We start from the raw sequence: 56,050 nt of genomic DNA on the forward strand, positions 1-56,050 counted from the left end.
GTATGGAGCTACACGCTGCCGGTGGGCACGTTTGCAGACCTGGACGCAGGCGATGTGCTGAGCTACAGCGCCCGCCTGGCCGACGGTAGCGCGCTGCCGGGCTGGCTGAGCTTTAATGCTGCGACGCATACCTTCAGCGGAACGCCCCTGAACGCCAACGTGGGCCTGCTGGCCTTGAAGGTGACGGCGACCGACACCCAGGGAGCGACTGTCAGCGGTACCTTCAATGTGACGGTGATCAATACCAATGATGCGCCGACTGTTGTGGCTTCCCTGCAGAACCAGCAGGTGAACGAAGACCAGGTTTTCAGTTATGTCGTGCCAATGGGTACGTTTGGCGATGTGGACCTGGGCGACACCCTCACGTATAACGCGAGTCGGGCCAATGGCGCGGCGTTGCCTTCATGGTTGACATTCAATGCGGCAACCCGCACGTTCAGCGGAACGCCGCTGAATGCCGATGTGGGCGTCCTGGCGCTCAAGGTCACAGCGACAGACTCGGCGGGGGCAGCAGTCAGCAGCGCTTTTAATGTGACGATTGCCAACACCAACGATTCGCCAACGGTTCTCACCGCCTTGCAGAACCAGCAGGTGAACGAAGACCAGGCATTCAGCTACGTGGTGCCGGCGAACGCTTTTGGTGATGTGGATGCAGGCGATGTGCTCACATTCAGCGCCAGCCTGGCCACTGGCGCCGCGTTGCCTGCATGGCTGTCGTTCAATGCGACAACCCGTACGTTCAGTGGCACGCCACTGAATGCCGATGTCGGTACCCTTGCGCTCAAGGTAACTGCAACCGACACGGCTGGAGCCGCGATCGGCAGTGTTTTCAACGTGACGGTTACCAATACCAATGATGCCCCCACGGTCTTGGCACCATTGCAGAACCAGCAAGCCAGCGAAACCCAGGCATTCAGTTACGTATTGCCTGTTGGTACGTTTGGTGATGTGGATGTCGGCGACAGTTTGGTTCTGAGCGCAACGCTGGCCGGTGGGGCTGCCTTGCCTTCATGGCTGACCTTCAATTCGTCAACGCGCACACTGTCCGGAACCCCACCCGACACGGCATCCGGCATTGTGAGCCTTTCGATCAAGGCGACCGATGCTGCCGGGGCTTTTGTGCTGGCAGGGTTCTCGCTTGATATTGCCAACGTGATCAACGGTACCGCTTCTGCAGAAACACTGACGGGCACAACGGGACGAGACCTGATGTACGGGCTGGACGGCAACGACACGCTCAACGCAGGCACAGGCAACGACCTGCTGGACGGTGGAGCGGGGGCGGACGTGCTCAACGGCGGCGCAGGCGACGACATCTATGTGGTGGACAACGCCGGCGACAGCGTGGTGGAGACCACCAGCACGACGACCTATGTGGACCAGGGGCACTACGCGACGGCTTACACCGACCAGGGCTACTACCGGTACTACTACTACAACGAAGGTAGCGTGGTTTATCTCTCAGCTCAGGGCTATGACGAATATGGGAACCCGATGTACACACCTGAGTGGGTATCGGTGATGGTCCCGTATACCTACTGGGCGCCGAACGTAGTGGCACAGACAGTGGTGTCGGACTCGGGCGGCGTGGACACGGTCAGTGCCTCTGTCAACTATGTGCTGGGTACGAACCAGGAGAACCTGACGTTGACCGGCAGCGCGGCGATCAATGGCACCGGCAACGCATTGAACAATGTGCTGACCGGCAACAACGCCAATAATGTACTGGCTGGAGGAGGCGGTAGCGATACCTATTTGCTGGGCAGAGGGGCGAATACCGACACCATCCAGGAGAACGACAGCACTGCGGGTAACAATGACGTTGTGAAGTTCATGCCTTCAGTGGCCGCCGACCAGATCTGGTTCCGCCAGGTCAACAACGACCTGGAGGCCAGCATCGTAGGGACAGGTGACAAATTCATCATTTCGAACTGGTACCTGGGCGCGCAATACAGGGTGGAGGAGTTCAAGACCACTGACGGAAGCAAGACGTTGTTGGCCAGCCAGGTGCAAAACCTGGTAAGTGCGATGGCTTCTTTCTCTCCGCCGACGGCAGGGCAAACTACCTTGCCTTCCAACTATTCAACCGCGCTTGCGCCGGTGATTGCCGCCAACTGGCAGTAACCGCAAGACTCCTCTTTATTAATGTCCTACATACCCGTTACCCTGAATCATTTCCGGGCTCTCAAAGCCTGGGCCGACAGTTCCGACGCCCAGGTCGACCTGGACGTCAGAACTTTTAACCTCGAGGTGAAGCTCCGCAATCGCTACTACACGCTCAAACCCAGATTTCTGTTGAATAACAATGGGCAGATGGCCTATTCGACGGAACTGGCTAAAAACGTGACAGGTTTCATCGGCTGGTTGCCTTACGACATCCTGCGATGGGATTTTGCGCAGGACAAATTGGTGTTCAAGGAGTTTCTGAAAAAGGCCGGACTCGGTTTTCCGGAAACGTGGCCCTCTATCAGCGATGCCAAAGGTGGCTTCCTGGTGAAGCAATCGACGGGGTCGTTCGGTTACCAGATTCTGGGTCCTTACCGGGATGCTGGCGAAGTGCCAAAGATCAAGTATGCGGGACCGGAGAGCCAGAATCGTGGTGTTGATTTTGCCGAGCAATTTATTGTTGGTACCAACCTGAAAGTCTGGTTCTGGGGGGCAACGGCTTTTTATGCGCACGTTCATGCCTATCCCACCGTGGTCGGCGATGGCGTATCGACCGCACAAGCACTGATCGAAGCGCGACTGGCGCGCACGGGTCAAACACTTGGCGCTGACGGAGGCAATGGGAACGTACTTTCTTCGCTTGCCTTCCAGCAGGTTCTTCCCACGCAGGTCCTGGATGTGGGGCGCGAGGTCTGGATCGACTTCCGCTACGGCCGCCATTACGCCTCTACAGCGCCTCGTGCGGAGTCGGACAACGACCTGGGCCGCGTCAATGCGCAGGTCAGGCAGCAGATTGATGCGATTGGCGTGAAAGCTGCACAGGAAAGCTTTAGTCGCTTCAAGGCACCGGTGCTCTATGCAATCGATGGCGTGGTCGACGAAGCTGGCAAGGTGTGGTGGCTGGAGATCAACTCAAATCCAATGCTTCCCCCAGAGGGATATCCGTTCGTCTTTTTGTCCCTGTTCGGTGCGGACAAGAAATCCTGATATGGCTGAGACGTCTTCCTTATCGCCTTCCCGCAGGCCGCCTGCTTTGGCGCTCAACAGAGTGCTCAATGACGCCACGCCCACGGATGTGAGGACGAGCTTTAAGGATCCCGGTCGCCTGTCTCCGATGCTTGCTGGCTCTTGCCGACTTGAGGGAATGCTGCTTGTGGTTCGCAATGCGACGCAAGATGTCGAAGTACAGGCGCCCAAAAACATGCTGGCACAGGTATTCAAACTGTGCGACGGCACGCGAACAGTCACCGAGATATTGCAGCGCTTGCCCGCGGGCTTTGATGCAGTGGAGTTCAAGCAGTTCATTGAATTTTTATTGGACCAAGGCGCGCTGATTGATGCCAATTTGGTCAGCGCGCATGCGGCGCGTTATGCGTTCCAGGGCAGCCCTTTTGGCTTGGCGGCGGATGCAGCCATTACGAACCAGATTTGCCGGAGATTCCTCTGGAATAAAGAAGGTGTGGCAGCAGGGCTTCCACCTGGCACCCGCAAGGTAACGGCGCAGCCATTGCGGGATTTTTTCGCTGAGCGTGTGTCGACGTACACCTTTGACGAAAGGGATATTTCCGAGCGCGCCCTGTTGGGCTTGCTGTGGGCAGTGGCGGGTGTGGTGAGCGTCAAGCATGAGCGCGTCGGTTATGTCACACCCAAGCGAACCATTGCTTCGGCCGGTGGAATGCAGCTCGTGCAGGTATTCGTGGCCTTGCAGAAAAACGTGGGCGCATACAAGCCTGGTGTCTACCGCGTCAGCTATCCGGATGAAGGGATGGTTGCGCTGGAACTCCTCGGTGATGGTCAACAGTTGATGCCAAGGGCGTTTTCCAAGCCCTGGGAGCTGACCTATGCCACCGGAGCCGTTTTTCTGGCGGCAGACACCCAAGTGGCGGCCATGCGGTATCGCAACCGTTCCTTGCAGTACCTCTTTATGGAAGCAGGGGCCGGTTTGCACAATGCCGGCCTGAGCGCATCGCAACTCGGCTTGGGTTTCGCGACGATAGGGGGTTATTACGAAACCATCGTCGTCAAGATGTGCCGGCTCGAGGGGGAACTGGTGCTGGGGGCGGCGATATTTGGTGCAAAGCCCACACCTGAACAGATCCGCCTGATCGATCGTTCACCCGAGCTGGAGTTCGCTTGGGTGGACAGTGATTCGGCACGCTTTGCCATGCCTTTCCACTTCGGCAGGGCCAAATTGGTCAAGTCCGACGACAACCGGCCCCACACCTGGGGCAGGGACGCCGACCCCTGGCTTGCTTTTCGCAAGGCGTCTGCGGAAGCCGTTGAGCGTGAAGGATTTCGGGAGCCCCGCCAGCTTACCTGGGGCCGGCTGGACTCTTTTCCGAACGGACTCGATCCGGCCCAGTTCGTCAAATACACCGACAAGCAATACGCAGATCCGGAATTTCCGTATGAACGCTTCGATGCCGAAGTGCCCCATCTGTGGACTGCCGGCGTTGATTTGAGGTCCGGGGAAGCGGTGCAAATTCTGGCCGAACTGGTGTTTTCGCGCGCAAGCCTGGCTTCCCATGCAAAAATCCAGCGGCGGCCTTTTTCCCAGGTGACGTCGTCAGGTTGTGCAGCAAGTACGTCACTGGACGATGCGGTTTTTCGGGCGTTATTGGAAGTCATCGAGCGCGATGCCTTTATGAGGCACTGGCTCGCCCAGTCGCCCGGCCATGTTGTAAAGCAGGCTTCCTTGTCACCGCAAATCCGCAGTCGCATTCATGCCCTTGAGCAAGCCGGCTGCAAGGTGGTGATTCAGAAACTGAATTCCCCTTGGGCCCATGTGTGCCTGGTTGCTGTCCAGAACGAAACACTTCATTTCACCACCATGGGGACTGCGGCCAGCGCGGATTTCAAGAGGGCGCTCGAGGGCGCGCTGGATGAGACGGAGGCACGGGTCTATGCGTGGATTCACGGCCATGAGCCGCAGATCACAGGGCCGGCAGACGTCACCACTACAGACCATCATTTTGAGCTGTACGGTTTGAAGCGCTACTTCAGGCGCGCCGACCATGTTCTTTTCCCGGCTACGGATGCCTCCGACGTACGTATTGCCCCGTTGCAATTCAAGACAGCCGCGCAACTGATCAAACGGTTTACGGCCCGTGGGCTGAGCCCGGTCATGGTGGATATCACACCCCGGCATTGCTTTGTCGACCAGGGCCGGACGCCACTTTCGGTGGTAAAAGTGCTGGTCCCCGGGTTGCTGCCTATTTCTTTCGGTCACCTGCGAGAACCTTTGGGAATGGTTCCTCGCGTCCATCCTGGATCAAAATTCCCGCATCCCTTTCCTTAACTTTCACAGGAGATTTCATGAAAAAAAACCAGACCCCAAAACCTCAAACCGCCAAGGGCGTTCCGTCACGTGAACAGGAGATCAATCCCGTGGGTAACACGCTAAGCACCCATAGCAAGTGGAGCGCCGTGCAACGCGTCCGTTTGCCGCACAAGGTCGGCCTGCCTCTGGGTTGTGGTGGCGGTGGCGATAACATCGAGCGCTGATCGGGCCGGGCCGGTGAGATCGCTTCGGCGTTCTCACCGCGTTCTGCGGTTTTTTTATTTCGGGGCTCACGCATGCTTTTAGGGTCGAATGTCAGAGTCTCTGACGATCTGTTTTCAGATGAATTCAAGGGCCGGTTAATCGAAACGGTTTCCTGGATGCCCATGTATTTCCTCAATCGTTGGGAGCGCTTCAAGTCCCACGAGCTGGACATGCATTGGTACTATCCCATCGCGTTCACCGAAAAGCCATTTGAGGAGGATGTAGAACCGAAATTGCTGGCGCTGGATGAAAGCCTGCGCTCAATTGTTGAATGCTGGAGTCAGGTCAAAGCCCATTTGGGGTTTCCCGTGCGTCTTTATGAATGCATGTTGAGCGCCAACACTTTCGGCACTGAGGGGCAGGTGCACCAGGACATCGTTGAAGAGGATCATCGAGCCAACCACGTGACGGTGCTCGTGTACTGCAGCAAGGAATGGAATATTGCGTGGGCAGGCGAAACACTTTTCTTTGACGAGCAGGACGAAATCACCGGTGCTGTGATGCCGAAACCCGGCCGCGTGGTGATAGCCGAAGGGGATCCGAAGCACGTTGGAAGGTCGGTATCGCGAATTTGCCCCAATGACCGGCGCGTGCTGGTCTTTAAATTCTGGCGGCTGGCGTCGGCTTAGTCGTCATGTTCACCGGTGCCGGGTGCGCTGTGCTCGCGGCAGTGGCCAAAGAAAAAGCCGGATCGGTCTGAAACCGTCTGGCTTTCGGGATGTGGTGCCCGGGGCCGGAATCGAATCGGCACGCCTTGTGACGGGGGATTTGAGTCCCCTGCGTCTACCAATTTCACCACCCGGGCCGCGAGGAGCTAAGCCTCCACACGAGCCTAGGGTGGTTCCACGGGAGACTGACCCAGTTTCCCAAGTGGATACCCATCAAAAATAATATGCACGCGCGGCGTGCCGGATGGATTCGCGGCTCTGTGCATCACCTTGTTGTCAAAGAACCAGAGCTCGCCGGGTTTCACGTTAAAGCGATTGTTGCCGGACTCCAATACATTGCGCTCGCCGCAGCTCACCACCAAGTGGTAGCGGTCTCTCTTCTCCAGGTACTCTTCGTCATCGTAGTGCCGGTAAACCTGGTGGTGGGCCGGTAGCCTGACAAGCACAACGCGACCCAAGGCCAGACCCAGTTCCTGCGCCAACAAGGTCACGAGCGCATTGGTTTTGGGGTATTTCCTGGAGAAAGCCGTCTCCTCGCTCTCGTGGACGCCATCGGCGGGAAGGTAATCTCGCTCATGCACTTTTCTGTTCCTGACCACAATAGACTGCGTGTGCCTATGGTGGTCCAGGGTCTCCTGCCTGCGGGTGTGGACGCCCCACCAGTAAGGCGCAATGCCCTTCACCTCCGCGGCAATTTCGCGCACATCCACAGTCTTCTGGAACACAAGGTATTTTTGCTCGCAAGTGTCTGCGGGCGGCATGGACTGCATCGCGCGGGACAGGCTTCTCAGCTGGCGAAAGATGCCTGCCCGTTTCCACAGGGAAAGCTCCTTCCTTTGGAGTCCCATCCGTAAAACCTCCCGCAGGCTTTCGAAATCCGAGAGTGTCCAATGCGCCATGGTGTTCAGCTGAAGCTCGCCGCCGCGGTAAAGCGCGGCCGCTGAGGCCAAGGCATCATGCAAAACCCCGGCATAGAGTTCTTGATGGTCTTTTTTCTGGGCACTCCACAACATCTCCAGATGTCCCCGCATGAAGTAAGGGTCCTGGTCCAGCAGGGTCGCCACATTCTTCAACAGCTCCGGCTCAAAAAGACTCTGGCAAAGAAGGTCTTCAAAGATGCCTCGGGAACAGTTTGCTTTTTGCATGGCAACTTGACCGTCTTGTATTGGAGATGAATAAGGGCTTGCCTGGTTTTCATGTGCGGTCCTGAGCCGGGCAAGGGTTTGAGTATATGCATGCCGCACGCCCTTGTTGCTGCTTTTCGCTGGAGATGGCGTCAAGCCCGGCGGCGAAAACTCTGACAAGCCTCGGCCGTTCACCGTGCTGAACATTCTTCAAGAGTGCTGCATATATCCAGCGGAAGGCGACCTCAAGCACGTGCACAAGTCGGCCTCGCGGATCTGCCCCGATGATCGTCGCGTACGAGTCTTCAAATGCTGGCGACTGGGCAAGGCCTGTGTGAGGCGGCGCGGGCGTCAGGCTGCAAGCGCAAACCATCCGATTGTCACCACCACGCTTATGAAAAGAAAAAGCCGGATCAGTTTGAAACCGTCCGGCTTTCGGGATGTGGTGCCCGGGGCCGGAATCGAACCGGCACGCCTTGCGGCGGGGGATTTTGAGTCCCCTGCGTCTACCAATTTCACCACCCGGGCGCAAATGAGCGAAGCCTCAAATTATGGCACAGTGTGGCCATGAACTATCCAACCATTGAAGACGCGATTGGCAAAACGCCTCTGGTCGCACTGCAACGTATTTATGCCGCCGAGAACGCCGCCCGCGGCAACGTTATCCTGGGAAAGCTCGAAGGCAACAACCCCGCCGGTTCCGTCAAAGACCGCCCGGCGCTGTCCATGATCAAGCGCGCGGAAGAGCGCGGCGACATCAAGCCGGGCGACACGCTGATTGAAGCCACTTCCGGCAACACGGGCATTGCCCTGGCCATGGCCGCGGCGATCAAGGGCTACAAGATGGTCCTGATCATGCCGGAGGACCTGAGCATTGAACGCGCCCAGACCATGAAGGCTTTTGGCGCCGAATTGATCCTGACGCCCAAAAGCGCCGGTATCGAATATTCGCGCGACCTGGCCGATCAGATGCAAAAAGAAGGCAAAGGCCGGGTGCTGGACCAGTTCGCCAACCCGGACAATCCGCGCGTCCATTACGAGACCACCGGGCCCGAAATATGGACAGATACGTCAGGCAAAGTGACACATTTTGTCAGTGCGATGGGTACAACCGGCACGATTACCGGCGTTTCTCGCTATCTGAAAGAGAAAAACCCGGCCATCAAGGTCATCGGCGCCCAGCCCAGCGAGGGCTCGCGCATTCCCGGCATCCGCAAATGGCCACAGGAGTACCTGCCCAAGATTTACGACCCCCGCCAGGTCGATGAACTGGTACTGGTGAGCCAGGCTGACGCTGAAGACATGTGCCGCCGCCTGGCGCGCGAGGAAGGTATTTTTGCCGGCATCTCGGCGGCAGGGGCGCTCTGGGTCGCGCAGGAAATAGCCAAAACCGTGAAAGACGCCGTGATCGTCTTTGTCGTATGCGACCGCGGCGACCGCTACCTGTCTACCGGCGTATTTCCGGCTTGAGCCGTTTTTAAAGCATAAAACGAGCTGTAGACCATATGCAACGGGCGCAAGCAGCTATAAAAACAATAGCGAACGATGCCGCTTAGCCCTTCTTTTTCATCTTCCTTTCTTCACCATGACCCACGAATTCAGGTTTTGCCCCAACTGCGCGACGCCGCTGGCCATGGTGTCGCAGATGGAAGACGGCGGCGAGAAGGCGCGGCTGCGTTGCCCGGCCTGCGGCTACACCCACTGGAACAACCCCACGCCCGTGCTGGCCGCCGTGATTGAATACAAGGGCCAGGTTTTGCTGGCCCGCAATGCCGCCTGGCCCGGCAAAATGTACGCGCTGATCACCGGCTTCATGGAGGCCGGGGAAACCCCCCAAGGCGGCATAGCACGCGAAATCAAGGAAGAAACCAGCCTGGACACCACCTCGCTTGATTTGATTGGCGTCTATGACTTCCAGCGCATGAACCAGATCATCATTGCCTACCACGCAGTTTGCACGGGGGATGTCAGCCTGTCGCCGGAGCTGGTGGACTACCGGCTCTACGACCTGGACAAGCTCAAATGCTGGCCTGCGGGCACTGGCTACGCGCTGGCCGACTGGCTGCGCACGCGCGGCCATGAACCTGAGTTTGTGGATTGGGCTACCGTGCTGAGCAAGGTGGAACCGGACGGCGACGGCAAGGCCGGGTAAAACCGGATATTGCCGGGTAGAAGGGGCTTTGCGCTTTGCTTAAAATCGCGGCAACCCAAGGATCTTCATGAACATCGACAAAGAACTCGACACCCGCGGCCTCAATTGCCCGCTTCCCATCCTGAAAGCCAAAAAAGCGCTGACGGAAATGCTCAGCGGCCAGCTGCTTCGAGTTGTATCAACCGACGCCGGCTCTACGCGTGATTTCCAGGCATTTGCCAAACAAACCGGCAACGAACTGGTCGAGCAGCAGGTTGCCGGTAGTGACTTTATTCACGTTTTAAAGCGCCGTTGATTCTGTAACAGGCGGTTATCAGGCTACCTGTTTGCGGCGTTCCCGGCCGGACCAGCCAATTTGCAGGTTGTCCAGGTAATTCCGGAAATACACACCCACTTCCGGGTGCTCCAGAGCCAACTCTACGGTCGCTTCCAGGAAGCCTTCCTTGCTTCCGCAGTCATAACGTTTGCCCTCGTACTGGAAGGCATACACGCTCTCCTGGCCCAGCAGGCTCGAGATCCCGTCGGTGAGCTGCAATTCGCCGCCCACGCCGGATGTCTGCTTGCGGATGTGCCCAAAAATCGCGGGGGTCAGGATGTAGCGCCCGGCCACGCCCATGCGTGAAGGTGCCACCTCAGGCGCCGGCTTTTCGACAATCCTTTTGACTTTCATGAGGCCGGTGCTGGCGCCTTCAGTGGCCACGATGCCGTAACGGCGGGTTTGATCGAGAGGGACCTCCTGCACCGCCAGGATGGATTGCTGGACCTCGGCAAATTGCGCCGCCATCTGGGCCAGCACGGGCTGGCCGCCTTTCGGGCCGACCATCAGGTCGTCGGCCAGCAACACGGCAAAAGCCTCCTGGCCCACCAGGTGCTCGGCACACAGCACGGCATGGCCGAGGCCCAGCGAGCGGGGCTGGCGCACATAGGAAAAATTCATGTCGTCCGGTTGGACTGAGCGCACCAGTGACAACAACGCGTGCTTTTGGGCTACTTCAAGTTCATTCTCTAGTTCATAAGCAGTATCGAAGTGATCTTCGATGGCCCGTTTATTGCGTCCAGTAACAAAAATCATGTGTCGGATGCCTGCGGCGTAGGCTTCTTCCACTGCGTACTGGATCAACGGCTTGTCGACCACAGGGAGCATTTCCTTGGGTTGGGCCTTGGTGGCTGGCAGAAAACGGGTGCCGAGACCAGCAACCGGGAAGAGAGCTTTATTTAATGTAAATTTTTGCATCGACTTTGACCGAATAAAAGCCTAAAGTGTTGCGTTGTTGGTACAGCGCGTGGGTCGGACAAATGCCCGAATCTGCGTGGGCACAGCACGCAATCGAGAGTTTGCAGGAAAAAGGATTGACTGAGTGGACATCTTACTTCTTGATGCGTTAGTGCCCGAAGCAATGGCCTGGCTTGAAACCCGGCATGGCGTCGCCTACCATCCAGAGCTTGCCGACGATCTGACATCGCTGCGCAAGATCGCGTACAAAACCAAAGGCATTGTTTTTCCGCGCCAGACTGTGGTCACGCGCGAGTTCCTCGATTTCCTGCCCAGGCTCAAGGCCATCGGGCGCCTGCACGTGGGAACCGACAACACCGACCTGGAGGCCTGCAAGGAGCGCGACATCAAGGTCGTGCATGCCAGCAGCGCCAACGTCCGCTCCAACGCAGAATACCTTTTGAGCAGCCTGTTGTTGCTGTACCGTCGCGGCCTTGTCTCGGCCTTGATGGGACGCCGTCATCCCACGACGCAGATGGGGCGCGAGCTTCATGGCAGCACCGTGGGCATTCTGGGCCTGGCCCCGACGGCGCACACGCTGGCCGGCATGCTGAGCGGGCTCGGCGTGCGGCTTGTCGGCTACGACCCTGCGGTTCATCACACTGCGCCCATTTGGGAGCGCCTTCGCATACAGCCTGTTTCCTTGCCAGAGCTGGTCAGCCAGTCTGATGCCGTGTCAGTGCAGATGCTGTATGCCACCCGGTTCCGGGGTTTCGTGAACGACAAACTGCTGGCGGGCTGCAAGCGCGGCCAGTTGTGGGTTGGCATCAGCCGCAGCGAATTGTTTGATGAAGGCGCATTGGCCGCTGCGCTGTGCGATGGCCGCATTGAGGCCTGCATCCTGGACGGCGCCGAAGCAAGTTTCCTGGGTGACACCTCCCCGCTCAAAGGGCTGAAGAACCTGTTTGTTACGCCGCGCCTGGGCTCCCACACACGCGAGGCACGCCTGCGCTCGAGCTGGTATGTAGCCCACCGTATGCATGAAGCTCTGGGCACGCAGCACAGCGGCATGGACCAGTTGACCAGCACCCCCATGGGTCTGGAGTCGCCGGGCAGTGTCCCGCCGTCGCAGTGGTCTGAACCCGAATTCATGACCAGATAGATGTTGGCCCCCACGGTCGCTCACTGCGTGTAGCTTCCTGCCCCCCGAGGGGGCCGCTGCGCCTGCGGCCCGGCAAAGCCGGTTCCGCGGCCCCTGCTTGAAGGGAATCTTCTTGCCGCACTACAAAAAAGCCCCGCATTGCGGGGCTTTTTACGGAGTGGCTATCGCTTATTTCAGCCGTGCCAGTTGCTCGCGGATCTTGGCCAGGGCTGCCTGGTTGTCGGCCAGGCGTTTGCGTTCCTGTTCCAGCACGGCCGGGGGCACCTTGTTGACGAAGGCTTCATTGGCGAGCTTGGTCTCGGACTTGGTGATCTCTCCTGCCAGGCGAGCCTCTTCCTTTTGCAGGCGAATCTTTTCTGCGGCCAGGTCGACTTCCATGTAAAGGCACAGGCGCGCTTCGCCGACGATGGCCACCGGTGCAGACTGCGCCGCAGCGGCCCAACTGGCTTCGTCGTCGAATACTTTCACTTCGCTGAGCTTGGCCAGGGCCTTGAGCACCGGGGCGACGCCCTGCATGAAGGCGGTGTCGCCCAGCACATAAAGCGGCATGCGGGTAGCCGGAGACACCTTCATTTCGCCGCGCAGGTTGCGGCAGGCATCCACGAGCGTCTTGAGTTTGGTGACATGCGCTTCGGCCTTTTCATCAATCTTCTCGGGCTGGCTTTGCGGGTAAGGCGCGACGCCGATGAACTTGCCTGTTTTGCCGGCGACGGGAGCCACGGTCTGCCACAGCTCTTCCGTGATGAACGGAATGACCGGATGCGCCAGGCGCAGGGTTGCTTCGAGTGTGCGGATCAGTGTGCGGCGTGTGGCGCGCTTTTGCGCATCGGTGCCGGTCTGTATCTGCACCTTGGCGATCTCGAGGTACCAGTCGCAGAACTCGTCCCAGACAAACTGGTAGATGCTGCCGGCGACGTTGTCGAGGCGGTAGTCGGCAAAGCCTTTGGCCACGTCGGCTTCCACGCGCTGCATGGTCGATGAAATCCAGCGGTCGGCCTGCGAGAAGCTCAGGTAGTTGTGGAACTCGCCGCCGGGTGCGCATTGCTCTTTGGTGTGCTCTTCCAGCCCGCAGTCCTGGCCTTCGCAGTTCATCAGCGTGAAGCGCGTGGCGTTCCAGAGCTTGTTGCAGAAGTTGCGGTAGCCCTCGCAGCGTTTGCTGTCGAAGTTGATGCTGCGGCCCAGACTGGCAAGCGAGGCGAAGGTAAAACGCAGCGCATCGGCGCCGTAGCCTGGAATGCCGGCGGGGAATTCCTTTTCGGTGTTCTTGCGCACCTGCGGCGCCGTCTCGGGCTTGCGCAGGCCTTGCGAGCGTTTTTCGAGCAGGGGCGCGAGCTCGATGCCGTCAATCAAATCGACCGGGTCCAGCACATTGCCTTCGGACTTGCTCATCTTCTTGCCCTGTGCGTCTTTAACCAAACCGTGGATGTACACGTGTCTGAAGGGCACCTGGCCGGTGAAGTGCGTGGTCATCATGATCATCCGGGCGACCCAGAAGAAGATGATGTCGTAGCCGGTGACCAGCACGCTTGATGGCAAGAAGAGGTCGAGCTCTTTCGTCTTTTCGGGCCAGCCCAATGAAGAAAAAGGAACGAGCGCCGACGAGTACCAGGTGTCGAGTACGTCTTCATCGCGCGTGAGTTTTTTACCGGGGGCCTGGGCCTGTGCTGCTGCCTCGTTTTCAGCGACATAGACCTTGCCGTCTTCGTCATACCAGGCCGGGATCTGGTGGCCCCACCAGAGCTGGCGCGAAATGCACCAGTCCTGGATATTGTTCATCCACTGGTTGTAGGTGTTCACCCACTGCTCGGGCACGAACTTCACGTCGCCGCTGGCCACCGCATCGCGCGCCTTTTGCGAAATGGATTTTCCGGTCGGGTCCTGCTCACTCACCTTGCTGAGCGCCACAAACCACTGGTCGGTCAGCATGGGTTCGACCACTGCACCGGTGCGCGCGCACACCGGCACCATGTTTTTGTGCGGCACGGCTTTTTCGAGGAAGCCTTGCTCTTCGAGGTCTTTCAGCACGGCTTTGCGGCAGTCATAACGGTCCAGGCCCTGGTATTGGGCGGGCCCGTTTTCGTTGATCTTCGCGTCCAGGGTGAAGATGGTGATCAGCGGCAGGTTGTGGCGCAGGGCGACCTGGTAGTCGTTGAAGTCGTGCGCGCCGGTGATCTTCACCACGCCGCTGCCGAATTCGGGGTCAACGTAGTCATCGGTGATCACCGGAATTTTCCGGTCGCACAGCGGCAGGTCGACCATCTTGCCGACCAGGTGCTTGTAGCGCTCGTCGTCCGGGTGCACCGCCAGCGCACCGTCGGCCAGCATGGTTTCGGGCCGTGTGGTGGCAATGTGCATGCCGCGCAGCGCCGAGCCGTCAGCGGCTTTCTGCGGGCCGTCGCTGAAGGGGTACTCGATGTGCCACATGAAGCTGTCGCGCTCTTCGTTCTCGACTTCCAGGTCGGACACGGCGGATTTGAGGATCGGGTCCCAGTTCACCAGGCGCTTGCCGCGATAAATCAGGCCCTGCTTGTAAAGCTGCACAAAGGTCGAGGTGACGACCGTCGACATCTTCGGGTCCATGGTGAAGTACTCGTGCTTCCAGGCCACAGAGTCGCCCATGCGGCGCATCTGGCGCGTGATGGTGGTGCCGGACTCTTCCTTCCATTCCCACACTTTGGCGACGAAATTTTTGCGGCCCAGGTCGTGGCGGCTTTTACCCTCGCCCTGAAGCTTGCGCTCCACCACGATCTGCGTGGCGATGCCGGCATGGTCGGTGCCGGGCACCCACAGCGTGTTGTGGCCGCGCATGCGGTGGTACCGCGTGAGCGAATCCATGATGGTCTGGTTGAAGGCATGGCCCATGTGCAGCGTGCCCGTCACGTTGGGCGGCGGCAGCTGGATGGAGAACGAGGGTTTGGACGCATCCAGCGTAGGCTCGTACTGGCCGCTTTGCTCCCATTCGGGGCCCCAGCGGCTTTCAATCGCGGCCGGCTCGAAGGACTTGGCCAGGCCGTCCAGCCCCGGCGTGGCGACTTTCACGGCCTCAGCGGCTGTGTTGGCGGTATCTGCAGGGGTGGCAAGGGTGGGGGCGGCAGCGTTGGTCATGGGGCAATGAAAAACGGCATCGAAGGGATGCCGCCTTGGGTTGGGTGAAACTCCGCTGATTTTATTCGACTGGGGCTGGCCGCTGCGGCTTGCCGGCCGTTGGCCCTGCAGTGCTCAGGCCTGGCGGGCCGCGGCCACGCAAGCCTGCAATACCGCGGTGTCGCCCAGCTGGTTGGCCATCAGCAGGATCAGCCGGGCGTTGAGCAGCTCGGATTCCTCCCGGGAGAGGCCCTGGTGGGCGTCCAGCAGGCATTCGTAAAACGCGTCTGCGTTCTGGAAATGCACTCGTGTGATCAGGGGGGTGTCTGGCTTCATCATGATGCATCCCTTGTTTCGTGGCCGGCGCCCGCACCCATGGCGCTTGCGACGGCGTGGACCACCGAGGCATCCGTACTTTCGCCCGTTGCGGCGACGTGTCCGTCGGGCCGCAGCAGCGCCCAGGCATGGCCAAAAACATGGCAGGTCGCCTGCAGATGGCCTTCGCGGTCGATCACGTGCTCCCTTGCGGCGGCTTTCTCGCCGGGCCCCAGCACTTGCACGCAGCGCACGTCCGCTTCCCTGGAAAGCGCCGCCAGCCGCGCCAGCCCGGCGCCGGATACATCGCCAAACACCAGCAGCAGCAGGCGCCCATGAGCCCACGTCAACAAGTCCAGCAGCTCGCCTGAGCTGCCATCGGCCCAGGAGAAGCCCGCGTTCTGCGTGGCCCGCCCGCCCGCAGGCCCGCAGACGCCAGACCGCGTGTAGTGGTTGGGCGTCGACATGCGCCCGGTGTTCACCAGCTGCCGGGCAAACAGGTGTTCACGCGCCAGCCCCAATGCCGCCGTGCGAAACAGCCGCTCCGCGCCGTCGGCCGGCCGCAAAAAGCGCGCGGTGCGGTTGGTGACCAGCACGTTGTGCTTCGCCGCCTCATGCCTTTCGTGGTGATAGCTGTCGAGCAATGCGGGTGCGGCGCGGCCTTGCAGCACAGCGGCCAGCTTCCACGCCAGGTTGTCGGCGTCCTGCACGCCCGAGTTGCCGCCGCGTGCGCCGAAGGGGCTCATCACATGGGCTGCGTCACCGGCAAAGAACACGCGGCCATGGCGCAGGTTGTCGAGGCATTCGCTGCGGTAGGCATAGGGGCCGACCCAGACGATCTCGTAGTCGGCATCGTCCAGCGCCTGACCGGCCTGGCTTTTGAACTGCGCCTTCAGGCGTGCGCGCACCACGTCTTCGCGGCTGACTTCTTCGGGGTTGGCGTGCGGCGGCATCTGGTAGTCGATGCGCCAGACGCCGTCGGCCATCAGGTGCTGCCATACGGCGCGCCCTTCGTTAAAAGGCGCTTCGATCCAGGTGTGGCGCTCCACCGGCGGCGGGTTTTTAAAGCGCACGTCGGCAATGCACCAGCGGTCGTCGCCTTTTTGCGCTGTGACTGCCGCGCCGCACCAGGCGCGAAACGGGCTGCGCGATCCGCTGCAGTCGATGACATGGTCGGCCTCCAGGGAATACGAACCGGCGGGCGTTTCAAGCTGCAGCGTCGCGAAGTCGTCGTTTTGCTCGAAGGCCGTGACGCGGTGGCTCCAGCGGAGATCAATGAGGCGGTCCTCAGGCGCGGGTCGGTAGAGCTGCTCCACCAGGAAACCCTCGACATAAAACTGCTGGATATTGATAAAGGGCGGTTGCCGGCTCAGTGAATGCGTCTGCTGCTGGCGCAGGTCAAACGAATACACCTCGTCGGCGCCCGCGAAGGTGCGGCCCACGCTCCACTGCACGCCTTTGGCGGCAATGCGCTCGTAAATGCCCAGGCGCTTGAAGATTTCCAGGGTTTTCTGGGCATAACAAATGCCGCGCGACGACGCGCCCTTCACGCCCACGGTGTTGTCTTCGTCCAGCAGCAAAGCCTTGATGCCGTACTGCGCCAGCGCGCAGGCCAGTGTCAGACCGGTGATGCCGCCGCCCACGATGACGACACCGTGCCGTTTGGCCTCGTCTGTTTGCAGCTCGGGCGGTTCCACGAACGGGTATTCGGGCAGGGTGTAGCCCGTGCCCTGGGCAAATTCATAGCCGTTGGTGAACGCTGCCGCCAGTGTGGCCGCAGCGGCGCTGCCTTTTGTGCTTGTCTCCGGCATGGATTGTTCCTGCGTCTTACGTGTTTCGGCTGTTTTAGCCATACTGGACGGGCGCGAGCAGCTATCAAAAAAATAGCAACTGCGGGACGCCGGCATGCACTTTTCCCAGAGGCCCGGTGCCGTCGGCAGCTCTGACCGTATTGTTTACCTATCCGTAATAAATTTACCATAACGTAATTAAAACGATGATTTTCTGCCGCACGTCGCTGGCTATGGTTGCCCCTTCCTATAGTTGCCTCTTATTTAATTTGTTAAATTTATTGATGGTATTAATTTGATAGTTTTTATCAATGTCGTGCATTGATTCCGGCAATTAGACGAATCCCTCCAACAGGTCTATGGTGTTTACGGCCTGTTGAAGCTATTTATGCAAATGCGAGTGGCGGCTTTCTCACCCCACTCCCTCCGGGTTGCGATCAAAAAGGCCTTGCGCGGCGTTGCAAAACCTTGACGGGGTTCACCCCGCCTGCGCTTTGCGCCTTGCTCAAAGCCTTTTTGACTCGCAACGCATCTTGCATAAATAGCTTTAACAGGCCTTAGTCTTCGGTCCTGCGCCAGAAGTCGGGCGTGGGTTTGAAGCATTGGCGATTTGTTCGTTCATCAACCCACGAAGGAGATTTCCATGGCTGCTCTAAAAGGCTCCAGGACGGAAGAGAACCTGAAAGCCGCATTTGCCGGCGAATCACAGGCCAACCGCCGCTACCTGTATTTCGCGAACAAGGCCGACGTTGAGGGCCAGCCCGATGTCGCGGCGCTGTTCCGCTCCACTGCGGAAGGTGAAACCGGCCACGCCCACGGCCACCTCGAATGGCTGGAACAGTGCGGCGACCCCGCGACCGGCCTGCCGTTTGGCGCCACGCGCGACAACCTCAAGTCTGCTGTGGCCGGCGAAACGCACGAGTACACCGACATGTACCCCGGCATGGCCAAAACCGCGCGCGACGAAGGCCATGATGAAGTGGCCGACTGGTTTGAAACCCTGGCAAAAGCCGAACGCTCACACGCGAATCGCTATACCAAGGCCTTGGCTGAACTGGTTGACTGATTGATCCCTCGCTGCGCCGCCAAGGCGTGGCGGGTTTTGGAAAAGATTCCGCACGAGAGTCTTTTCTCAAACCCCACCTGAGATTCAAAAAGAAGAGGCAAGCATGGCCACAGAAGGCAACCTCCAGGCGCCCACGCGCCACGCGATCGACTGGAAAAATCCGGACTTCTACAACGAGGACGCGGCCCTGCACGAGATGGAGCGCATCTTCGACATCTGCCATGGGTGCCGCCGCTGTGTCAGCCTGTGCGGTGCCTTTCCCACACTGTTTGACCTGGTTGACGAAAGCAAGACCGGCGAGGTTGATGGTGTGGACAAGAAGGACTACATGAAAGTGGTCGACCAGTGCTACATGTGCGACCTCTGCTACATGACCAAGTGCCCCTATGTGCCGCCGCACGAGTTCAACCTCGACTTCCCCCACACCATGCTGCGCGCCAAAGCCATCAAGTTCAAGAAGGGCGAGGTGGGCGCGGGGGAGAAGTTTTTGTCGTCCACCGACGTGCACGGCCAGTTCGCCGGCATTCCCATCGTGGTCCAGGTGGCCAACGCGGTCAACAAAACCAAACCGGCCCGCGCTGTGATGCAAAAGGTGCTGGGCGTCGACAAAAACGCCTGGCTGCCCGACCTGGCCACGAAAAAATTTCGCTCAGGCGCGCTTGAGTCGCCACCGCATGCGGTGAAAGACGGCGCCAAGACGCCCGGCAAGGTGGTGATCTATTCCACCTGCTACATCAACTACAACGAGCCCGGCATAGGCCACGACCTGCTCAAGGTGCTGGACCACAACGAAGTGCCCTATGTGCTGGTCGAAAAAGAGAAATGCTGTGGCATGCCCAAGCTGGAGTTGGGCGATCTGGCCTCGGTGAACACCAGCAAGGAGGCCAACATCCCGGTGCTGGTGAAATACGCCAAAGAGGGCTACGCCATCCTGAGCGCCGTACCCAGCTGTACGCTGATGTTCAAGCAGGAGCTGCCGCTGATGTACCCCGACGACGCCGACGTGCAGCTCGTCAAGGAGAATATGTGGGATCCGTTTGAATACCTGATGGCCCGCAAGCGCGACGGCCTGCTCAAGACGGAGTTCAGCGTGCCGCTGGGCAAGATCAGCTACCAGATTCCCTGCCACGGCCGGGTGCAGAACATCGGCAAAAAAACCGAAGAGATGCTCAAGATGGTGCCCGGCACCAGCGTGCACACGCACGAGCGCTGCTCGGGCCACGCCGGCACCTTTGGCGTGAAGGTGCCCTACCACCAGCAGGCCATGAAGATCGGCAAGCCGCTCTTTAAAGCCATGGCCAGCCACAAAGACGGCGGCCTGCCTGACGTCATCAGCAGCGACTGCCCGCTGGGTGGCCACCACATTGCCCAGGGCTTTGACGTGAACAGCCTGGGCGCGCCGCCGCAGAAGCACCCGCTCACTCTGATACGCACGGCCTACGGTCTGAAATGAGATCACACCATGAAGACCACCGGAAAGATCACCCGCGAATCCCTCATGACGTTGGAGGCCTACAGCAAATACCGCAAGGAAAACAAGCCCGCCATCATCGCCCACCGCAAGCTGCGCAGCGTGCGTCTGGGCGAACATATCAACCTCCAGTTTGAAAGCGAAACCAGCATCCGCTACCAGATCCAGGAGATGCTGCGCGTCGAGAAAATCTTTGAAGAGGAGGGCATAGAGCAGGAGATCGAAGCCTACGCGCCCCTTATGCCCGACGGTAGCAACTGGAAGGGCACGCTGATGCTGGAGTACCCCGATGTCAACGAACGCAAGCGCGAACTGGCCCGGTTGATCGGTGTGGAAGACCGCATGTTCGTCGAAGTCGAAGGCCACAAGCGTGTTTACGCCATTGCTGACGAAGACATGGACCGCGAAAACGACGAGAAGACCTCGGCCGTGCACTTTGTGCGCTTTGAGCTGGACCCGGCCATGTGCGCGGCCGTCAAGGCAGGCGCCAGTGTCAAGCTCGGCTGCGACCACACGTATTACCCGGCGCATACAACGATTGCAGCGGAAACGCTCGCCTCTTTGGCCAGCGATCTGCAGTAGTTGAAGGTTCATGGCCGTGGCGCCATCCTCCTGTCGTAAAGTGGGGGTTTCGCCTTACTTGCCTTACCCCTACGACTCAAAGCATGCTGTTTCTCATCTCGCCGGCCAAATCCCTGGACTACGACACGCCGCCGCACGTCGCGACCCACACCCAACCCCTCTTCACCCGCCAGTCGGCCCAGTTGATTGACGTGCTCAAAACACGGACCCCGCAGCAGATCAGCGAACTGATGAAGCTGTCAGATTCGCTCGCAGGCCTGAATGTCGCGCGCTACCAGGCCTGGTCGCCGAAATTCACCGCGAAGAATTCCAAACAGGCCGCGCTGGCATTTGACGGCGATGTGTATGGCGGCCTCGATGCAAAAACGCTAGGCGACGCACAACTCGCCTGGGCGCAGGACCATGTCTGCATCCTGAGCGGCCTTTACGGGGTGCTGCGCCCGCTGGACCGCATGCAGCCCTACCGGCTTGAAATGGGCACGCCGCTGGCCACGCCCCAAGGCAAAAATCTCTATCAGTTCTGGGGTTCGCAAATCTCCGCCTATCTGAACGAGCGCGCGGCCGCCCACACCACACCGGTCATCGTCAATCTCGCCAGCGAGGAATACTTCAAGGCCGTGGACCGCAAGGCGCTCAAGGCGCGTGTGGTGAGCTGCGTGTTTGAAGAATACAAAGCCGGCAAGTACAAGGTCATCAGTTTTTTTGCCAAGCGCGCCCGTGGTCTCATGGTGCGCCATGCGATTGAAAAGAAGCTGTCTACCGTCAAGAAGCTCGAGAGCTTTGACGTCGAAGGCTACCGCTTTGATCCCAAAGTGTCCGAACCCGACCGGCTGGTGTTCCGCCGCAAACAGGCCGCCTGAGCGGCCCAGCCCCGCATGAGCACGCCCGCCCGCACCGATCAGCAGCTCACGCCGGAAGTGCTGGCGTGGATGACGGCGCAGGCAAACCTCGGCCATTCCAGAGACGAGATTTTTAACGCCATGCTGGCAGCTGGCTGGAACCGCGACGCTGCCACGCGGGCGGTGCGCCTGACGCCCGAAGATCTCGCCGCAGTGGTTGTGCCTGCGCTGGCTTTGCCGGTCACCAACAACATGGTCGATGCCGGCGACAAGTGGGTGGAAATACTTTTTTTCGCCCAGGTGCCCAATGTCATCGTACTGGGCAACCTGCTGGGCCCGAGTGAATGCGAGGCGCTGATGGAGGCCGCCCGGCCGCGTCTGGTGCGTTCGCTGACGGTAGACACCAAGACCGGCGGCGAAGAACTCAACCCTGACCGTACCAGCGAGGGCATGTTTTTCAGGCGCGCTGAAAACGCCGTGGTGCGCCAGGTGGAGGCACGTATTGCCAGAATCTTCGGCTGGCCGCAGGAAAACGGCGAAGGGCTGCAGGTGCTCCACTACGGGCCTGGCACTGAATACAAGCCGCACTACGACTACTTTGACCCGACCGAACCCGGCACGCCCGCCATACTGCAGCGCGGCGGCCAGCGGGTGGCGACGCTCATCATGTACCTGCATGAGCCCGAGGAAGGCGGCGCCACGGTGTTCCCGGATATCGAGGTCCGAGTGGCGCCGCGGCGCGGCAATGCGGTGTTTTTCAGTTATCCGCAAGCGCTGCCTTCCAGCCTCACGCTGCATGGCGGCGAGCCGGTTACCACTGGCGAGAAATGGATTGCCACCAAATGGCTACGAGAAAGAGAATTCGTGTAACACCCCTGTCCAGGCTCACTTCGTGTAGCCTCCTCTCCCCTTGCAGGAGACGGCGCCAGCGACCTGGCAAAGCCAGTTCCGCGGAGAAATAGTTTCACCCCCGTCCAGGCTCACTTCGTGTAGCCCGTTCCCCCTTAAGGAGACGGCGCCAGCGGCCTGGCAAAGCCAGTTCCGCGGCCCCTGCTTGCGGGTGAGCCTGCGTGACGCATGGGGGACGAGGTGATTGACGCGATTCGGGGAGTGCAGACCATAATCAGTTATGAAAATACGCGCCAACAACATCGATATCGAGATTGAAGACACCCACCCAGGTGACGCAACCGGCCGGCCGGTGGTGCTGCTCATCATGGGGCTGGGCATGCAGCTGATTGCCTGGCCGCCGGCCATGGTGCAGGCGATCGCTGATGCGGGCTTTCGTGTGGTGCGCTTTGACAACCGCGACATCGGCCTTTCGCAGCACTTCGACCACCTCGGCTCGCCCAGCCTTTTGTGGGAGGGGCTCAAGTTCCGCATGGGCTGGCGCATCCGGCCGCCCTACAGCATTGAAGACATGGCCGCCGACACCGTGGGCGTGCTGGATGCGCTGCAAATCGGCAAGGCACATGTGGTGGGTGTGAGCATGGGCGGCATGATCGCGCAGCGCGTTGCGGTGTTGGCTCCATCGCGCCTGCTCAGCCTTACCAGCATCATGAGCTCCAGCGGTGCGCGCGGCCTGCCGGAAGCCAGCCCGGCGGTGGCCCGTGTGCTGCTCAGCCGGCCTGCCGGCAGGGGTGTGCAGGCCGCCATCGACCATACGGTGAAGCTGCTCAAGGCCATCGGCAGCCCGGGCTTTCCCATGGACGATGCCGAGATACGCGAAAAAGTCGCTGCGGCGGCGCAGCGCAGCTTCCATCCGCAGGGCGTTCTGCGCCAGATGGTGGCCGTTGCCGCTGACGGTGCGCGCGCCTCGGTACTTGCCAGGGTGACGGCGCCGACGCTGGTGGTGCACGGCCAGGCAGACCGGCTGGTGCCCATGGCCTGCGGGCAGGACACGGCCAGGCGCATTCCCGGTGCCCGTTTTGAAAGCATTGAAGGCATGGGACACGATTTGCCGCCGGGTGTTGTTGACCGTTTGTTGGCGCTGCTGATCCCCCACTTTAAAGCGGCAAGCTGATACAGCCCCATAGCCAGGGGCTTTGTGCGGGGCGCTTTCAGCCTGGCAGCGGTTAGCGGCGAAAATGGGTGCATGAACACCCCTGAACAATCCCAGCTCGGCAAATCGTCGGCCTATATCGACCAGTACGACGCCTCGCTGCTGTTCCCGATACCGCGCGAAGGCAAGCGTGCCGAGATCGGCGTCACCGGAACGCCGCCGTTTTTCGGCGCAGACATGTGGACGGCGTTTGAGCTGAGCTGGCTCAATATGCGCGGCAAGCCGCAGGTGGCACTGGCCCACATCACCGTGCCTTGCGAGTCACCCAACATCGTCGAAAGCAAGTCCTTCAAGCTTTACCTCAACAGCTTCAACAACACGCGTTTTGCCGATGCGCGCGATGTGCGCGAACGCATTCGCGCCGACCTGAACGGTGCTGTCGGCATGGGGGTGGGCATCAAGACGCTGGGCCCCGAGCTGTTCGACCGCGAACCCGTGCATGAACTCGACGGCCTGAACCTGGACCGGCTCGACGTGGAGTGCATTCATTTCACGCCCACCCCCGAGCTGCTGTTTGCCGAGTTCGACGAACCGCCGGTGGAAGAGACGCTGACCAGCAACCTGCTCAAGAGCAATTGCCTGGTCACCGGCCAGCCCGACTGGGGCAGCGTACAGATTCGCTATGCCGGCCCGCAGATCAACCAGGAAGGCCTGCTGCAGTATCTGGTGAGCTTTCGCAACCACAACGAGTTCCACGAACAATGTGTGGAGCGCATCTTCATGGACATCTGGACGCGCTGCAAACCCATGAAGCTCTCGGTGTACGCGCGCTACACGCGCCGCGGCGGGCTGGACATCAATCCGTTTCGCACCAGCCATCCGCAGGCGCTGCCGCCTGCCATTCGCACAGCCCGCCAATAATTGCCAATGCAGCTTGCTATTGAATTAATAGCTGCTTGCGCTCGTCATGTATGGGCTAGAGCCCGAATTCATTGAAATTCTTGATCGGTGAAAGCCCGGGAAAGCTCGCCGCGCGCTTTTCCTTCATGGCGGTAACCGCCTCACGGACATGCGCGTTGCTCCAGATCGCACCCTGCAGCCAGCCCATCTGCCTGAGCGCGTCGTCCACCGAATGGTCGCGCGTGTAGTGGATGGCCTGCTTGGTGCCCCAGATGGCCACCGGCGGCTTGGTGGCAATCTCGCCGGCGCACTGCATGGCAGCCGCCAGCATCGCCTCGGCTGAGTCAAAAACCTCGTTGACCAGCCCGTAGCCCAACGCTTTTGCGGCCGGCAGCCGGCGCCCGGTATAGGCCAGTTCCTTGACGACCGCCAGCGGCACCAGCTTGGGCAGGCGCTGCAGGGTGCCCACGTCGGCCACCATGCCAATGTTGATTTCCTGGATGCAGAAGAATGCGTCGGCCGTGGCGTAGCGCAGGCAGCAGGCCGTCACCATGTCGACCGCCCCTCCTATGCAGCCGCCCTGGATGGCCGCAATCACCGGAACGCGCAGCGTCTCCAGCTTGGTGAAGGTGGCCTGCATGTCGCCCAGCATGTCAAAGATGGCGGCGCGGCCCTCGGGGCTCCGGTCGTCCATGGCGATGTCGCTGCCAAAGGTTTCCAGTGCCATGCCGGCGCTGAAGTGCTTGCCGGTGCTGGATATCACCAGCACGCGCGCCTCGCCAGCCTTGTGGATGTGCGTGAGCGCCGCATCCAGCTCGCGCCAGAAGGTCGGGTGCATGGTGTTCATCGCCTCGGGGCGGTTCAGCACCAGGTGGGCAACGTGGCCGGTGGTGTTGAGGGTGAAGCAGGTGAGGGCAGGTTGGGAGGAGGCGTTCATGCCCACACTCTAAGTCAGGCGACCAGGTCCAGCCAGTCACACCTGAGACGCTGCGCAATGTGCGCCCGTGCTCGTACATAGACATACAGCCGCGGCGCCAGTGTGCCCAGCACGCACAGTGGGTAGGCCCAGGCCGCCTCAAAGGTAAAGGCAGGCAGCCAGCCCATCCAGCCCATCACCCACGCCGTCAGCACTATCTCCCAGAGCTGGCATTCAAGCGGGTGCGCCGCTCGCTGCGCCTCGCGCCAGTCCTTGACGCGTTGCAGCTGCGCCAGCGTGATGGGGTGCCAGTACGGCGACCGGGCAGGTAGTGATGCCTTGGACGGGTCAGAGGGATCAGACATAAAGCCTCCGTGCGGAAGCTTCAATGTAAGTTTCGTGAAAGCTTCTGTCAATGACCCGAAAGGCCTGAAAGACGCCAAAAAAGCGTCGAAAGATTTCTGGATACGGCCGGCTAAATCCGGCGGCGGCGCGGCACCACGCTCAGCTGCAGCGTGAGCTTGCCGGGCGAGGCCGTCACGGTATAAGCCTGCGGCGCAATGTCGATCAGCTGGTCGGCATGCCAGACCTTGATCTGCGCAGCGCCTTCGGGCAACTGCTCGACCTGCGCTACGCCGTCGGCGCCTGTCAGCACGGCCCAGGGCGATTCACTCACATAGACATGGCCGCGCATGGAGCCGTGGATATGGCAGCCCAGCAGCACGGCGCCGGCCTTGTTGAAAGTGGCGTCAGCGGTTTTGGCGGGTTTGCCTTCAGGCTTGCCGTCGAGCCGGAGCTCGAACCCCTCACCCGGCGTCGCGTTGAACTGCGCCGCGCCGGCGGCCGAGCCGCGCACATGGTGTTCCCACGGGTCGTTGTTGACGAACTGGGCCTTGGCGCCCAGCGCCACCACGCTGACGGCCGGCACAAAACGCATCTTTTCCTGGTAGATCGTCACTTGGGCGGGCAAAGGGCTTTGGGGCGCCCCGGTTTTGGCGGAAGGCACCACGACGACTACGGCGTCCGGCGCCGGCTTGCCTTCCTTGTCGAGCACTTGAATGGAAATGTTTCCGGCTGCAGACCATATAGGTAGTGCGCAAGCAGCTATGAAAAACAGAGCAGTTGGCAGCATCCGGAAGGCAGGGCGTGTTAGCTTGGGCATGGGATTTCTTTCGGCTTAAGCTTCGCGGGGAGTCAGCAATGCCAGCACAGCCGCCACCGCGAACAGCGCCAGGACATCACCCCAGAGGTGCCCCATGTTGTGGTGGCCCTGAAACGACTGCACTGCCATCACCCCGCCGTGTGCAATGCTGGACCAGACGGTAAACCAGATGAGGCTGCGGTGCAAGAGAGGGTTACGGGCGGCGAGCATGAGGAAGATCCCCAGCGTTGCGTAAAGGGCGAGGATCATCTCCAGGTAGTACGAACGACCTTCCGAATGCCACGACCAGCCTGAAGGCCAGACGACGGTGAGCGGCCACAAGCCGAAAGTGAACGTCACCCCTATCAGCACCAGGGCAATGCGCAGGTATTTGATGCGATCAGCGTCAGTCATTGTTTTCTTTCGGGTCAACAGAGGCCGCGCATTCAGAGGCTGGCTCTTGTGTGCGCCGGGAGGCGAAAAGCCCTGGGGCATCGCCTGGGAGGTGAACGGCAACAGGAACCCATTGCAGCGCGTGCCGCGCCGCAATGGTGGTTCTTCAAGGGCGGCTTACTTGGCAGCCGGCTTGTACTCAGCCACGGCCTTGGCCAGATCGCGGGTTTCTTCACAGGTGGCGCAAATCGCCTGCAGCTTGGCCAGCTGCGCGTCGGCCTGGGTTTTCTGGTTGGTCTTCAGGTAGGCAATGCCCGAGTATTCCAGCGCACCCTTGTGCTTGGGGTCCAGCGCCAGCGCCTTGCCATAGGCGGCAAATGCATCGTCGTACTTGCCCATCCAGCGGTTGGAATAGCCAAGGTAGTTGTAGGCGTCGGCATTTTTCGGGTCCTTCGCCACCACCTTGTTAAAGCTGCTCACGGCCTCCGACCAGTTCTTGGCGCTGATGGCTTTTTTACCCGCCGCGAAGTCGTCGACCTGGGCATTTTTGGCTGGTGTGGTTTCGATGTCGGCTGCCAACGCTGCACCGGCCAGGGCCAGGGCGATCACGGGGAATGCGACGAAGTTGCGGATGGAAAAAGTGTTCATGTCGGGCTCCTTGAGATATCAGTTGTTGAAACGCGCTGCAAACCAGCACCTATGACAAACGAGGAAAACCGTAAAACAGATGCAGGTGAGTTGTAATTTATTTGTAAATGGCCTAAACCAGCTCGTGCATGATCCGGGCCGTTCCGGAAACCTTGATCGAGGCCCCGGGAGCGGGTGGAATTTCCGCGCGCAGGCACGAGCGCATGCCCATGTCTTCACCCTGCACGATATCGATGGCGCCGCCGTGCGGCCACTTCAGGTCGCGCAGGTAGCCTGCAAAAGCGGCTGTGGCTGCACCTGTGGCCGGGTCTTCATACACGCCGCCCGAAGCAAACGGATTCCGGGTGTGAAAAAACCGGGGAGTTTGCGCATGGGCCAGCAGGATGGTCACCAGCCCCGCCTTGTTCATCAGTTCGCGGCCCGTGTCCAGGTCGTATTGCATGGCCGCCAGTTTGTCGCGGCTCTTCAGAACCAGTACCAGATGGTCTGCGCCGCCGTGGGCGAGCGCGGGGGCAATGCGCGGGTCCAGGTCATCCGGTGTGTAGCCGAACAGCGCCAGGGTGGCCAGCACCAGCGGCTGTGGGGCAGCCTGGCTGCGCGTGGGCGGCGATTGCAGCGCGGCGGTGATCGTCTCCCCGTTGCGCCGGCCTTCAACCGTGATGCTGGCCTGGTTCAGGGTCAGCGCAAACACGCCATCGCCATGCTGAAGGGCCAGTGCTGCGCCCAGGGCTATCGTTGCATGGCCGCAGAAGGGTACTTCGGATTCCGGCGAGAAATAGCGCACCCGCCAGCCGGCGCCGCTTGCAACGGCAAAAACCGTTTCCGAGAAGCCAAGCTCCGCAGCGATCCGCTGCATCTCACGGTCATCCGGAAATTGGCCGGCGATCATCACGCCGGCGGGGTTGCCGCCGGTGTTTCCGTCAGAAAAGGCTGCAATCTTCAAGACACTCATCGTTTTCCTTGTGAAATGGAAGGCGGGCTGCTTGCCTGTCCGGCTCAATTCATATTGCGCGCTGCCACCGGAGGCCGAAAGGCAATACTCGCGGTCCGAACAAAAAATGCAGCACCCTGCGCATGTTGCCGCTGGTGGATCTGGACGAAGCATGCAGCAGCAGCGGGCGCATGGCCATCGCGCTGCCTTGCCCGGCCGTGCAGGTGAACCCGGTTTGGGCCTGGCGAGCTGCTGCAGCGTCCTTCGCCTGCAAGCGGCCGTACAGGTGTGACCCCGGAACCACGCGCAGTGGACCGTCCCCCGGGCCGCAGGCATCGATGTGCAAACGCACCGCCACCAGCTGCTCCAGCAGCTCGGCGGGCGGCTGGACATAAAGAATGCCTTCCTTCCTGGACCAGCCGTCCAGGCTCGCGTGCTCTACGTGATCTGCCACTGGAATGCTCAGGTCCTGGTGCACCGGCACCAGCCAGTTGCGGGACACCGACTTCTCGAAGTAAGTGCACTGCACCGCAGCGAAATCGGCCGGAATCATCGAGGCTAGCGACGGATGCCGGCGCACCCTTGCCGCAAGCGTCTGGCACCAGGCCTCCGACAGCAGGCAACGTGTTCCTGCCGAGTCGGCGGGAATACCGGCAAGCCGTGCCGCCGCCGATTCGCACTGGGTGGCAGTCAGCACCTGCGGAACAAGCGCAAAACCCTGGGCGGTAAATGCGGTGTGATCCATTCCCGGCGTGGTTCAAGGGTGCTGAATGCTCACAGCATCGACTGAAACAGCGAAAGGTACTGGGGATGCTGCGAAACCGTGTTGTGGGAGGTTCCGGGCAGCATCTTCAGGACCGCTGTTCCATTCTTGAAGTGCGCATGCAGCTGGTCGGTGCTGGCTTTCGGAATGACTTCATCGTGTTCGGCCGAAATCAGCAGCGTGGGCACGGTGACTTTGGCCGCGTACTTCCAGGACTCGAACTTGTCGACAAGAAGCCAGGGGATGGGAAACCAGGGAAAGCGCTGCGCGGCCAGTTCCTGGATGCTGTTGTAGGGCGTCACCAGAATCAGGCGCGAGGCCGGCCGCTGGCTGGCCACCCAGATCGCAACGCCTGAGCCCAGACTCCTGCCAACCACAGTGACATCCGAATGTGTCCGGCTGACATGGTCGAACAAGGCCAGGGCGTCGCTTTGAAGCGCCGCCTCGGTGGGGCTTCCGGTGCTTCCGCCGTAACCGCGGTAGTGAAGCAGGTAGAGGGCATGGCCTGGAAATGCTTCCGAGAATGACGGCAAATTCGGCGAAACGTCTTGGGCATTGCCGCCGAAGTAAATGATGGCCTTGGGCCCGGCCGTTTGCCGGGCCGTGACGACGAGCGCCGCGTCGGGTGTCTGGAGGTGGAGTGTTGTGGCCGGGCCGCCCCATGACCTCGGCTGCGGGAAGTAGATCAGCGAACGTTGAAACGCAAACAGCGCCGCGCAGATGCCCAGGTAAGCGAGCACCATGACCACCAGAAAAACAGTCACTGTGCGGCGCACCATGAAACGCGGCGTCTTCCCCCGCAGCGCCCCCCGCCAATCAGGATGATCCGGTCCAAAAGGCCACGAACAGGGTTCATCGGATGCGCCGCATTGAGTGAGTGCCTGAACAACTCAGTTCAGCCTCATGTCTGCACTGAGTTGCTTGACCAGTTCTGCACTCGTTTCCACATACTTCAAAAATGCCACTTCATCCTTGTTGATGGTCTTGCGCGCCATCATGTCGGTCAGGCGCGCGTCCAGGCTTTGCCAGTGAATTTGGCGATTGCCCACGAGATACACCGGAACCCTGGTCAGCTGCCTGCTTTTGATGATCTCGATGATCTGGAATATTTCCCACTCGGTGCCGGTCCCTCCTGGTGCGATCACGATGGCGGCCGAGTGCTTGATCATCGCCAGCTCGCGGATGGAGACGCTGGAAAAAATCAGGCCATGGGTCACATAGGCATTCAAGGCCTGCTTGGGGTCACCACCATAGGGTTTCCGCGTGTCGTTGGCCGTCGAGCGGTCGTAGTAGGTGGTGTACCCGACGCTGGGGCCTCCCGCCTCTTTTGCGCCGCGGTTGCCGGCTTCCATCAGCCCCGGGCCCGCACCCGTCATTATCGGATACTGCTTGCCATAACGCGTGGTCCATGCGTGAGCAAAATTCCGGATGTCTGCGTAGATGGCATCGTTTGCCGCCCTGATGGTGTCGTTACAGTTCTCGCCGCGCGCGTCGCAGGCGGCATTTTTCTCGCGGATACGGGAGCTGCCATAGATGGAGACAAAGCCCCGCGGAAAATGCATGGCCTTCAGGGCGTCAGAGCAGTAGGTGTCCTGAGCCATCAGTTTCACGGGGACGATGTTTTCAACGCCCGCATAGGGGCCGATGTAATCGGCGTTCGGGACATCTGCTTTCGCTACCACGCACTCCAGCCGCAACTCCGTGGGCTTGATCGCAGACGTTGCTGTGGTTGGCGGTGGTGTTGCGCACCCGAGGAGGGTGGCGGTGACCACACCGAGGGATAGAAACAATTTGAGGCTGGCGTTCATTCTGGTTCTCCTTTTTACGGTACCTACCCGGATTGAGGCCCCGGATGCCGCCACGCTCACCACAGCTTGGCGCAATTGCCGCTGAACACCACCGTTCCGCTCGGACTGGCGGGTGTGGCGCTGGTTTCCAGCGTTACCACCAGCTTGCTGACCTTGGACAGCAGCTTTTCCGACGTGTCGGGCAGTATGGAAACCGCTGATCCGCTCGTGGGCACGGTGCCCAGCGAGAACGCCGGGCCATTGGCCGGCACGGCCCACAGCACCAGTGTTCCGGTGGCCGGCGGTGTGATCGGGCCTATGACCTTGACTGTCATGGTCTTGCCGTGGCGCAGCGAACTGGCCAGAAGCTTGCCATTGCCCTGTGCGTCGGTGAGCAGGCCCACATAGCTTTGCGGCAGCCTTTCGCCCGAGCGCATCGCGATCTGGTCGCTGGACATGAAAAGGGTGGGCATGGCGATAAAGAAAACGCTGGCCGCGATCACCCCGGCGGCCAGGCCGCCGAAGCCGAAACCAGCAGGTTTGAGCCAGCCCAGCCAGGACGGTTTTGTTTGCGGCCCCTGTTGCGGCGCCGCAGGTTTGGTGCGTGCTGCGATGGCAGCCCACACCCTGGGAGACGGCTTGAGCGCGGGCACCGACATGGCGAGTTGACCCAGCCGGGCCTCCCATTGTGTGACGCGCACGCGCACATCGGTACGGTCGCGCTGCAGGCGCTCAAAGCGGCGTCGCGCGCCGCCGCTCAGCGTACCCAGCACATAGGCCGATGCGAGGTGTTCGAGCAATTCGGGGCTGGAATATCTCATGACGCCACCACCCCTTGCGCCGCCAGACACCCCTTGAGTTTTTCGAGCCCGCGCCGTATCCAGGCTTTCACCGAGCCCAGCGGCGCGCCCATTTGCGCGGCCACTTCGGTATGCGACAGGCCCTGGTAATACGCCAGCGCCAGGCTTTGGCGGTGGCTGCCTTCCAGTGCGTTCATGCAGCCTTCGATGTGCAGGGCCTCTGTGGCCTGCTCCAGCAGCTGCATGGCGCTGGGGGTGGGTGTGGCGGTGGTTTCGGTGTCTTCCTCATCCACATCACCGGAGTCGGGCAACTCGCTTTCCTTGCGGCGCGTGCGGGAGCGCAGGGCGTCCAGCGCCTTGTTGCGGACGATGGCAATCAGCCACGTCATGGGTTGAATGGTTTGCCCGTCTACCTCACTGCGGTAGCCGGCAGCGTTTTTCCAGATGCTCACGTAAGCCTCTTGCAGCACATCTTCGGCCGCGTGTCCTTGTCCCAATATACGTACGGCAACGCCAAACAGATGCGTGTGGGTGCGTTCATAGACCTGAGCAAAGCAGGCGTGGTCGCCTTGCCCTGCGCCGGCAATCAGCGCCTGCAGGCTGCGGGTGTCTGTGTCGGGGGCCAGTTTCATGCGGCTGAGTATAGGGAGTTACGCCCAAGCGGCAAATCTTCCCCGGTTATGGCATTTTTCTCAGAAAAACCTGCATCCAATCGGCGCTTGCTGTCGTTTGTCCCTGGTAGGCCGGGCGCCGCGCCGGCCCACGCCCCCTTCCGCCATGTGGTTGTTGGGACTTTTTTACTTTCTTTTAACCCGGAGACCTGTCAATATTTGCAGGACTCCTCTCAGGAGATCGCCATGACACCGATAGCAACCGCCACCCAACCCAGGCTTCACGCAGGCCTTGCCGCTGCCGCGTTGTGTACTGGACTGCTGCTAAGCGCCTGCGCCGGTGGCCCGGCCGCACCAATGGATGCCAAGCCGGTGCCCGCCGCGCTCAAGCCGGCCGACGGCGAACGCGTGGCCTTCACCTGGCACGCGGTGGGCTCGCAAATCTACGAATGCCGCTCCGGCGACAAGGGCTGGGCCTGGGTGTTTGTTGCACCAGAGGCGGACCTCTTCAACCAGAAAGACGAAAAAGTCGGCACGCATGGCGCCGGCCCGAACTGGACCGCGCTGGACGGCAGCAAAACCGTGGGCACGGTAAAAGCACGCGCCGACGGCGAGCGTCCTGCTGACATCCCGCTGCTACTGCTGACGGCCAAATCCGCCGGCATGCCCGGCAAGATGGCCACCGTCACCAGCGTGCAGCGGCTGAACACCGAGGGTGGCAATGCGCCGGCCAAAGGCTGCACCGCGCCGGCCGATGCGGGCAAACGCGTCAAGGAAGGCTATACCGCCGACTACGTGTTTTTCACCGCCCAAAAAGCCTGACCCAAAAGCCAGAGGAAGCGAGGCCTGACATGTCCGTGCTCAAGAACCTTTTCAGCGCCAGCAAGAGTCCCAGGCACGATGCCACGGGGCCTGAGACGGGTCCGGTCAAGATGAACCTTGACGAGCGCATGGCGTTCCGGCGCGAGATGCTGTTCGAGGCCATCAAGGTCACGATGCAGGCCCACGGAATTTTGTCGGCCAGCTATAAGTTCCGCGTGGTGCGTAACGACAAGCGAGGCCACCAGTACATGGTGCTGGTGGACCTTTCCACCGACTTCCTGGACAACCGGGAAGGTGGGCCCGCCCGGCTGGTCGAGGTGGGTGCGGCTATCGCCAAAAATGCCGCTGCGCGTTACAACCTGCTGGTCAGCGGCGTGTACTGGCAGATCAATGAGCAGATTCAGGCCTTCGCGCCCAGCCGGCCCGTCTCCTTGCCCGCGAGCCAGGATGCGGCCAGCCCACCGCCACCGGTACAACGCCGGGAGCGAGCCACGGCGGAAGAACTCGCGGCCTTTGAAGCCGCCTGGGAGAAGGGGCGGGCGCTGCATATCGGCGACCGGGTCTATTCGTCCGACCTGTCGCCGCTGGAGCCTGATTCCCAGAAGGACGACAGCCGGCGCTGACAACCTCGGGGCCGGCCGTTCAAGACCTGCGCCGCCGCGGCACCACGGTAAGCTGCATCACGCTTTTGGCCGGGGAGGCGCTCACCGTGACCTGCTGCGGCGCAATGTCCACCAGCTGGTCGGGGTGCCAGACTTTCAGCTGCGCAGCGCCCTCAGGCAGGTCCTCAAAGCTCGCAATGCCTTCCGGACTGGTTTTGGTTGCCCAGGGGGATTCACTGGCGTAGATATAGCCGCGCATCGAGCCGTGGATAAAACAGCCCAGCAAGGTGGCCCCGACAACGCCGGCCCTGTCCAGCGTCACTTCACTGGACTTGCCCGGTTTTCCGTCGGGCTTGCCTTCCAGCCGCAGTTCGAAGCCGGCATTCGTCGCGTTGAACTGGCCCATGCCGGCAGGTGAGCTGCGCACGTGGTGGTCCCATGGGTCGTTGTTCACAAATTGAATTTTTGCCCCCACGGGAACCACTGTCACTGCGGGAACGAACTGCATCTTTTCCTGGTGAATGGTGGCCTGCGCAGCCGGCGGCGTCCTGGGCTGGGCGCTTTTGTTGGCGGGCACCACCACGACCACGGCATCCGGCACCGGTTTGCCGTCTTTGTCGAGCACCGACACCGTGAGGCTGGCCGCATGAGCCCCTGCGCCGAAAGCGAAGAGCGCGGCGATCGCTGTGAGCTGGATTATTTGTTTCATGGTTTGGCTGCCGTCTCGGCGGGCGTGATGATGTCGCGGTTCATGGGAGCCAGCAGTGCCAGCATTTCATTCTGTTTGCGAAAAGGAATGCCCCTGGCATCCATGCTTTGCTGCAGCACCTCCACCAGGGCGTGGAAGTCCGACTTCTTGATGTCCAGGTTGGCGTGCGCGCTTTTCATGTCCGCGCCCTTGTAAATGCAGGGGCCGCCGCTCAGGGCGCAGAGCTGGTCGACCAGCTGCTCTTTCACGCGCTGCTGGTTCGACGGCTTGAAATGCGGCCCGGTGCGCGGGTCGGCCAGCAGGCGAACCATGAAGTCGTCCATTAGCGCGACCAGGCCGGCTTTCTCACCGAAGGCCTTGTAAAGCTGGTCGTCTTTGGTTGCCGTCTGGGCTAATGCTGCGCCGGCCGTCAACAGGCTTGCCGCGAGGGCAAAAGAAACAAAAGGGTTTTTCATGGGGCGGTTCCTTGAAGGGGGTGGTTCGTCGGGCTTAAAAAGCGACCTGGGCCGAGAGGTAGTAGCCGGTCTGCTTTCGGCTGGCGGTGGTGGCGGGCACGATCACGCCCAGGTCCACATAAGCCAGCGTGAGCGAAAGGTTTTTGGTGGGTGCCCAGGCAATAAAGATGTCTTTCCAGTCTTCAGAGCGCAGGCCGTTGCCCAGGCCGGCGGCACGGCCCGCGCCTTCGAGCTTGTTGCGCATGAAGCGGTATTCGGCCCCCACGGCAATGTTCTTGCTCACCAGCCAGGCAATCGAGAATTCCGGCTGCAGCGTGTACTTGTCTTCGTTGCCGCCCAGCGTGGCGCCATAGCCCAGCAGGCCGTTCTGGTTGGCTTTCGTCGCGCGCAGCGTGCCGTTGAGCAGCAGGCTCTGGCCCAGGAAGAGTTTGGTGGCGCTCACATACACGTCCACGCCGTGGCGTTTGGCGCCCAGTGCATTGAGTGTGGGGTCCAGCCCGGTGGAGCCCAGCGTCTTGTACTGCACGCCCACTGCCACCTGCGGCATCGGCGTGTCGCTGTCCAGGATGGCATCGCCCAGCACGCGTACCTTGGCGCCCACGATGGTCTGCTTCAGGTGCAACCCGGGCAGGCCCAGGGCCACGCCGGTACCGCGGGTGTTGAAGTCCTGCTGCGCAATCGACAGCTCGTAGCGGTCATGGATGCCGACTGCCGCGCCGTACACATTCAGGCCGTAGTCGGTGGTGCCGGCGTGGGTGACATAGGCAGAACCGCCAATCTCGCCTGCCGTGGCGTTGCTGCCGATGACGGCCCAGGGCGTGAGGCCGCCGCCGGCCGCGCCTTCGATGGTGCTGACGCCGCCGGTCAGGAGGAGCTTGCCGGTGTCGGCGTGGGCGCCGGCGCAAAGCAGGGTGAGCAGGCTGGCAATCAGGGGGGGTGATACGGAGTGGCGCATGGTGATCCTGTGGGTGGAAAGGAAAAGCCGGTTGCCGGCGTCAATGGAAGTAAACCTGTGTGGAATACGGCAAACCGGATTCACTGGATTCAATGAAACAAAAAAAAAGATGCGAAAAGAAGCTGGGTCGCTCTTCGAAAGGCTGAATCCGCAGGCCGGCCGTCAACGTATTCAGAACAGCTTGCGGGATGGCCTGGCAGATTGCATGGCTTTCCCACCTATCAAAAACCAGTTCCAGGAGTGCTGAATGCCTGTTTCCTTCCTGTTCCTGCGCAATACGCGTCTTTTTAAAACCCTGGTGGCGCTGACGCTCTTTGGCACCGGCAGTGCCTCGCTATGGGGTCAAACGGCGTCCGAGCGCGAGTGGGTCACGCCACCACCCGGCAACGTGGCGCGCGGCCTGGCCCTGTACCAGGCGCGCTGCACGGCATGCCATGCCGTCGACAGCAACAAGATCGGGCCCGCGCACCGCGGCGTGATGGGCCGCCGCGTGGGCAGCCTGCCTGGGTACAAATATTCGGACGAACTGGCGCGGTCGCGGTTGCGCTGGACGCCGCAAACCCTCAACGCCTGGCTGGAAGACCCCGAGCAGCTGGTGGCCGGCCAGCGCATGGGTTTTCAGGTGGAAAGCGCGGCGGAGCGCGCCGACCTGATCGCCTACCTGGCCACGCTGAAATAAGCATGTTGCTATCAATTCAGGAGCTGCTTGCGCTCGTCCTGATTGCTTGAAAGACCTTTTTCTTCATAAATTCTGCCTTTCATGGCTGATGGAGGAAACGCCAGCCCGCTCTGATGCCGCAGCAATGAGGCCCCTGTGGCGACTGCTACCATCGCAGCCATGAAACGACGCGACTTTCTGGCCACCACCACACTGGCTTTCACCGGAGGATTTGCCATGGCTGATTTGCCCAAAGTCCAGTCACTGGATGAAGCGCTGCGCTGGCTGGACAAGGTCGACCAGGCCGCCAGCGTCAAAACCACCGGCCAATGGCCCCTGGTGTCGGTGCTGGAGCACATGGCGCAAAGCGTGGAAATGAGCCTGGACGGCTTTCCGCAGCCGAAAAGTGCGGTGTTCCAGAACACGGCGGGCGCCGCGGCTTTTGCCTTTTTCAAATGGCGCGGGCAAATGAGCCACAGCCTGAGCGAGCCCATCCCGGGCGCTGCGGCCCTCAGCCGTGAAGGCGACTGGCGTCCCGCATCGGCGCGGCTGCGCGCCGCCATTACCCGTTTTGCCGGGCACCAGGGCGCGCTCAAGCCGCACTTTGCGTACGGCGCGCTCAGCAAGGCTGATTTCTCACTTGCCCACACCTTCCATATCGCCAACCACCAGGATGAGATCGTCCTGGTGGCGCGCTAGAAGAGTTGGTCGGTTGCTATCGATTCAGGAGCTGCTTGCGCCCGTCCTGATTGGGTTACAGGCAATTTCTGTTCGTAAATGCCTTCTTCGCCGGGCTTGGCCAGCGTGGAAGCGCGAACACCCAGCAGGCGCAGTTTTTTGTCCAGCGGCACCCGTTTGAGGCACAAGCCCGCCAGCTGGCGGATGGTTTTCCCATCCGCGGTGTACCTGTCTGAGGTCTGGTCGCGTGTCGCGATCTTGAAGTCGTCATAGCGCAGCTTGATGCCGATGGTCTTGGCCACATAACCCTTGCGCTGCAGGTCCTCGCCCAGCCTTTCGCACAGGTCGGTGAAGATCGCGCCCAGCGTGGTTTTGTCGCGCACCGCGTGCAGGTCGCGGTCAAAAGTGGTTTCGCGGCTCATGCTGACGGGCTCGCTCTCGGTGACCACCGGTCGGTCGTCGCGGCCCCAGGCAGCCTCGTGCATCCAGGCGCCGGTGGCTTTGCCAAAGTTATCGATCAGCCAGCCCGGGTCTTGCGCGGCCAGCTCGCCGATGGTGTGGATGTGCAGCTTCGCCAGTTTGTCGCCGGACTTCGGGCCGATGCCGTTGATCTTGCGTACGTGCAATGGCCAGATTTTTTCCTGCAGGTCAGCTTCGTAAATGATGGAAATGCCGTTGGGCTTGTTGAACTCGCTCGCCATCTTGGCCAGCAGCTTGTTGGGCGCCACGCCGACGGAGCAGGTCAGGCCCGTCTTCTCAAAAATCGCTTTCTGGATGAGCCGGGCCAGCACGCGCCCGCCTTCACGCTGGCCGCCGGGCACGTCGGTGAAGTCGATGTAGACCTCGTCCACGCCGCGGTCCTGCATGAGCGGCGCGATGTCGGTGATGGTGCTTTTGAAGAGCTGCGAGTATTTGCGGATTTCCGAAAAATCCACCGGCAGCACGATGGCCTGCGGGCACAGCCTGGCGGCCTTCATCATGCCCATGGCCGAGCCCACTCCGAACTGCCGTGCCGCATAGGTGGCGGTGGTGATAACGCCGCGGCCCACATAGTCCTTCAGCAGCGGAAAACTTTCCACCGGAATGAAGCGCAAGGCCCGCTCGCCCTGCGCCGCCCGCAGCTCCTCGTCAACCTTGCGCCAGCCACCGCCTATGACCACCGGCAGGCCCTTCAACTGCGGGTAGCGCAGCAACTCGACGGAGGCGAAAAACGCGTCCATGTCGAGGTGGGCAATGCGGCGGATTTTGGCTGGAGATGAAACGGGTGAATGGGCCACCTCGCAAGCATAGCGCGCAGGCAAAGGTTGTGGCGGAGGGCCAGCGCCTGGCAGGGTAGGCCCGGGCTTACGGCGCTTCTTCCTCGTTCCTTACGCGGACACAAATTGCCCTGATAAACACTCGGATCCACGCCAGCCGGGTGACCACGCCGGGTGGCATACCCATTGGCTTATTTTTGCCATCCACCCGTTGGCTGGTTTTTCCAAGAAGGCCGTTGCCATGACCGAGGACCAGAAAAATAGCCGTGCAACCATCATTCCCACGCTGCGTTACCGGGACGGTGCCGCAGCGGTCAAATGGCTGTGCCGCGCGTTCGGCTTTCAGGAGCACCTGGTGGTACCCGACAAAGACGGCGCCATTGCACATGCCCAACTGGTTTACGGCAATGGAATGATCATGTTGGGCTCCGCCACCAACAACGAGTTCCACCAGCTCGTCAAATCGCCGTCAGAGTCCGGCTGCGTCGGGTCGCAAAGCGCTTACATCCAGGTTCAGGATGTGGATGCGCACTACAAGCAGGCCATTGCTGCGGGGGCAGTCGTCGTGATCGACATCAAGGATGAAGATTACGGGGGGCGAGGCTACTCCTGCCGGGACCCCGAGGGCCATATCTGGAATTTTGGAAGCTACGATCCCTGGGCGGTCTGAACCAGGCAGCGCCCGGCATCATGCCCAGAGAAGGCAAGTGATCGCGCTCTGGCATCATGGCCGGCACTGTACATCCCTTGAAAGTGAATGCCATGCCCTCCCATGCCACCGGAACCTTTGAAGTCAAGCTCCTGCCCCAGTCACTTGCGAACGCGGAAGCCGGACCCTTGATGGGCCGTCTGTCCATAAACAAGACCTTCAGCGGCGACCTGCAGGCCACCAGTCAGGGCGAAATGCTGAGCGCCGGCACGGCAGTCAAAGGCTCGGCAGGCTACGTCGCGATGGAGCGCGTGACGGGCACGCTGCACGGGAAAAGCGGTAGCTTTGTGCTGCAGCACAGCGGCACCATGAACCGTGGTGCGCCGCAGTTGACGGTAAGCGTGGTGCCTGATTCAGGCACCGATGAGTTGACTGGCTTAAGTGGAACGCTCACCATCCAGATTGCTGACGGCAAGCATTCATATGTGATGGAATATGAGATTGCGCCGCAGGCTTGAGATGGAAGGCTAACCTTGGCCCGCCTTCATCGGTTCTGGTTTTCATTCCAGGACCTCCCGCTCTTTTCCGCATTGAACGTAGGTTGTGGTGCAACAGCCTACAGCTACGATGATGTGCTTCAAATACTCAAAGACCGGGTGTTTGAGCAATCGTTGCAGGCTTGCTCGGTGGCTCCGCCAATCTGTTGTTCACGGAAGTGAAGCGGTCTTGGATTTAGGTGGGAAATGGGTACGGGGCTTGGCGCAAGCGTTACTGTGGGAGCAAGGGGATCAAGATGAGCAGGGAAAAAATTCATTTGACGCTTTTCTTTGTGATGGTGATTTGTTGTATTGCAAGTTATATCCAATCACGTAGGCTTGTTCGATTTGTAAAGCTATGGGAGCCAGACATCTGGCGTCGATTTGGGTGGACGCCTGCGCCTAAATTTTTGTCTTTTCGCTCTTCAGCAAGAGACGCTAAGCCGCAGATAGGTTTTAACCGTTGGCTCCGAAACGAGGGCTTTGACTATATGTCCGGGCGTTATCCAGGCTTTCTCTATTTATGGAGGACTAAACGCCTGCTGAATTGGTTCGCGGGCATTCTTTTTATCGGTAACGTGATGGCTGCTTTCTGGCCGACATGAGGTAGTGTGTTGAGTTCCACGTCGATGTAACCCGCTTTTTCACTGCAGCTTGACCCGTCAAAACCCTGAAATGTGGATATCCAGCCGTGCGCAAGAGGGCACCAATGGCTCCGCACCAATGGAAGAACAGATCAAACAAGGAAGAAAATACAGTCGCGCCCTCTCCCTCCTGGCGTTCAGTGGCATTGGCTTTGAGCGCATTCTGGCCCAGCCCTCATCTCAGGTCATTGGCGCTGGCCGCATAAGCAAGCTGGTAGCGCTCCACCAGCGCGCTGGCCAAAGCGCCGTGGCGCTCTATCTCTTCACCGAGTGCCCCGCGCTGCAGGGCATCCAGCGCCGACGCGTTATAGCCGACGGCAACCACGATCCAATCAGCCGCCTTGTCCTTGCCGCCGCGAATTTGCTGCTCTTTCGTGCTGGCGGCCTGGGGCGTCTCGGTGCGCAGTACGTGGAATGCGGCGCCACCGGACTGGCTGGCGAATGACGCACCCATCGCCGAGAGGTGTTTCAGCAGTTCTGCATCCCGGCCTTCAGCAGGTGACAGCCGCAAGGTCAGTGCATGGCCGCCGATGCCGCCCCCTGCGCTGTACAGCAGCCGGCACTGGCTTCGAACCATGTCCTGGTGGTGCGGCATCATCTTGATGGACCAGGGCGTCGGGTTGTTCAGGCGCTCCCTGTAGCCGGGCGATGTGAGTACTTCATAGTCCTCCAGCTCATACAGAACAAAGAAGCCTTCTGCGTCGTCGACGCTGGACCAGCGTGAGCCGCGCAGAAAACCGGGGATGCCCATGCGCTCGGGAAAGTGCTCGTGCGAATGCCAGTGTTCGAACTCCTCGCGGTGCTCTGCCGCCATGTTCCACCACATGGCGACGGCGGCTTGTCCCAGGAAGGCCATGGTGTTTACCGCCTCAGGCTCAGTAAGTACCGGGCACAAAGATGCTGGTGTCCACCGACTTGATGTCGGTTCGCCCGCAGAAGGCCATGGTCAGGTCCAGCTCCTTGTGGATGATCTGCAATGCCTTGGTCACGCCTTCCTCACCCATGGCGCCCAGGCCGTAGAGGAAGGCGCGGCCGATGTAGGTGCCCTTGGCACCCAGGGCGGTGGCTTTCAGCACATCCTGGCCGGAGCGGATGCCGCCGTCCATGTGCACCTCGATCTGGTTGCCGACTGCCGCGACGATCTCGGGCAGGCAGGAAATGGAAGACATCGCGCCATCAAGCTGGCGGCCGCCGTGGTTGGAGACCACCAGCGCATCCGCGCCTGAATTGACGGCGAGCTTCGCGTCTTCAACGTCCTGGATGCCCTTGAGGATCAGCTTGCCGCCCCAGCGTTTTTTGATCCATTCCACGTCGCCCCAGTTGAGGGCGGGGTCGAACTGCTTGGCCGTCCATTCCGAGAGTGAACCCATGTTCTCGACACCCTTGACGTGACCCACGATGTTGCCGAAGCCGTGGCGCTTGGTACCCAGCATACCCAGCCCCCAGCGCGGCTTGGTCATCAGGTTGAGGATGGTGGAGAGCGTCGGCTTGGGCGGGGCGCTCAGGCCGTTCTTCAGATCCTTGTGGCGCTGGCCAAGAATCTGCAAATCGAGCGTGAGCACCAGTGCCGAGCAATTTGCCGCCTTGGCGCGGTCGATCAGGCTTTCAATGAAGGCGCGGTCTTTCATCACGTAGAGCTGGAACCAGAAGGGGTGGCGGTCTGTGCCTGCGGCCACGTCTTCGATGGAGCAGATGCTCATGGTCGACAGTGTGAACGGGATGCCGAATTTTTTGGCCGCGCGGGCGCCCAGGATTTCGCCGTCGGCATGCTGCATGCCTGTGAGGCCCGTGGGCGCAATCGCCACCGGCATGGCCACGGGCTGGCCGATCATGGTGGTGGCTGTGCTGCGGTTTTCCATGTTGACGGCCACGCGCTGGCGCAGCTTGATCTTCTGAAAGTCGCTCTCGTTGGCGCGGTAGGTGCTTTCCGTCCATGAGCCGGAGTCGGCGTAGTCATAAAACATGCGGGGCACCCGCTTTTTGGCCAAAACGCGCAGGTCTTCGATGTTGGTGATCACGGGCACGGCGATAGTCTCCTCAGTTGTCCAATGCTAAAGGTTTGGGCAACTCAGCGATTGAATAAATTTTGGTGGGCTTCAAATTATTTCAATATGGCCGCCGCTTTGGGACTCCAGCGCTTTCCGTCTACCAGCTGCCGGACGACCCACCACCGCTGCTGGAGCCACCCGACGAACTCCGGCTGCTGGAGCTGGAGCTCGAACTGCTGCCCGACGAGCTGCTGCCATCCCGGTCGTCGCGTCCACTGCTGCTGCCGACACCACCGGTGAAGAAGCCGAACAGCATCGCCAGCCCGAATGCCATGCCTACTGGCATCCAGGATTCCCAGTCAGTTAGAAGCAGGTCTGGCGGGTTTTGAAACGCCACATACCCCACAACGCAGGCCACCAGGGCGCTGCGCACGCCAAACTCCACCAGGCTGCGTTTGTAGGCCGCGCGCATACCCATGGCGATCAGGCCGAGCAGCAAGCAGCCTATACCGCCCCCCAGGGCGTAGAGCAGGCCCACGCCGAACCGCTCGGAGCCCACCACGAAGGCAATGCCGACCATTGCGCTGATCGCCAGCGCGATACCACCCGTCACCAGGCGCACCGTGCGGGAACGGCCGCAGCCGAACCCCAGCGCAAACGCCAGCGGCACGGGGAAGGAAAGCAGGATGGCGCCGATGGCGGGACTCTTCAGGACAACCACCGCCACCGCCGGTACCGCGGCGACGATGCCGATCGTCACGGGCCACTTCCAGGTGCGGCGCGCCCGAACCACGCCCACGGCAAAACCCCACAGCAGCGCGGCAAAAAAAGCCCAGCCAAAGGGCGTGATGCCACCGCGGCTCGCTTGCGGGGGCTCAATCTCGCCCCGCACCAGCGCGCCGATGTGGCTGATGGCCGCTTCCAGCCCGCCTGCGTAGTCGTTCTTGCGAAACCGCGGCTTCATGTCCTGGTCGATGATGCGGCCTGCCAGCACGTCGGGCACGATGCCCTCCAGGCCCTGGCCGACCTCGATGCGCATGCGCCTGTCTTCCAGTGCCACCAGGATCAGGATGCCGTCGTCGCGCTCGGTATCGCCGAGTTTCCATTTCTCAAACACGCGCGTGGCGTATTCCTCGATGGAGTCTTCGCCCGTGGTCGGCAGCATGTACACGACGACTGCTGCGCGCGTGTCTGCTTCGATGGCCAGGATTTGTTCGTTCAGGGCCGCGACCTGGGCGGTGTTCAGCGTGCCTGTGGTGTCGAGCACGCGCGCGCTGTAAGGCGGAACCTGCACCCGTACGGCATCGGCGGGCGTGGCGATTTGCGCGGTATCGCCCGGTGTGGGTGCCTGTGCGGCATCGGACGGCACGTCTGTCTGTCCGGCACGCGCCGGTGCGGCCGTGGCATCACCCGCCGCCAGCATGCACAGCGCCACCCACAGAACAACCAGCGTTCCATAGAGAAAACGCCGGGTTTCAGCCGCTGAAGGAAATAACGGGGCGCGTTGAAGGTGAAGCATGGAAGGTTTGGGGTAGAGCATGGCCGGTACAGCGTTGTCGGATGCCGGCGCCGGAAAGATCAACGTGCCGCAGTCGCGCCGCCGCGGACGCTGGCTTCGCGCACACCGGCACCGCGCACTTCGAGCCTGATCTCGTCGGCCACCTTGCCGCCGGCATCGACCAGCTGCACCACATGCCGGCCCGGCCAGGGCATCCATTGCGCTTGCGGGCCGCGCGCAAACTCCTTGCCGTCCATCAGCCAGCGGGTGCCGCGGCCTTCGGCGCTGAAGCTGACGCGCTGGTGTTTGGGCGGGATGTCCGGATCCAGCGCAATGATGGTGCCGGAGGCTGGGGCGGTGATGCGGGGCGGGGCGTCGGGCTCGGTAGCCGGCTTTTTTAAGCCATTTTTGGCTGCAGCCCTTTCAGGACGAGCGCCAGCAGCTCCTGAATTCATAGCAAAAACCGTTTGCTCCGTGCCTTTCAGGAACCATTCGTTGCGGGACGCTTCGAGCGGCGTGCCGCCCTGGTTGCCAAACCGGGTCTGGCTTTGCACCAGGCCGGCAGGTGGCAGCGGCACGCGGCTGGGTTCGGTCTTGTGCAGGTAATTCATCATCGCGGCCCAGATGGGGGCGGCGCCTGTGGTGCCGCTCACGTCCCACATGGGCGCGCCGCTGGCGTTGCCCACCCACACGCCCACGGTGTAGCGCTGTGAAAAGCCCATGGCCCAGTTGTCGCGCATGTCCTTGCTGGTGCCGGTTTTCACGGCGCTCCAGAAGCGGGTGGCCAGGATGCTGTCGGTGCCGAAGGTGCGGGCGCGCGCCATCGGGTCGGCCATGATGTCGGTGGCGATGAAGGCTGCGCGGGCGTCCAGTGCCGGCTTGAACTGGGGCTTGGGGTTCTTTACCAGCGAAGGCGCGCTGTAGCGCCCGCCGTTGGCCAGGGTGCGGTAGGCGTTGGTGAGCGACAGCAAAGACACCTCGCTGCTGCCCAGCGCCAGGCTGTAGCCGTAATAGTCACCCGACTCCTTGAGCGGCAGGCCCACGGCCTTGAGCTGTTTGTGAAAGGCATCGGGCGTCACCATCACCAGCGTACGCACGGCCGGCACGTTCAGCGAAGCACCGAGCGCGGTGCGGGCCGACACCAGGCCCTTGAACTGGCGGTCGTAGTTTTGCGGAATGTAGAGCCCGCCGGCGGTCTGGATCTGCGAGGACGAATCTTCGAGCAGCGACGCTGCAGTGATGCGGCGCTCGGCAATGGCCTCTGCATACAAAAACGGCTTGAGCGTGGAGCCTGGCTGGCGCAGCGCCATCACGCCGTCGACTTCGGCCGCGCCGCTCAGTTCACCCGACGAACCCACCCAGGCCAGCACTTCGCCGGTGGCGTTGTCCAGCACGACAATGGCGCCGTCCTCCACGTGGCGGCCGCGCAGCTCGCGCAGCTGCTGGGTCAATGTCTGCACGGCAAAACGTTGCAGCGGCGCGCGTGCGGTGGAAACCAGCGTGCGGGGCACGCCTGTACCGCCGGGGGTATCGGCCTGGGCCGCGAGCAGCCGGCGCGCCAGGTGTGGCGCCACGCCTTCACTCGGGTCAAACGCCTTGCGCTGCAGTGCGGCGGTGGCGAGCAGGTCCAGCCCCTCGCAATCGGTCTTGGCGGGCGCCTGCGACTGCCGCGAAAGGCCGCCTCGAGCAAGGTCAGCCCCTCCGGGGGGCGGCGCAGCACGCGAAGCGACAAGCATGGGGGCTTGCATGACCTTGAGCACCCCGCAGGCCCGCTGCGAAACCTGCACGGCTTTGGCATTGGGGGCACGCACCAGCGCGGCGGCGATCGCGGCCTCGCGCTCATCCAGACCGTGGGCGGCCTTGCCGAACAGCGTGCGGCTCAGTGCGTCGATACCGACAAGTTCGCCGCGAAACGGCACGAGGTTCAGGTATGCCTCCAGGATCTGGTCCTTGCGCCAGCGTGCTTCCAGCACCTGGGCCGACACGGTCTGCCCCACCTTTTGCGCCATGCTGCGGCCACCCGCACCGGCGCGCCAGTCCTCGTCGAGCAGTCCGGCCAGCTGCATGCTGAGGGTCGAAGCGCCGCGGGTTTTGGTGTTCCACAGATTGCCCCAGGCCGCTGCAGAGACAGCGCGCCAGTCCACACCGCTGTGCTCATAAAAGCGCTTGTCTTCACTCAGCACCAGCGCCGTGCGCAGGGCAGGCGACACATCAGGCAAGGCCACCCACTGACCGCGCCGCACGGCGCTGTCGGTGCGCAGGCGCTGGATGACTTCACCACTGCGGTCGAGGATGAGCGTGTCGGAGGGGCGGAAGTCGCGTTTGACTTCGTCGAAGGTGGCGACGGCGTGGGCAGGCGTTATCGCCCCGCCCGCCAGAGCGAGGGCCAGCGTCAAGCTTGTGAAAATGCGTTTCGGCTCGCGATTCATTTCTTTGTGCAAAGTCTCAGGTTGGTCCGGGTGGCTTGCACCACCGGCAGATAGGCCTCTGAATCGCTAGGAGGGTAGCTCCCCTTGATTTCATCGTCAGACTTTGCGGCGTCAGGCGCGAGGCCTTGCAAAGTCTTGATGCAGGCCGCACGATCACCCAGTTTGAATTGGGTGAGAGCAAGGTCGTTCAATACCCAGGCCGATTCAATCCAATAGAGGAATGGCTTGCACTGCGTTGCAACAAGCTGGATCACAGCCAAAGCGGCAGCGTAGTCTTTCGCCACATAACTCTTCTTGAAATTCTTCTTCGACTCATTAATGCTCTTGCGCACGCAAAGAGGCTCAGGCTTGCGGTACGTCCCCTCAAACCATGCCCGCATGCCGCAGAAATCGCGGCATGCGTCGGCGCCGTTGGTTGAGACCTTGACATCCTGGCCCTCGGTCTTGAAGCTCACCTGGCATGCGGATTTCCCGATCTTCGACTTGCCATCGACGATAACGCCGTCCAGGTCGCATACGTGTGCGTTGGCTCCCGTGGTCTCTATCGCGAACTTTCCGCGCGGCTGAACCCGCAGCGTGCCCGATGCACCGTCACTGATCACGTATTCACCCTCGGCAGGCGTGCTGAACTGTGCAAGGGCCAGGTTGGCGCCCAGGAGCATGAATGCATAAAGGGCAAGTTTCACTTTGACGCCTCCAGTCTTTTTCATGCCGGCAACCCAATCTTCGTCGCCGCGTTGAAGAGCTGGAACAGCTGCGCTTGCCACGGCCCCTCGGATTCCACCGCGGTCTGCACCAGCACGGTCTGCGTCACGCGGTCTACCAGCACGCGCTGTCCGTGGTGGCCATTCATCATCATCCAGCTGCCGTCGGCCTTGGGATGCCAGAAGAAATTCTTGTAGCCGAAGCCGCGCATGGCCGTGCCGTGCCGGACCTGCGCATCGGCGGCCGACCATGAGGCGCATTCGTCTATCCACTTCTTGCTGACGACCTGGCGGCCTTCCATGATGCCGTCCTGCGCGATCAACTGCGCCAGCCGCGCCCAGTCGCGCAGCCGTGCGCCAAAGCCTATGCAGTTGAACTCCTTGCCTTTGCTGTCGCACAGCCAGCCGGCGTTGCCCTCTGCGCCCAGCGGCTGCCACAGGGCTTCTTCGCAAAAGGCTGCCAGCGGTTTGCCGGTGACCTGGCGGATGACCATGCCGATGGTCAGTGGGCACAGTTCGTTGTAGTTGTAGCGTGTGCCGGGCGGCTCCTGCACCGCATTCCAGCTGCGCACCACGGCCTCCAGGTCGCTGCCGCTGCCGAGGAAGGCGCGCGGGTAGATGGTGGGGTTGTCGCGGTCGTGCAGGACGGCCGCGCCGCTGGACATATTGGCCAGGTGGCGCAGGGCAATGCCGCCGTGCAGCGTTCCCTTCAGTTCGTCAACGTACATCTGCGGCGTGTCGTCCATGGAACGGATCAGGCCTCGGTCCAGGCAGATACCCAGCAGCAATGACGTCACGCTCTTGGCCATGGACCAGCTCGTCATGCGCATGTCGGGTTTGCGGTCGAACTGGTAGGACTCCAGCAGCACCGTACCCTTGCGCGCGATGAGCAGGCCCGTCACGGGCCAGGCCTTGAGGTAGTCCGCCGCCGATTCCGCAATGGGAGCGAATGCCTTGAGGCTTTCGGCCGATGCCGCCTTCAGCGTGGAAGCCTGTGCGGGCGCGGCGATGGGCCGCGCCCGGAGCATGGCTTCGTAGCCGCCGGAATAATTGCCAATGCGGTAGTCCTTGTCGGTCCAGTTGCGGTTGCCGCCCCAGCCCGTCGGGTAAGCGAAGCGTTGCTGCCAGTCGGCGGCGGCCGCGGCCGCCCCGCGCGGCAGGGCAATGCCTGCGGCGAGTGCGGCGGCTACGGCGCGGCGCTGGATCATTTCGCGACTTCCACCTTCACCCGTGCATTCGGCGACTCGCCGAACATCTCGGGCGCATACATGGCCTCGACCCGGCTAGGCGGCAGCGCGAAGTCGCCGACGTTGTTCAGGCGCACGGTGTATTCCATCTTCACCACGCCCTTGGGCAGGTATTCGTAATAACTGCGGAAGGCCTCAAAGCTGCGCTCTTCAAACGCCGGCCAGCCTGCGCCGGTTTTCTTTTCGCCGCTGGTGGCGATTTCGGAATCACGGCCAAGACCGCCACCCAGGATCGTTGCGCCGCCCGGCACCGGGTCGCTGATGACGACCCAGGTCATGTCGGCGCTGGCGTTGACTTCCAGCGTGATGCGGATCACGTCGCCGCGCGTGTAGATGCCTTTGACGGCCTGCTCCACCGGGGTGATCGTTTTCTTGATCTGGTAACCGGCATTGAAAGGCGCCTTCAGCTGGATGGCCGCGATGGACTGCAGCGTGAGCCACGGCTTTCCGGGGCCTTGATGCGTCACGGTCAACGTGTCCTTCGCTGCGCTGCCCCAGGGCAGGAACATGCTGTTGTTGCGCAGGTTGCCGGGCGAGGCCGGTGCGCCGAAGAAGGTGGTCTGGTTGGGTGCGCCGGCTGCATCGGTGGTCTTGACGCGGTCGACCTTGGCCCAGTCCACGCTCGCCACGCTGGCGGCTGCCGCTGCCAGCGTCGCCTTGGTCACACCCGCTACCGGCGTGGCTTCAAACTTGGCCGAGAACTTGTCGAGTGCCAGGCCGCCCCACAGGTTGGCTGTGGTGGTGTGCCAGGCGCCTTTTTGCTGGCGCGCGATAAAGCCGTTGGCCAGGCGGCCCATGTCGTCTTTCCAGGCAGGGTCGTCCATCACGGCCAGCATCAGGCGCGCGGTGTTCACATCACCGTTGGTCATCAGCCACCACCAGTAGTCGTCCTTCTCGGTACTGAAGACCAGCTTGGTGCCCTGGAAGGACAGGCGCGAACGCAGCACCTGGTTGGCCTCGGCGATGCGCTGCTCACGCTGCGGCACATCGGCCACGCGTTTCAGGATGTTGAGCCAGTCGATCACTGCGTGCGTGGGCCACTGGTTGGGCGCAATCGTGATGCTGCCCAGCATGCGGCCCTGCGCCTTGCCGTAGCGCGAGAGCGCTTCCAGCGCGGCCAGCTTGCGCACGTCAAGGTCTTTGCGCGGGCTCCAGAACTCGCGCTGGATACGGCCTTCTACAAACGCGATCAGGCCGCGCTCCATGGGGGCGCGCGCATCGTCGGGCAGGGCAAATGCCGGGTTGATGCCGGAGGCTTCGTGCGTGGCGGCCAGCAGGTAGGCCGTCAATGCATCGCTGCCGCGATTTGCTTCGCCGTCGCGCGGCGGGAAGTAGTTGGCCAGGCCATCACTGTCCAGGTAGCTGGGCAGTTGTGCCAGCACGGTCTGCCAAAGCTTGCTGTCGCGCAGTCCCACCGACTTGCTGGTTTTTTGCTCGAGGCAGATGAAAGGGTACATCGCGAAATAATCGCGCACACCGTCCATGCCTTCTGCGAGTTTCGGCTGCAGCGACATCTTCAGGCCGCCGCGGCCGGGCAGGGCGTCGGCCGGCGGGTTCACGTCCAGCGTGAAGCTGCCGTCTACCTGCACCAGTGTCGCTTGCTGCACGGTCAGTGGCACGGCCGGGATGATGCGCTGGCGCGCCTTGAGGCCGTCGCGTGCGCCGCTGATCGTGTCTTTGGCTTCGATTTCCCACAGGATGGCTTCTGCGCGTGTGAACGCGAGCTGCGCCGGTGCGGTGACCATCCAGGCCACCTCCCGCGCTTCGCCTGCGGGGATGTCCACCATTTGCGGTTTCAGGTCCAGCATCGTGGCGCGCGGGCTCACTTCCACCTTCATGGCCACCTTGGTGGTGTTGCGCAGCGTCAGTTGTGCGCGGAACTGGTCGTCTTCGCGCACCAGTGGCGGCAGGCCGCTGATGATCTGCAGGTCCTGTGTGGCCTTGATGCTGGTCTGGCCCGTGCCGAAGAGGCCGGTGCCTGCGTCAGCCACCGCCACAATCTTGAAGGTAGTCAACGCGTCGTTGAGCGGCACCATCACCACGGCCTGGCCGTTGGCGTCCAGTTGCACCTTCGGGTTCCACAGCAGCAGGGTGTCGAGCAGTTCGCGCGTGTTGCTTCGCCCGCCGCCGCCGCCGGCTGCCACAGCCTTGCGGCCGAAATGCCTGCGCCCGATGATTTCCATCTGCGCGGTCGAGGTTTCCACCCCCCAGGCGCGGCGCTGCAACATCGCGTCCAGCAGGTTCCAGCTGCTGTTGGGCATCAGCTCCAGCAAGGCCTGGTCCACCGCAGCCAGCGCCACTTCGGCATTGGCGGCCGGCTGCCCATTGGGCAGCTTGGCGGTAATGGTTACCTTGGCCTGGCTGCGCACTGCGTAGCTTTCCTTGTCGGTCTTCACGCTGACGTCGAGCTGGTGCGCCTTGGTGCCGACACGTATTTCAGCCACGCCCAGGCGGAAGGCCGGCTTGCTCAGGTCCACCAGCGCGGTAGGCGCGACGTATTCACGGCCTTCATACCAGAAGGATGTCCACCATTCACGTGGTGCCTTGTAGCCCCAGGTGAAAAAGCTGTACCAGGGCACTTCGCGCAGCCGGCCGCGCAGGGCCAGCACGCTCACGTACACATTGGGGCCCCAGCCTTCCTTGATCTGCAGGTTCACTGTCGGATCCTGGCCGTTGAGCTGTACCACCTGGGTTTCGACGATGCCTTCACGCTCAACGGCGACCAGTGCCGTGGCAAACCGGAAGGGCATGCGCACCTGGAACTTGGCGGTGTCGCCGGGCTGGTAGCTTTTCTTCTCGGGCAGCACGTCCATGCGGTCGTGGTCTTCACCGCCGAACCAGAGTTCACCCTGGCGGGTGACATACACATTGCTGGCGGCCTGGATGGTGTTGCCGTCCTTGTCCTTGGCCGTCACGATGAGTTCGACCTCGCCGGGTTCGCCGAGCTTGGTCTCGCACAGCAGCAATCCGCGCGAATCGCTCTTGCCGCTGCAGACGCTGCCGAGGTCTTTGATCTCGGTCTTGTTGTCGTAGGTGTAGAAGCCGCCCACCATGCGCTTGCGACTGGTGGTGGTGATGCGCGCCACGGCCTTGACCTCCAGCGAGACACCAGGGGCGATCTTGCCTGTCAGGTCAAGCGCCAGCGCCTGGAACTTGATCTTCTGGCTGGAAGACACCCAGCCTTCAGTCTTGATGCCCGCCACCACGGCCGCCGGCCAGACGGTGGAAGTGCTGCGGATGGTCTGCACTTCGCCGTTCGGGTCGGCATAGGTGGCTTCCATCAGCAGCTCCTGCGGCTGCCTGCGCTCGGGGATGTCGTTGATGGTGAGCTTGCCGGCGCCATTGCGGTCCAGCGTCAGCGGCAGTTTGTCGGCAATCACACGCTGGTCCTGCGACGAGGTGCTTTCCTCTTCGCCCTGGTTGCCGGCGGTGCCGCGGCCGCTGCTGGGCGGCGAGAAATTGAACTCGTCGAAATCGCTGTAGCTCAGGGACTTGCCGCGCACCAGCGCGGACACCCGTACGGGCAGGGCCACGGCGCCGCCGCCCGCCACATAGTTGATCTGCACGTCGGTTGGCACGGACTTCACATTGACGAGTGGTTTTTTGTCGGAAGGATTGATGCGGCCTTCCAGCACCGGCAAACGGAACTCTTCCACACGGAACTGCCCGCTGGAAAAACTGCGCTCGCGGCTGCCGCGGTCGCCCTTGAGCTGCACTTCATACACGCCCAGCTTGGCAGCAGGCGGAATGGCAAAGGTGTTTTCGGCGCTTTGCCCGCCCGTGGCGGTCTTGCGCCAGGCGATGGGCTGGGTGTATTGCTGGCCGCTGCCGACATGCGTGATGACCAACGTGGCGGGTGAGTCTTCGGGCAGGCCAAAACCCTTGCTGGTTTCGGTGCGCAGCAGGTGTTTCATCGACACCGTTTCGCCGGCACGGAACAGCGTGCGGTCAAAGACCGTGTGGGCCCGTTCGTTGGGCAGGGGGTCGCGGCTGGTCGGCACGTTGAAGCGCCAGGGTTCAATGCCCTTGTGCCAGTCGCTCCAGGTGAAGGCCAGGTCTTCAATGCCGGCCACTGAGCTGCGCGCACTCACGAAATAGGCATTGGCGGAGTCGCTACCCGGGCAGCGTGGAGGCTCGGAAGACAGGCCGCTGAAATTGGCGATGCCCTGCGCGTTGGTGACAGCCTTGGCGATTTCGGCGCCGTTGCAGCCCGAGACACGTACGGTGGCGCCTGCCACCGGCGCGCCCTTGTCGAGCGTGGTGACCCAGGCCAGCGAGTTTTCGCGGCCCAGTTTGAAGTGCACACCCAGGTTGGTCACCAGGGCGGAAGTGCGCACATACATGGTCCGGCTGTTGCCGTAGCGTTCGTCGAGCAGCGAGCTGCCCAGTTTTTGCGAAGCGATCTCGACCACATGAAAACCGGGTGCCAGCGGGATGCCGACCACTTCAAACGGGCGCGGGTCGTTGCCTGCGGCGGGCTTGGGCAGGTCCAGCGTCTTCACGCCGGCCTGGCCAGCCAGCAGCGACACCATGCGCGATTGCACGTAATCGCGGTCGCGTGACTCCAGCGGTTTGGGAAGGGGCCCCTTGATGTCGGCCGCAGCCGTCTTGCGCGAAACCTGGTAGTCGTCGTAACGCTGCACCTTGCGGAACCACGCAATGATGTCGGCGTCGGTGCGGGGCTGGAGGTCGCTGACCTTTCCGGCCGGTGCCGCGCCGGGCGTGAGCCCTTTCACGGGCAGCAGGGCTTCGACATTGCGCAGCGTGACGGGCAGCAGGGCCGGGTCGCCCGGTTTGGTGTTGGGTTCGGCAAAGCGTTCCACGATACCAAAGGGAGAGGCGGCGAATTTGGCCAGTGGCGGCATGGAGCCGGTAGCCACCTTGAGCGGGAAGCTGTCGGCATTGCGCAGCGTGCGGCCCGAAGCATCCTTGAAACTCCTGGGCAGCTCCAGCATGAATTGCCCCTGTTCAGGAAACAGCGGCTTGAAGGTCACGTTGCTGACCAGGCTGTCGCCGTCACTGTTGCCTTCCTCGAAGGCGGGCTTGAACGTGTCCTTGTCGCCCTTCAGGCGAATGGCCTCGGCCAGCTTGCGCGGCACGGGGGTATTGAAGTTCAGGGTCATGGGCCGCATCGGCAGGCAGGCCGACTGGGCGTTTTCGCGTTCGCAGGTGAAGCTGGCCGCAAACGGTTCACGTACCTGGAAGTTGTAGCGTTTTTCCACCGAATTGGGTATGCCGCTCGGTGTGCTGACGCCTTTGCCGTACACCAGTTGCACTTTGGCGGCCGATGTCAGGCGCCGGTTGCAGGTCAGGGTGGCGTAGCGCAGCGGATCCTGGGCTGCGGCCTTTTCCAGGCCCAGCGACTTGAGCAGTTCGTTGCGCTCGTTACCGTCGATGAGCTTGACAGGAACACGTTCACCCAGGCCTTCCACGTTGCACCAGACGTTTTCGCGAACGCTGGCCAGTGTGGCGGCGCCGTTGAATTGCAGCACGAAGTACTGCTCTTCGTCGATGCGCTCGTAGGTGCCGGGGCGAAGGTTCTGGATGAAGGGGCCGCCGGTGTTGAATTTGTAGGAGGAGTTGCCGCCCACGGGCTGGCTTTTGGGTGACTTGAAAGTGCTGACCACCTGCACCGCACAGCTTACGCCGGGTGGCAGGTCGTTTTCAAATTCGAAAGCCCATTCGCGTTCATTGATCCAGCGGCCGGAGCCTTTGGTGGCCTGCGCGTCGCTGCAGCTCAGTGACAGCGGGGCCGGTGCCTTGGGGTCGCCGAAATTGACGGCGCCTTCGTCGAACTTGGCGACGATTTGCCTGACACGCGCGACTTCGCCCTGCGGCGAAAGACTGGTGATTTGCAGGGCATGGGCATGCAGCGAGACAGCCGCGATCAGTGCCAAAGCGGCTTTTTTCATTGTTGGGCTCACGTTTTCCTCTCCTTCGGGAGGCCAAGCGTAGCCGATCTGGATGTAACAAAATGTCCCGCGAAATGGGCAAAACCGGCCAAAAAAAAGCGGGCCTGAAGCCCGCTGGTGTGATTTTCAGAGGGCCTTCAGCGAAAAATCGAAGGGCCCAGCGTCAAGATGCTCAGCTGAAGTTCACCGGCACAAAAATTTTGCTGTCGCCCCGCTGTATCAGAAGCGCCACGGATTTCTCCGCTTTGGCCACGGTGGCGCGCACCTGGTCGATGTTTTTCACCGGAACGCCGTTGATGGACAGCAATACATCGCCAACCTGTACCCCGGCCATTGCCGCCGGGCCGCTGGCCTGCTGGACCACCAGGCCGTTGTCCACGCCGGCTTCCTGCTTTTCATCGGGCTGCAGCGGGCGCAGCGCCAGGCCCAGCTTGCCCTGGTTGGGCGTGTCCTTTTTGGCTGCGGCCTGGGCCGTCTTCTCGTCGGCATTGGCCAGCCTGGCAGTGACCACCTTGGCGGCGCCCTGCCGCCAGATGTCCAGCCGGATGCTGTCGCCGGGCGCTGCCAGGCCAATCAGTGCGGGCAGGTCGCCCGAGGAGACGATGGGCTGGCCGTTCACGCCACGGATCACGTCACCCGACTGCAGGCCGGCCTTGTCTGCCGGGCCGCCTTTTTCCACACTTGAAACCAGCGCGCCTTCGGGCTTGTCCAGCTTGAAGGAGTCGGCAAAGGACTGGTTGACCTCCTGCACCGCTACCCCCAGGCGGGCATGTTCGACCTTGCCGGTGGCCACGATCTGGTTTTTGATGCGGACCGCCACGTCTACCGGGATGGCGAAAGACACGCCCTGGTAGCCGCCGCTGCGGGTATAGATCTGCGAGTTAATGCCCACGACTTCGCCGCGTGCGTTGAACAGCGGGCCACCCGAGTTGCCCGGGTTGACGGCCACGTCGGTCTGGATGAAAGGCACGGCACTGTCGTCGGGCAGTGAACGGCCCTTGGCGCTGACCACGCCGGCAGTGACGGTGTTTTCAAAACCGAAGGGCGAGCCGATGGCCAGCACCCATTCGCCGACCTTGAGCTCGCTGATCTTGCCGAGTGTCACCACGGGCAGGTTTTTGGCGTCAATGCGCAGCACGGCCACGTCGGTCTTGGGGTCGGCGCCCAGCACCTTGGCGCGGTATTCGCGCCGGTCGGTCAGCTTGACGGTGACCTCTTTTGCATCGCGCACCACATGGGCGTTGGTCAGGATGATGCCGTCGGGGCTGACGATGAAGCCCGAACCCTGGCCGCGTGTGGGCATTTCCTGCTGCGGACCCCCGCGGCCGCCGCGGGCCCCCGGGCCCTGCTGAAAGCGTTTGAAGAATTCGAAGAACGGATCGCCGGAGGGCGTGTCGTCGTCATCGCCGTCATCCTGTGCCATCGGGGAGTCGTTTCGTACTTTGGTGGTGCCGGTCACGCTGATGTTGACGACCGCCGGGCCGTAGCGTTCGGTGATCTGCGAGAAGTCCGGCAGGGCCATGGGCACGGAGGCTGTGGTGCCGGCGGTGATGGCCGGAGGGACGGCTGCCGTGGCGGCAGGGTGCACCGCATTAAGCGCACTGACGCCGGCGCCACCGATGGCGCCCGCAGCCAGCAGCGCAGCGACCAGCCGGGTATTTTTCAATGCTTCAGATTTCATGGATGGGCTTCCTTGCGTTGAGGGCACACACCGGTGCCGATGGGTACAACTATGGGGTGGCAGCCTTAGGCGGGGCTTAAGTTTGCGCGACGGCGGAAGGGGCCACGTTGCGGGCGTGAATTTTGATGAAAAGTGGCTGCAGCCCAAAATGGACGGGCGCAAGCAGCTATTAAAATGGTAGCAAGTTACGGCTGCTAACCGGCGGTTTCATTCACCGGAAAGTGGACTTCAACCCGCAGCCCGCCCAGGGACTGCGATGTGCCGAGCTGCAGCGTCGCGCCGTGCCGCTCGGCAATCACCTTGACGATGGCCAGCCCGAGGCCGCTGCCGGTTTCCGGAGAGATCGCCGATCCAGCCGACCCACCCGCGGTGTCCGTGACGCTGGCGGCGCGAAAGAAGCGGTCAAATACGCGGTGGCGGTCTTCTGCGGCGATGCCCGGGCCGCTGTCTTCCACCGTCAGCACCGGCTGGCCGTCCTGCAAGTCCAGCGACACGTCGACCCGGCCCGCCACCGGCGTGTACTTGACAGCGTTATCCAGCAGGTTGCGCAGCAGGATGC

54 protein-coding genes and 2 tRNA genes (1 of these 56 cut by a window edge) are annotated in these 56,050 nt (G+C 61.7%); 24 read left to right on the top strand and 32 right to left on the bottom strand.

Annotation, left to right across the window (positions count from 1 at the left end; translation table 11 throughout):
* From AC1DYQ_RS18280 to AC1DYQ_RS18300, 5 genes are all read left to right on the top strand, one after another.
* Positions 1–2,124 (top strand): putative Ig domain-containing protein (locus tag AC1DYQ_RS18280; protein ID WP_477687976.1); only part of this gene is annotated, 2,124 nt, incomplete at its 5' end.
* A gap of 21 nt (positions 2,125–2,145) precedes the next feature.
* Positions 2,146–3,153, top strand: a complete 1,008-nt coding sequence (locus AC1DYQ_RS18285; RefSeq protein ID WP_477687977.1) for a hypothetical protein — start codon at positions 2,146–2,148, stop codon at positions 3,151–3,153.
* Position 3,154: 1 nt separating this feature from the next.
* Complete coding sequence (locus tag AC1DYQ_RS18290; protein ID WP_477687978.1) at positions 3,155–5,464, top strand: YcaO-like family protein; 2,310 nt, start codon at positions 3,155–3,157, stop codon at positions 5,462–5,464.
* 17 nt (positions 5,465–5,481) lie between these two features.
* Complete coding sequence (locus AC1DYQ_RS18295; RefSeq protein ID WP_477687979.1) at positions 5,482–5,670, top strand: hypothetical protein; 189 nt, start codon at positions 5,482–5,484, stop codon at positions 5,668–5,670.
* Positions 5,671–5,742: 72 nt separating this feature from the next.
* Entirely contained in the window at positions 5,743–6,339 is a 597-nt protein-coding gene (locus tag AC1DYQ_RS18300) for a 2OG-Fe(II) oxygenase (protein ID WP_477687980.1), read from the top strand.
* A 92-nt stretch (positions 6,340–6,431) separates the two neighbouring features.
* Here the strand turns inward: AC1DYQ_RS18300 and AC1DYQ_RS18305 are convergent.
* The 3 genes from AC1DYQ_RS18305 to AC1DYQ_RS18315 form a co-directional block, all read right to left on the bottom strand.
* Positions 6,432–6,515 (bottom strand) — tRNA-OTHER (locus AC1DYQ_RS18305).
* 27 nt (positions 6,516–6,542) lie between these two features.
* Positions 6,543–7,523 carry an aspartyl/asparaginyl beta-hydroxylase domain-containing protein gene (locus tag AC1DYQ_RS18310; protein ID WP_477687981.1) on the bottom strand — a complete coding sequence of 327 codons (981 nt, stop codon included), beginning with the start codon at positions 7,521–7,523 and terminating at the stop codon, positions 6,543–6,545.
* A gap of 422 nt (positions 7,524–7,945) precedes the next feature.
* Positions 7,946–8,030, bottom strand: a tRNA-Leu gene (locus AC1DYQ_RS18315).
* 39 nt (positions 8,031–8,069) lie between these two features.
* Between AC1DYQ_RS18315 and cysM the strand changes: the two genes are divergently transcribed.
* From cysM to AC1DYQ_RS18330, 3 genes are all read left to right on the top strand, one after another.
* Positions 8,070–8,972, top strand: a complete 903-nt coding sequence (gene cysM / locus AC1DYQ_RS18320) for a cysteine synthase CysM (RefSeq protein ID WP_477687982.1) — start codon at positions 8,070–8,072, stop codon at positions 8,970–8,972.
* 115 nt (positions 8,973–9,087) lie between these two features.
* A complete protein-coding gene (locus tag AC1DYQ_RS18325; RefSeq protein ID WP_477687983.1) occupies positions 9,088–9,654 on the top strand; it encodes an NUDIX hydrolase in 567 nt (188 codons plus the stop codon).
* Positions 9,655–9,721: 67 nt separating this feature from the next.
* Positions 9,722–9,949, top strand: a complete 228-nt coding sequence (locus AC1DYQ_RS18330; RefSeq protein ID WP_007867181.1) for a sulfurtransferase TusA family protein — start codon at positions 9,722–9,724, stop codon at positions 9,947–9,949.
* Between the two features lie 18 nt (positions 9,950–9,967).
* Here AC1DYQ_RS18330 and galU read toward each other — a convergent pair whose 3' ends face one another.
* A complete protein-coding gene (gene galU, locus AC1DYQ_RS18335; protein WP_477687984.1) occupies positions 9,968–10,888 on the bottom strand; it encodes a UTP--glucose-1-phosphate uridylyltransferase GalU in 921 nt (306 codons plus the stop codon).
* 124 nt (positions 10,889–11,012) lie between these two features.
* Here galU and AC1DYQ_RS18340 point away from each other — a divergent pair, with 124 nt between their 5' ends.
* Positions 11,013–12,029: an NAD(P)-dependent oxidoreductase gene (locus tag AC1DYQ_RS18340; protein WP_477687985.1), complete on the top strand. Its 1,017-nt coding sequence runs from the start codon at positions 11,013–11,015 to the stop codon at positions 12,027–12,029.
* A gap of 168 nt (positions 12,030–12,197) precedes the next feature.
* Here AC1DYQ_RS18340 and AC1DYQ_RS18345 read toward each other — a convergent pair whose 3' ends face one another.
* From AC1DYQ_RS18345 to AC1DYQ_RS18355, 3 genes are all read right to left on the bottom strand, one after another.
* A complete protein-coding gene (locus tag AC1DYQ_RS18345; RefSeq protein WP_477687986.1) occupies positions 12,198–15,134 on the bottom strand; it encodes a valine--tRNA ligase in 2,937 nt (978 codons plus the stop codon).
* 114 nt (positions 15,135–15,248) lie between these two features.
* A complete protein-coding gene (locus AC1DYQ_RS18350) occupies positions 15,249–15,449 on the bottom strand; it encodes a DUF2783 domain-containing protein (RefSeq protein ID WP_477688112.1) in 201 nt (66 codons plus the stop codon).
* Positions 15,449–17,239: an FAD-dependent oxidoreductase gene (locus AC1DYQ_RS18355; protein WP_477687987.1), complete on the bottom strand. Its 1,791-nt coding sequence runs from the start codon at positions 17,237–17,239 to the stop codon at positions 15,449–15,451. Before AC1DYQ_RS18355 ends, AC1DYQ_RS18350 begins: the two co-directional genes overlap by 1 nt.
* Positions 17,240–17,861: 622 nt before the next feature.
* Here AC1DYQ_RS18355 and AC1DYQ_RS18360 point away from each other — a divergent pair.
* From AC1DYQ_RS18360 to queF, 7 genes are all read left to right on the top strand, one after another.
* On the top strand, positions 17,862–18,284 hold the full coding sequence (locus AC1DYQ_RS18360; protein ID WP_477647317.1) for a rubrerythrin family protein: 423 nt from the start codon (positions 17,862–17,864) through the stop codon (positions 18,282–18,284).
* 103 nt (positions 18,285–18,387) lie between these two features.
* Positions 18,388–19,737, top strand: coding sequence for a (Fe-S)-binding protein (locus AC1DYQ_RS18365; protein WP_477687988.1), 1,350 nt, complete (start codon positions 18,388–18,390; stop codon positions 19,735–19,737).
* 9 nt (positions 19,738–19,746) lie between these two features.
* Positions 19,747–20,337: a DUF3501 family protein gene (locus tag AC1DYQ_RS18370; RefSeq protein WP_477687989.1), complete on the top strand. Its 591-nt coding sequence runs from the start codon at positions 19,747–19,749 to the stop codon at positions 20,335–20,337.
* Positions 20,338–20,420: 83 nt separating this feature from the next.
* Complete coding sequence (yaaA, locus tag AC1DYQ_RS18375; RefSeq protein ID WP_477687990.1) at positions 20,421–21,197, top strand: peroxide stress protein YaaA; 777 nt, start codon at positions 20,421–20,423, stop codon at positions 21,195–21,197.
* A 15-nt stretch (positions 21,198–21,212) separates the two neighbouring features.
* The gene (locus tag AC1DYQ_RS18380) at positions 21,213–22,046 is read left to right on the top strand and encodes a 2OG-Fe(II) oxygenase (protein WP_477687991.1); all 834 of its coding nucleotides are present in this window, start codon (positions 21,213–21,215) and stop codon (positions 22,044–22,046) included.
* A gap of 259 nt (positions 22,047–22,305) precedes the next feature.
* On the top strand, positions 22,306–23,199 hold the full coding sequence (locus AC1DYQ_RS18385; protein ID WP_457279465.1) for an alpha/beta fold hydrolase: 894 nt from the start codon (positions 22,306–22,308) through the stop codon (positions 23,197–23,199).
* A 72-nt stretch (positions 23,200–23,271) separates the two neighbouring features.
* Positions 23,272–24,099: an NADPH-dependent 7-cyano-7-deazaguanine reductase QueF gene (gene queF / locus AC1DYQ_RS18390; RefSeq protein ID WP_457279464.1), complete on the top strand. Its 828-nt coding sequence runs from the start codon at positions 23,272–23,274 to the stop codon at positions 24,097–24,099.
* Positions 24,100–24,154: 55 nt separating this feature from the next.
* Here queF and AC1DYQ_RS18395 read toward each other — a convergent pair whose 3' ends face one another.
* From AC1DYQ_RS18395 to AC1DYQ_RS18445, 11 genes are all read right to left on the bottom strand, one after another.
* Positions 24,155–25,015, bottom strand: a complete 861-nt coding sequence (locus AC1DYQ_RS18395; protein WP_477687992.1) for an enoyl-CoA hydratase-related protein — start codon at positions 25,013–25,015, stop codon at positions 24,155–24,157.
* Positions 25,016–25,029: 14 nt separating this feature from the next.
* Positions 25,030–25,359, bottom strand: a complete 330-nt coding sequence (locus AC1DYQ_RS18400) for a hypothetical protein (protein WP_477687993.1) — start codon at positions 25,357–25,359, stop codon at positions 25,030–25,032.
* Positions 25,360–25,469: 110 nt separating this feature from the next.
* A complete protein-coding gene (locus tag AC1DYQ_RS18405) occupies positions 25,470–26,048 on the bottom strand; it encodes a cupredoxin domain-containing protein (RefSeq protein WP_477672881.1) in 579 nt (192 codons plus the stop codon).
* 123 nt (positions 26,049–26,171) lie between these two features.
* Positions 26,172–26,549, bottom strand: coding sequence for a DUF6632 domain-containing protein (locus tag AC1DYQ_RS18410; protein ID WP_477687994.1), 378 nt, complete (start codon positions 26,547–26,549; stop codon positions 26,172–26,174).
* A 156-nt stretch (positions 26,550–26,705) separates the two neighbouring features.
* Positions 26,706–27,176, bottom strand: coding sequence for a tetratricopeptide repeat protein (locus AC1DYQ_RS18415; RefSeq protein WP_477687995.1), 471 nt, complete (start codon positions 27,174–27,176; stop codon positions 26,706–26,708).
* A gap of 112 nt (positions 27,177–27,288) precedes the next feature.
* Entirely contained in the window at positions 27,289–28,128 is an 840-nt protein-coding gene (locus AC1DYQ_RS18420) for a PhzF family phenazine biosynthesis protein (RefSeq protein WP_477687996.1), read from the bottom strand.
* Positions 28,129–28,177: 49 nt separating this feature from the next.
* Positions 28,178–28,852 carry a phytanoyl-CoA dioxygenase family protein gene (locus tag AC1DYQ_RS18425; protein WP_477687997.1) on the bottom strand — a complete coding sequence of 225 codons (675 nt, stop codon included), beginning with the start codon at positions 28,850–28,852 and terminating at the stop codon, positions 28,178–28,180.
* A 29-nt stretch (positions 28,853–28,881) separates the two neighbouring features.
* The gene (locus AC1DYQ_RS18430; RefSeq protein WP_477687998.1) at positions 28,882–29,634 is read right to left on the bottom strand and encodes an alpha/beta hydrolase; all 753 of its coding nucleotides are present in this window, start codon (positions 29,632–29,634) and stop codon (positions 28,882–28,884) included.
* A gap of 126 nt (positions 29,635–29,760) precedes the next feature.
* On the bottom strand, positions 29,761–30,678 hold the full coding sequence (locus tag AC1DYQ_RS18435; RefSeq protein ID WP_477687999.1) for an LOG family protein: 918 nt from the start codon (positions 30,676–30,678) through the stop codon (positions 29,761–29,763).
* A 56-nt stretch (positions 30,679–30,734) separates the two neighbouring features.
* On the bottom strand, positions 30,735–31,478 hold the full coding sequence (locus tag AC1DYQ_RS18440) for an anti-sigma factor (RefSeq protein WP_477688000.1): 744 nt from the start codon (positions 31,476–31,478) through the stop codon (positions 30,735–30,737).
* Positions 31,475–32,089 carry an RNA polymerase sigma factor gene (locus AC1DYQ_RS18445; RefSeq protein ID WP_457279452.1) on the bottom strand — a complete coding sequence of 205 codons (615 nt, stop codon included), beginning with the start codon at positions 32,087–32,089 and terminating at the stop codon, positions 31,475–31,477. The genes AC1DYQ_RS18440 and AC1DYQ_RS18445 overlap by 4 nt, the downstream gene beginning before the upstream one ends.
* Positions 32,090–32,314: 225 nt before the next feature.
* Between AC1DYQ_RS18445 and AC1DYQ_RS18450 the strand changes: the two genes are divergently transcribed.
* Positions 32,315–32,890, top strand: coding sequence for a DUF3455 domain-containing protein (locus tag AC1DYQ_RS18450; protein WP_477671259.1), 576 nt, complete (start codon positions 32,315–32,317; stop codon positions 32,888–32,890).
* Positions 32,891–32,919: 29 nt separating this feature from the next.
* Complete coding sequence (locus AC1DYQ_RS18455; protein WP_477688001.1) at positions 32,920–33,513, top strand: hypothetical protein; 594 nt, start codon at positions 32,920–32,922, stop codon at positions 33,511–33,513.
* 19 nt (positions 33,514–33,532) lie between these two features.
* On the opposite strand, the gene AC1DYQ_RS18460 is transcribed toward AC1DYQ_RS18455, so the two are convergent.
* Genes AC1DYQ_RS18460 through AC1DYQ_RS18470 form a run of 3 tightly spaced genes read right to left on the bottom strand, consistent with a single transcriptional unit; the run spans position 33,533 to position 35,611 of the window.
* Positions 33,533–34,201 carry a cupredoxin domain-containing protein gene (locus AC1DYQ_RS18460; protein ID WP_477688002.1) on the bottom strand — a complete coding sequence of 223 codons (669 nt, stop codon included), beginning with the start codon at positions 34,199–34,201 and terminating at the stop codon, positions 33,533–33,535.
* Positions 34,198–34,656 (bottom strand): group I truncated hemoglobin, encoded by a 459-nt coding sequence (locus AC1DYQ_RS18465; RefSeq protein WP_477688003.1) that lies wholly within the window; start codon positions 34,654–34,656, stop codon positions 34,198–34,200. Before AC1DYQ_RS18465 ends, AC1DYQ_RS18460 begins: the two co-directional genes overlap by 4 nt.
* A gap of 34 nt (positions 34,657–34,690) precedes the next feature.
* A complete protein-coding gene (locus AC1DYQ_RS18470) occupies positions 34,691–35,611 on the bottom strand; it encodes a DUF3034 family protein (protein ID WP_477688004.1) in 921 nt (306 codons plus the stop codon).
* On the opposite strand from AC1DYQ_RS18470, the gene AC1DYQ_RS18475 reads away from it, so the two are divergent.
* The gene (locus AC1DYQ_RS18475; protein ID WP_477688005.1) at positions 35,610–35,858 is read left to right on the top strand and encodes a hypothetical protein; all 249 of its coding nucleotides are present in this window, start codon (positions 35,610–35,612) and stop codon (positions 35,856–35,858) included. The genes AC1DYQ_RS18470 and AC1DYQ_RS18475 overlap by 2 nt on opposite strands.
* On the top strand, positions 35,859–36,290 hold the full coding sequence (locus AC1DYQ_RS18480; RefSeq protein WP_477688006.1) for a c-type cytochrome: 432 nt from the start codon (positions 35,859–35,861) through the stop codon (positions 36,288–36,290).
* A gap of 11 nt (positions 36,291–36,301) precedes the next feature.
* Here AC1DYQ_RS18480 and AC1DYQ_RS18485 read toward each other — a convergent pair whose 3' ends face one another.
* On the bottom strand, positions 36,302–36,508 hold the full coding sequence (locus tag AC1DYQ_RS18485; protein WP_477688007.1) for a hypothetical protein: 207 nt from the start codon (positions 36,506–36,508) through the stop codon (positions 36,302–36,304).
* Between AC1DYQ_RS18485 and AC1DYQ_RS18490 the strand changes: the two genes are divergently transcribed.
* A complete protein-coding gene (locus AC1DYQ_RS18490) occupies positions 36,507–36,968 on the top strand; it encodes a DUF1569 domain-containing protein (RefSeq protein ID WP_477688008.1) in 462 nt (153 codons plus the stop codon). The two genes, AC1DYQ_RS18485 and AC1DYQ_RS18490, sit on opposite strands and share 2 nt — an antisense overlap.
* Here AC1DYQ_RS18490 and AC1DYQ_RS18495 read toward each other — a convergent pair.
* Positions 36,965–38,167 carry a Y-family DNA polymerase gene (locus tag AC1DYQ_RS18495; RefSeq protein ID WP_477688009.1) on the bottom strand — a complete coding sequence of 401 codons (1,203 nt, stop codon included), beginning with the start codon at positions 38,165–38,167 and terminating at the stop codon, positions 36,965–36,967. The two genes, AC1DYQ_RS18490 and AC1DYQ_RS18495, sit on opposite strands and share 4 nt — an antisense overlap.
* Positions 38,168–38,444: 277 nt before the next feature.
* On the opposite strand from AC1DYQ_RS18495, the gene AC1DYQ_RS18500 reads away from it, so the two are divergent.
* From AC1DYQ_RS18500 to AC1DYQ_RS18510, 3 genes are all read left to right on the top strand, one after another.
* Positions 38,445–38,873 carry a VOC family protein gene (locus AC1DYQ_RS18500; protein ID WP_477688010.1) on the top strand — a complete coding sequence of 143 codons (429 nt, stop codon included), beginning with the start codon at positions 38,445–38,447 and terminating at the stop codon, positions 38,871–38,873.
* 92 nt (positions 38,874–38,965) lie between these two features.
* A complete protein-coding gene (locus AC1DYQ_RS18505) occupies positions 38,966–39,370 on the top strand; it encodes a DUF3224 domain-containing protein (RefSeq protein ID WP_477688011.1) in 405 nt (134 codons plus the stop codon).
* Positions 39,371–39,645: 275 nt separating this feature from the next.
* Complete coding sequence (locus AC1DYQ_RS18510) at positions 39,646–39,993, top strand: hypothetical protein (protein WP_477688012.1); 348 nt, start codon at positions 39,646–39,648, stop codon at positions 39,991–39,993.
* Between the two features lie 214 nt (positions 39,994–40,207).
* Here the strand turns inward: AC1DYQ_RS18510 and AC1DYQ_RS18515 are convergent, their stop codons facing one another.
* The 9 genes from AC1DYQ_RS18515 to AC1DYQ_RS18555 form a co-directional block, all read right to left on the bottom strand.
* Positions 40,208–40,888 (bottom strand): hypothetical protein, encoded by a 681-nt coding sequence (locus tag AC1DYQ_RS18515; protein WP_477688013.1) that lies wholly within the window; start codon positions 40,886–40,888, stop codon positions 40,208–40,210.
* A gap of 19 nt (positions 40,889–40,907) precedes the next feature.
* Complete coding sequence (locus tag AC1DYQ_RS18520; RefSeq protein ID WP_457279440.1) at positions 40,908–42,056, bottom strand: alpha-hydroxy acid oxidase; 1,149 nt, start codon at positions 42,054–42,056, stop codon at positions 40,908–40,910.
* Between the two features lie 121 nt (positions 42,057–42,177).
* Positions 42,178–43,539 (bottom strand): TPM domain-containing protein, encoded by a 1,362-nt coding sequence (locus AC1DYQ_RS18525; protein WP_477688014.1) that lies wholly within the window; start codon positions 43,537–43,539, stop codon positions 42,178–42,180.
* A 59-nt stretch (positions 43,540–43,598) separates the two neighbouring features.
* Positions 43,599–45,947 (bottom strand): penicillin-binding protein 1C, encoded by a 2,349-nt coding sequence (gene pbpC, locus AC1DYQ_RS18530; protein ID WP_477688015.1) that lies wholly within the window; start codon positions 45,945–45,947, stop codon positions 43,599–43,601.
* Positions 45,944–46,657 carry a hypothetical protein gene (locus tag AC1DYQ_RS18535; RefSeq protein WP_477688016.1) on the bottom strand — a complete coding sequence of 238 codons (714 nt, stop codon included), beginning with the start codon at positions 46,655–46,657 and terminating at the stop codon, positions 45,944–45,946. The genes pbpC and AC1DYQ_RS18535 overlap by 4 nt, the downstream gene beginning before the upstream one ends.
* Positions 46,654–47,859 (bottom strand): serine hydrolase domain-containing protein, encoded by a 1,206-nt coding sequence (locus tag AC1DYQ_RS18540; RefSeq protein WP_477688017.1) that lies wholly within the window; start codon positions 47,857–47,859, stop codon positions 46,654–46,656. The genes AC1DYQ_RS18535 and AC1DYQ_RS18540 overlap by 4 nt, the downstream gene beginning before the upstream one ends.
* A complete protein-coding gene (locus tag AC1DYQ_RS18545) occupies positions 47,856–53,810 on the bottom strand; it encodes an alpha-2-macroglobulin family protein (protein ID WP_477688113.1) in 5,955 nt (1,984 codons plus the stop codon). Before AC1DYQ_RS18545 ends, AC1DYQ_RS18540 begins: the two co-directional genes overlap by 4 nt.
* Positions 53,811–53,982: 172 nt before the next feature.
* On the bottom strand, positions 53,983–55,491 hold the full coding sequence (locus tag AC1DYQ_RS18550) for a DegQ family serine endoprotease (protein WP_477688018.1): 1,509 nt from the start codon (positions 55,489–55,491) through the stop codon (positions 53,983–53,985).
* 194 nt (positions 55,492–55,685) lie between these two features.
* A protein-coding gene (locus AC1DYQ_RS18555) for an ATP-binding protein (protein ID WP_477688019.1) crosses the window boundary here: on the bottom strand, positions 55,686–56,050 show its 3' portion. 1,048 nt of this gene lie beyond the right edge of the window; 365 of the gene's 1,413 nt are visible here — the last part of the coding sequence; its start codon lies off the right edge, out of view; its stop codon occupies positions 55,686–55,688.

The sequence above is a fragment of the Polaromonas sp. P1_F4 genome (assembly GCF_056405675.1).

Coding starts and splice junctions, on each gene's coding strand:
- AC1DYQ_RS18285 (WP_477687977.1), top strand. CDS start 2,146: ATGTCCTACATACCCGTTACCCTGAATCATTTCCGGGCTCTCAAAGCC.
- AC1DYQ_RS18290 (WP_477687978.1), top strand. CDS start 3,155: ATGGCTGAGACGTCTTCCTTATCGCCTTCCCGCAGGCCGCCTGCTTTG.
- AC1DYQ_RS18295 (WP_477687979.1), top strand. CDS start 5,482: ATGAAAAAAAACCAGACCCCAAAACCTCAAACCGCCAAGGGCGTTCCG.
- AC1DYQ_RS18300 (WP_477687980.1), top strand. CDS start 5,743: ATGCTTTTAGGGTCGAATGTCAGAGTCTCTGACGATCTGTTTTCAGAT.
- AC1DYQ_RS18310 (WP_477687981.1), bottom strand. CDS start 7,523: ATGCAAAAAGCAAACTGTTCCCGAGGCATCTTTGAAGACCTTCTTTGC.
- cysM (WP_477687982.1), top strand. CDS start 8,070: ATGAACTATCCAACCATTGAAGACGCGATTGGCAAAACGCCTCTGGTC.
- AC1DYQ_RS18325 (WP_477687983.1), top strand. CDS start 9,088: ATGACCCACGAATTCAGGTTTTGCCCCAACTGCGCGACGCCGCTGGCC.
- AC1DYQ_RS18330 (WP_007867181.1), top strand. CDS start 9,722: ATGAACATCGACAAAGAACTCGACACCCGCGGCCTCAATTGCCCGCTT.
- galU (WP_477687984.1), bottom strand. CDS start 10,888: ATGCAAAAATTTACATTAAATAAAGCTCTCTTCCCGGTTGCTGGTCTC.
- AC1DYQ_RS18345 (WP_477687986.1), bottom strand. CDS start 15,134: ATGACCAACGCTGCCGCCCCCACCCTTGCCACCCCTGCAGATACCGCC.
- AC1DYQ_RS18350 (WP_477688112.1), bottom strand. CDS start 15,449: ATGAAGCCAGACACCCCCCTGATCACACGAGTGCATTTCCAGAACGCA.
- AC1DYQ_RS18355 (WP_477687987.1), bottom strand. CDS start 17,239: ATGCCGGAGACAAGCACAAAAGGCAGCGCCGCTGCGGCCACACTGGCG.
- AC1DYQ_RS18360 (WP_477647317.1), top strand. CDS start 17,862: ATGGCTGCTCTAAAAGGCTCCAGGACGGAAGAGAACCTGAAAGCCGCA.
- AC1DYQ_RS18365 (WP_477687988.1), top strand. CDS start 18,388: ATGGCCACAGAAGGCAACCTCCAGGCGCCCACGCGCCACGCGATCGAC.
- AC1DYQ_RS18370 (WP_477687989.1), top strand. CDS start 19,747: ATGAAGACCACCGGAAAGATCACCCGCGAATCCCTCATGACGTTGGAG.
- yaaA (WP_477687990.1), top strand. CDS start 20,421: ATGCTGTTTCTCATCTCGCCGGCCAAATCCCTGGACTACGACACGCCG.
- AC1DYQ_RS18380 (WP_477687991.1), top strand. CDS start 21,213: ATGAGCACGCCCGCCCGCACCGATCAGCAGCTCACGCCGGAAGTGCTG.
- AC1DYQ_RS18385 (WP_457279465.1), top strand. CDS start 22,306: ATGAAAATACGCGCCAACAACATCGATATCGAGATTGAAGACACCCAC.
- queF (WP_457279464.1), top strand. CDS start 23,272: ATGAACACCCCTGAACAATCCCAGCTCGGCAAATCGTCGGCCTATATC.
- AC1DYQ_RS18395 (WP_477687992.1), bottom strand. CDS start 25,015: ATGAACGCCTCCTCCCAACCTGCCCTCACCTGCTTCACCCTCAACACC.
- AC1DYQ_RS18400 (WP_477687993.1), bottom strand. CDS start 25,359: ATGTCTGATCCCTCTGACCCGTCCAAGGCATCACTACCTGCCCGGTCG.
- AC1DYQ_RS18410 (WP_477687994.1), bottom strand. CDS start 26,549: ATGACTGACGCTGATCGCATCAAATACCTGCGCATTGCCCTGGTGCTG.
- AC1DYQ_RS18415 (WP_477687995.1), bottom strand. CDS start 27,176: ATGAACACTTTTTCCATCCGCAACTTCGTCGCATTCCCCGTGATCGCC.
- AC1DYQ_RS18420 (WP_477687996.1), bottom strand. CDS start 28,128: ATGAGTGTCTTGAAGATTGCAGCCTTTTCTGACGGAAACACCGGCGGC.
- AC1DYQ_RS18425 (WP_477687997.1), bottom strand. CDS start 28,852: ATGGATCACACCGCATTTACCGCCCAGGGTTTTGCGCTTGTTCCGCAG.
- AC1DYQ_RS18435 (WP_477687999.1), bottom strand. CDS start 30,678: ATGAACGCCAGCCTCAAATTGTTTCTATCCCTCGGTGTGGTCACCGCC.
- AC1DYQ_RS18440 (WP_477688000.1), bottom strand. CDS start 31,478: ATGAGATATTCCAGCCCCGAATTGCTCGAACACCTCGCATCGGCCTAT.
- AC1DYQ_RS18445 (WP_457279452.1), bottom strand. CDS start 32,089: ATGAAACTGGCCCCCGACACAGACACCCGCAGCCTGCAGGCGCTGATT.
- AC1DYQ_RS18450 (WP_477671259.1), top strand. CDS start 32,315: ATGACACCGATAGCAACCGCCACCCAACCCAGGCTTCACGCAGGCCTT.
- AC1DYQ_RS18455 (WP_477688001.1), top strand. CDS start 32,920: ATGTCCGTGCTCAAGAACCTTTTCAGCGCCAGCAAGAGTCCCAGGCAC.
- AC1DYQ_RS18460 (WP_477688002.1), bottom strand. CDS start 34,201: ATGAAACAAATAATCCAGCTCACAGCGATCGCCGCGCTCTTCGCTTTC.
- AC1DYQ_RS18465 (WP_477688003.1), bottom strand. CDS start 34,656: ATGAAAAACCCTTTTGTTTCTTTTGCCCTCGCGGCAAGCCTGTTGACG.
- AC1DYQ_RS18475 (WP_477688005.1), top strand. CDS start 35,610: ATGGTGATCCTGTGGGTGGAAAGGAAAAGCCGGTTGCCGGCGTCAATG.
- AC1DYQ_RS18470 (WP_477688004.1), bottom strand. CDS start 35,611: ATGCGCCACTCCGTATCACCCCCCCTGATTGCCAGCCTGCTCACCCTG.
- AC1DYQ_RS18480 (WP_477688006.1), top strand. CDS start 35,859: ATGCCTGTTTCCTTCCTGTTCCTGCGCAATACGCGTCTTTTTAAAACC.
- AC1DYQ_RS18490 (WP_477688008.1), top strand. CDS start 36,507: ATGGCTGATTTGCCCAAAGTCCAGTCACTGGATGAAGCGCTGCGCTGG.
- AC1DYQ_RS18485 (WP_477688007.1), bottom strand. CDS start 36,508: ATGGCAAATCCTCCGGTGAAAGCCAGTGTGGTGGTGGCCAGAAAGTCG.
- AC1DYQ_RS18495 (WP_477688009.1), bottom strand. CDS start 38,167: ATGGACGCGTTTTTCGCCTCCGTCGAGTTGCTGCGCTACCCGCAGTTG.
- AC1DYQ_RS18500 (WP_477688010.1), top strand. CDS start 38,445: ATGACCGAGGACCAGAAAAATAGCCGTGCAACCATCATTCCCACGCTG.
- AC1DYQ_RS18505 (WP_477688011.1), top strand. CDS start 38,966: ATGCCCTCCCATGCCACCGGAACCTTTGAAGTCAAGCTCCTGCCCCAG.
- AC1DYQ_RS18510 (WP_477688012.1), top strand. CDS start 39,646: ATGAGCAGGGAAAAAATTCATTTGACGCTTTTCTTTGTGATGGTGATT.
- AC1DYQ_RS18515 (WP_477688013.1), bottom strand. CDS start 40,888: ATGGCCTTCCTGGGACAAGCCGCCGTCGCCATGTGGTGGAACATGGCG.
- AC1DYQ_RS18525 (WP_477688014.1), bottom strand. CDS start 43,539: ATGCTTCACCTTCAACGCGCCCCGTTATTTCCTTCAGCGGCTGAAACC.
- pbpC (WP_477688015.1), bottom strand. CDS start 45,947: ATGAATCGCGAGCCGAAACGCATTTTCACAAGCTTGACGCTGGCCCTC.
- AC1DYQ_RS18535 (WP_477688016.1), bottom strand. CDS start 46,657: ATGAAAAAGACTGGAGGCGTCAAAGTGAAACTTGCCCTTTATGCATTC.
- AC1DYQ_RS18540 (WP_477688017.1), bottom strand. CDS start 47,859: ATGATCCAGCGCCGCGCCGTAGCCGCCGCACTCGCCGCAGGCATTGCC.
- AC1DYQ_RS18545 (WP_477688113.1), bottom strand. CDS start 53,810: ATGAAAAAAGCCGCTTTGGCACTGATCGCGGCTGTCTCGCTGCATGCC.
- AC1DYQ_RS18550 (WP_477688018.1), bottom strand. CDS start 55,491: ATGAAATCTGAAGCATTGAAAAATACCCGGCTGGTCGCTGCGCTGCTG.